This is a genomic window from Synechococcus sp. CS-1329 (assembly GCF_025128055.1).
Taxonomy (GTDB): domain Bacteria; phylum Cyanobacteriota; class Cyanobacteriia; order PCC-6307; family Cyanobiaceae; genus Regnicoccus_A.
Map to the genome: position 1 here is coordinate 51,219 of NZ_JAHLYS010000045.1, position 56,497 is coordinate 107,715.

General features: G+C 68.4%; 54 protein-coding genes (2 of these 54 only partly in view). 27 read left to right on the plus strand and 27 right to left on the minus strand.

Annotated features, from left to right (window positions below):
* Positions 1-566, minus strand: partial view of a response regulator transcription factor gene (locus KQ304_RS12025; protein ID WP_259737301.1) — the 5' portion only. 166 nt of this gene lie to the left of the window's left edge; 566 of the gene's 732 nt are visible here — the first part of the coding sequence; the start codon lies at positions 564-566; its stop codon lies off the left edge, out of view.
* A 21-nt stretch (positions 567-587) separates the two neighbouring features.
* A complete protein-coding gene (locus KQ304_RS12030) occupies positions 588-1,067 on the minus strand; it encodes a DUF2721 domain-containing protein (RefSeq protein ID WP_311133907.1) in 480 nt (159 codons plus the stop codon).
* 136 nt (positions 1,068-1,203) lie between these two features.
* Here KQ304_RS12030 and KQ304_RS12035 point away from each other — a divergent pair, with 136 nt between their 5' ends.
* The 4 genes from KQ304_RS12035 (at position 1,204) to KQ304_RS12050 (ending at position 4,623) form a co-directional block, all read left to right on the plus strand.
* Positions 1,204-1,626 carry an OsmC family protein gene (locus KQ304_RS12035; protein WP_259737302.1) on the plus strand — a complete coding sequence of 141 codons (423 nt, stop codon included), beginning with the start codon at positions 1,204-1,206 and terminating at the stop codon, positions 1,624-1,626.
* 64 nt (positions 1,627-1,690) lie between these two features.
* Entirely contained in the window at positions 1,691-3,250 is a 1,560-nt protein-coding gene (locus tag KQ304_RS12040; protein WP_259737303.1) for a carboxypeptidase M32, read from the plus strand.
* A gap of 66 nt (positions 3,251-3,316) precedes the next feature.
* Positions 3,317-3,904: an inorganic diphosphatase gene (locus tag KQ304_RS12045; protein ID WP_259737304.1), complete on the plus strand. Its 588-nt coding sequence runs from the start codon at positions 3,317-3,319 to the stop codon at positions 3,902-3,904.
* 47 nt (positions 3,905-3,951) lie between these two features.
* Positions 3,952-4,623, plus strand: a complete 672-nt coding sequence (locus tag KQ304_RS12050) for a L,D-transpeptidase (RefSeq protein WP_259737305.1) — start codon at positions 3,952-3,954, stop codon at positions 4,621-4,623.
* A gap of 17 nt (positions 4,624-4,640) precedes the next feature.
* Here KQ304_RS12050 and KQ304_RS12055 read toward each other — a convergent pair whose 3' ends face one another.
* From KQ304_RS12055 to rpoD, 7 genes are all read right to left on the minus strand, one after another.
* Complete coding sequence (locus KQ304_RS12055) at positions 4,641-6,650, minus strand: chloride channel protein (protein WP_311133908.1); 2,010 nt, start codon at positions 6,648-6,650, stop codon at positions 4,641-4,643.
* Positions 6,625-7,578, minus strand: coding sequence for a hydroxymethylbilane synthase (gene hemC, locus KQ304_RS12065; protein WP_259737306.1), 954 nt, complete (start codon positions 7,576-7,578; stop codon positions 6,625-6,627). The genes KQ304_RS12055 and hemC overlap by 26 nt, the downstream gene beginning before the upstream one ends.
* Positions 7,579-7,673: 95 nt before the next feature.
* Positions 7,674-7,985, minus strand: a complete 312-nt coding sequence (locus KQ304_RS12070) for a DUF1824 family protein (protein WP_311133915.1) — start codon at positions 7,983-7,985, stop codon at positions 7,674-7,676.
* Positions 7,970-8,128, minus strand: a complete 159-nt coding sequence (locus KQ304_RS13700) for a hypothetical protein (RefSeq protein WP_311133909.1) — start codon at positions 8,126-8,128, stop codon at positions 7,970-7,972. Before KQ304_RS13700 ends, KQ304_RS12070 begins: the two co-directional genes overlap by 16 nt.
* Before the next feature lie 17 nt (positions 8,129-8,145).
* A complete protein-coding gene (locus tag KQ304_RS12075) occupies positions 8,146-8,832 on the minus strand; it encodes a phosphatase PAP2 family protein (protein WP_259737307.1) in 687 nt (228 codons plus the stop codon).
* 37 nt (positions 8,833-8,869) lie between these two features.
* Positions 8,870-10,636, minus strand: a complete 1,767-nt coding sequence (locus tag KQ304_RS12080; RefSeq protein ID WP_259737308.1) for a glycosyltransferase family 39 protein — start codon at positions 10,634-10,636, stop codon at positions 8,870-8,872.
* 108 nt (positions 10,637-10,744) lie between these two features.
* Positions 10,745-12,202, minus strand: coding sequence for an RNA polymerase sigma factor RpoD (rpoD, locus tag KQ304_RS12085; RefSeq protein WP_259737309.1), 1,458 nt, complete (start codon positions 12,200-12,202; stop codon positions 10,745-10,747).
* A gap of 428 nt (positions 12,203-12,630) precedes the next feature.
* On the opposite strand from rpoD, the gene priA reads away from it, so the two are divergent.
* Positions 12,631-14,877 (plus strand): primosomal protein N', encoded by a 2,247-nt coding sequence (gene priA, locus KQ304_RS12090; protein WP_259737310.1) that lies wholly within the window; start codon positions 12,631-12,633, stop codon positions 14,875-14,877.
* Here priA and KQ304_RS12095 read toward each other — a convergent pair.
* Genes KQ304_RS12095 through KQ304_RS12105 form a run of 3 tightly spaced genes read right to left on the minus strand, consistent with a single transcriptional unit; the run spans position 14,840 to position 17,516 of the window.
* Positions 14,840-16,063, minus strand: a complete 1,224-nt coding sequence (locus KQ304_RS12095) for a DUF3153 domain-containing protein (protein ID WP_259737311.1) — start codon at positions 16,061-16,063, stop codon at positions 14,840-14,842. The genes priA and KQ304_RS12095 overlap by 38 nt on opposite strands.
* Complete coding sequence (gene argB, locus KQ304_RS12100; protein WP_259737400.1) at positions 15,996-16,922, minus strand: acetylglutamate kinase; 927 nt, start codon at positions 16,920-16,922, stop codon at positions 15,996-15,998. The genes KQ304_RS12095 and argB overlap by 68 nt, the downstream gene beginning before the upstream one ends.
* 27 nt (positions 16,923-16,949) lie before the next feature.
* Positions 16,950-17,516 carry a DUF2854 domain-containing protein gene (locus KQ304_RS12105; protein ID WP_259737312.1) on the minus strand — a complete coding sequence of 189 codons (567 nt, stop codon included), beginning with the start codon at positions 17,514-17,516 and terminating at the stop codon, positions 16,950-16,952.
* Between the two features lie 61 nt (positions 17,517-17,577).
* On the opposite strand from KQ304_RS12105, the gene KQ304_RS13705 reads away from it, so the two are divergent.
* A complete protein-coding gene (locus KQ304_RS13705; protein ID WP_311133910.1) occupies positions 17,578-17,874 on the plus strand; it encodes a hypothetical protein in 297 nt (98 codons plus the stop codon).
* A gap of 8 nt (positions 17,875-17,882) precedes the next feature.
* Here the strand turns inward: KQ304_RS13705 and KQ304_RS12115 are convergent, their stop codons facing one another.
* Positions 17,883-18,365, minus strand: a complete 483-nt coding sequence (locus KQ304_RS12115) for a single-stranded DNA-binding protein (protein WP_259737402.1) — start codon at positions 18,363-18,365, stop codon at positions 17,883-17,885.
* Positions 18,366-18,396: 31 nt separating this feature from the next.
* On the opposite strand from KQ304_RS12115, the gene KQ304_RS12120 reads away from it, so the two are divergent.
* On the plus strand, positions 18,397-19,251 hold the full coding sequence (locus tag KQ304_RS12120; protein WP_259737313.1) for a precorrin-6A/cobalt-precorrin-6A reductase: 855 nt from the start codon (positions 18,397-18,399) through the stop codon (positions 19,249-19,251).
* Here the strand turns inward: KQ304_RS12120 and KQ304_RS12125 are convergent.
* From KQ304_RS12125 to KQ304_RS12140, 4 genes are all read right to left on the minus strand, one after another.
* Entirely contained in the window at positions 19,139-20,191 is a 1,053-nt protein-coding gene (locus KQ304_RS12125; protein WP_259737314.1) for an adenosine kinase, read from the minus strand. The genes KQ304_RS12120 and KQ304_RS12125 overlap by 113 nt on opposite strands.
* Positions 20,188-21,507, minus strand: a complete 1,320-nt coding sequence (locus KQ304_RS12130; protein ID WP_259737315.1) for an adenylosuccinate synthase — start codon at positions 21,505-21,507, stop codon at positions 20,188-20,190. Before KQ304_RS12130 ends, KQ304_RS12125 begins: the two co-directional genes overlap by 4 nt.
* A 132-nt stretch (positions 21,508-21,639) precedes the next feature.
* Positions 21,640-22,134: a photosystem II protein Psb27 gene (gene psb27, locus KQ304_RS12135; RefSeq protein WP_259737316.1), complete on the minus strand. Its 495-nt coding sequence runs from the start codon at positions 22,132-22,134 to the stop codon at positions 21,640-21,642.
* Between the two features lie 28 nt (positions 22,135-22,162).
* On the minus strand, positions 22,163-23,992 hold the full coding sequence (locus tag KQ304_RS12140) for a proline--tRNA ligase (protein WP_259737317.1): 1,830 nt from the start codon (positions 23,990-23,992) through the stop codon (positions 22,163-22,165).
* Positions 23,993-24,155: 163 nt separating this feature from the next.
* On the opposite strand from KQ304_RS12140, the gene KQ304_RS12145 reads away from it, so the two are divergent.
* Together KQ304_RS12145 and KQ304_RS12150 are read left to right on the plus strand one after the other, a co-directional pair.
* Positions 24,156-24,632: a hypothetical protein gene (locus KQ304_RS12145; protein ID WP_259737318.1), complete on the plus strand. Its 477-nt coding sequence runs from the start codon at positions 24,156-24,158 to the stop codon at positions 24,630-24,632.
* 180 nt (positions 24,633-24,812) lie between these two features.
* Complete coding sequence (locus tag KQ304_RS12150) at positions 24,813-25,187, plus strand: hypothetical protein (RefSeq protein WP_259737319.1); 375 nt, start codon at positions 24,813-24,815, stop codon at positions 25,185-25,187.
* On the opposite strand, the gene KQ304_RS12155 is transcribed toward KQ304_RS12150, so the two are convergent.
* Positions 25,188-25,871 (minus strand): class I SAM-dependent methyltransferase, encoded by a 684-nt coding sequence (locus KQ304_RS12155; RefSeq protein ID WP_259737320.1) that lies wholly within the window; start codon positions 25,869-25,871, stop codon positions 25,188-25,190.
* Positions 25,872-26,001: 130 nt separating this feature from the next.
* Here KQ304_RS12155 and KQ304_RS12160 point away from each other — a divergent pair, with 130 nt between their 5' ends.
* Complete coding sequence (locus KQ304_RS12160) at positions 26,002-26,364, plus strand: (2Fe-2S)-binding protein (protein ID WP_259737321.1); 363 nt, start codon at positions 26,002-26,004, stop codon at positions 26,362-26,364.
* Positions 26,361-26,786 (plus strand): Spx/MgsR family RNA polymerase-binding regulatory protein, encoded by a 426-nt coding sequence (locus KQ304_RS12165; protein ID WP_259737322.1) that lies wholly within the window; start codon positions 26,361-26,363, stop codon positions 26,784-26,786. Before KQ304_RS12160 ends, KQ304_RS12165 begins: the two co-directional genes overlap by 4 nt.
* On the opposite strand, the gene KQ304_RS12170 is transcribed toward KQ304_RS12165, so the two are convergent.
* Complete coding sequence (locus KQ304_RS12170; RefSeq protein ID WP_259737323.1) at positions 26,698-28,236, minus strand: hypothetical protein; 1,539 nt, start codon at positions 28,234-28,236, stop codon at positions 26,698-26,700. The two genes, KQ304_RS12165 and KQ304_RS12170, sit on opposite strands and share 89 nt — an antisense overlap.
* A 120-nt stretch (positions 28,237-28,356) precedes the next feature.
* On the opposite strand from KQ304_RS12170, the gene lepB reads away from it, so the two are divergent.
* Entirely contained in the window at positions 28,357-29,163 is an 807-nt protein-coding gene (gene lepB, locus KQ304_RS12175) for a signal peptidase I (protein ID WP_399229320.1), read from the plus strand.
* Here lepB and KQ304_RS12180 read toward each other — a convergent pair.
* On the minus strand, positions 29,105-30,370 hold the full coding sequence (locus tag KQ304_RS12180; protein ID WP_259737324.1) for a dihydroorotase: 1,266 nt from the start codon (positions 30,368-30,370) through the stop codon (positions 29,105-29,107). The two genes, lepB and KQ304_RS12180, sit on opposite strands and share 59 nt — an antisense overlap.
* Positions 30,370-31,728 (minus strand): histidine phosphatase family protein, encoded by a 1,359-nt coding sequence (locus tag KQ304_RS12185; protein WP_259737325.1) that lies wholly within the window; start codon positions 31,726-31,728, stop codon positions 30,370-30,372. The genes KQ304_RS12180 and KQ304_RS12185 overlap by 1 nt, the downstream gene beginning before the upstream one ends.
* A 146-nt stretch (positions 31,729-31,874) precedes the next feature.
* On the opposite strand from KQ304_RS12185, the gene KQ304_RS12190 reads away from it, so the two are divergent.
* The 5 genes from KQ304_RS12190 (at position 31,875) to KQ304_RS12210 (ending at position 37,255) form a co-directional block, all read left to right on the plus strand.
* Complete coding sequence (locus KQ304_RS12190; protein ID WP_259737326.1) at positions 31,875-33,203, plus strand: CPBP family intramembrane glutamic endopeptidase; 1,329 nt, start codon at positions 31,875-31,877, stop codon at positions 33,201-33,203.
* A gap of 59 nt (positions 33,204-33,262) precedes the next feature.
* A complete protein-coding gene (locus tag KQ304_RS12195) occupies positions 33,263-33,763 on the plus strand; it encodes a hypothetical protein (RefSeq protein WP_259737327.1) in 501 nt (166 codons plus the stop codon).
* Between the two features lie 71 nt (positions 33,764-33,834).
* Positions 33,835-35,622: a penicillin-binding protein 2 gene (locus tag KQ304_RS12200; protein ID WP_259737328.1), complete on the plus strand. Its 1,788-nt coding sequence runs from the start codon at positions 33,835-33,837 to the stop codon at positions 35,620-35,622.
* Positions 35,623-35,686: 64 nt separating this feature from the next.
* Positions 35,687-36,865 (plus strand): transaldolase, encoded by a 1,179-nt coding sequence (locus KQ304_RS12205; protein WP_259737329.1) that lies wholly within the window; start codon positions 35,687-35,689, stop codon positions 36,863-36,865.
* A 15-nt stretch (positions 36,866-36,880) separates the two neighbouring features.
* Positions 36,881-37,255: a Crp/Fnr family transcriptional regulator gene (locus KQ304_RS12210; RefSeq protein ID WP_259737330.1), complete on the plus strand. Its 375-nt coding sequence runs from the start codon at positions 36,881-36,883 to the stop codon at positions 37,253-37,255.
* Between the two features lie 16 nt (positions 37,256-37,271).
* Here the strand turns inward: KQ304_RS12210 and KQ304_RS12215 are convergent, their stop codons facing one another.
* The 5 genes from KQ304_RS12215 to KQ304_RS12235 form a co-directional block, all read right to left on the minus strand.
* Positions 37,272-38,432: a geranylgeranyl reductase family protein gene (locus tag KQ304_RS12215; protein ID WP_259737331.1), complete on the minus strand. Its 1,161-nt coding sequence runs from the start codon at positions 38,430-38,432 to the stop codon at positions 37,272-37,274.
* Positions 38,433-38,434: 2 nt separating this feature from the next.
* Complete coding sequence (gene frr, locus KQ304_RS12220) at positions 38,435-38,974, minus strand: ribosome recycling factor (RefSeq protein WP_259737332.1); 540 nt, start codon at positions 38,972-38,974, stop codon at positions 38,435-38,437.
* 24 nt (positions 38,975-38,998) lie between these two features.
* Positions 38,999-39,712, minus strand: coding sequence for a UMP kinase (pyrH, locus tag KQ304_RS12225; protein WP_259737333.1), 714 nt, complete (start codon positions 39,710-39,712; stop codon positions 38,999-39,001).
* 80 nt (positions 39,713-39,792) lie between these two features.
* Positions 39,793-40,470: a cob(I)yrinic acid a,c-diamide adenosyltransferase gene (gene cobO, locus KQ304_RS12230; RefSeq protein ID WP_259737334.1), complete on the minus strand. Its 678-nt coding sequence runs from the start codon at positions 40,468-40,470 to the stop codon at positions 39,793-39,795.
* Positions 40,471-40,517: 47 nt separating this feature from the next.
* On the minus strand, positions 40,518-41,639 hold the full coding sequence (locus KQ304_RS12235; RefSeq protein ID WP_259737404.1) for a site-specific integrase: 1,122 nt from the start codon (positions 41,637-41,639) through the stop codon (positions 40,518-40,520).
* Positions 41,640-41,776: 137 nt separating this feature from the next.
* Between KQ304_RS12235 and hemH the strand changes: the two genes are divergently transcribed.
* The 4 genes from hemH (at position 41,777) to KQ304_RS12255 (ending at position 45,624) form a co-directional block, all read left to right on the plus strand.
* The gene (hemH, locus tag KQ304_RS12240; RefSeq protein ID WP_259737335.1) at positions 41,777-42,952 is read left to right on the plus strand and encodes a ferrochelatase; all 1,176 of its coding nucleotides are present in this window, start codon (positions 41,777-41,779) and stop codon (positions 42,950-42,952) included.
* A gap of 262 nt (positions 42,953-43,214) precedes the next feature.
* Complete coding sequence (gene ilvB / locus KQ304_RS12245; RefSeq protein ID WP_399229371.1) at positions 43,215-44,987, plus strand: biosynthetic-type acetolactate synthase large subunit; 1,773 nt, start codon at positions 43,215-43,217, stop codon at positions 44,985-44,987.
* Entirely contained in the window at positions 44,918-45,397 is a 480-nt protein-coding gene (locus KQ304_RS12250) for a hypothetical protein (protein ID WP_399229330.1), read from the plus strand. Before ilvB ends, KQ304_RS12250 begins: the two co-directional genes overlap by 70 nt.
* Positions 45,394-45,624: a GIVxVP protein gene (locus KQ304_RS12255; protein ID WP_259737336.1), complete on the plus strand. Its 231-nt coding sequence runs from the start codon at positions 45,394-45,396 to the stop codon at positions 45,622-45,624. Before KQ304_RS12250 ends, KQ304_RS12255 begins: the two co-directional genes overlap by 4 nt.
* A gap of 10 nt (positions 45,625-45,634) precedes the next feature.
* Here KQ304_RS12255 and KQ304_RS12260 read toward each other — a convergent pair whose 3' ends face one another.
* The gene (locus tag KQ304_RS12260) at positions 45,635-46,333 is read right to left on the minus strand and encodes a hypothetical protein (RefSeq protein ID WP_311133911.1); all 699 of its coding nucleotides are present in this window, start codon (positions 46,331-46,333) and stop codon (positions 45,635-45,637) included.
* Positions 46,334-46,511: 178 nt separating this feature from the next.
* On the opposite strand from KQ304_RS12260, the gene KQ304_RS12265 reads away from it, so the two are divergent.
* The 6 genes from KQ304_RS12265 to KQ304_RS12290 all read left to right on the plus strand — a co-directional run.
* Complete coding sequence (locus KQ304_RS12265; protein ID WP_259737338.1) at positions 46,512-47,705, plus strand: ABC transporter substrate-binding protein; 1,194 nt, start codon at positions 46,512-46,514, stop codon at positions 47,703-47,705.
* A gap of 27 nt (positions 47,706-47,732) precedes the next feature.
* Positions 47,733-50,159: a phosphoenolpyruvate synthase gene (ppsA, locus tag KQ304_RS12270; RefSeq protein ID WP_259737339.1), complete on the plus strand. Its 2,427-nt coding sequence runs from the start codon at positions 47,733-47,735 to the stop codon at positions 50,157-50,159.
* 66 nt (positions 50,160-50,225) lie between these two features.
* Positions 50,226-52,952 (plus strand): HAD-IC family P-type ATPase, encoded by a 2,727-nt coding sequence (locus tag KQ304_RS12275; RefSeq protein ID WP_259737340.1) that lies wholly within the window; start codon positions 50,226-50,228, stop codon positions 52,950-52,952.
* Positions 52,949-54,223 (plus strand): SLC13 family permease, encoded by a 1,275-nt coding sequence (locus KQ304_RS12280; protein WP_259737341.1) that lies wholly within the window; start codon positions 52,949-52,951, stop codon positions 54,221-54,223. The genes KQ304_RS12275 and KQ304_RS12280 overlap by 4 nt, the downstream gene beginning before the upstream one ends.
* A gap of 134 nt (positions 54,224-54,357) precedes the next feature.
* Entirely contained in the window at positions 54,358-56,184 is a 1,827-nt protein-coding gene (locus KQ304_RS12285) for an NAD(P)H-quinone oxidoreductase subunit F (RefSeq protein ID WP_259737342.1), read from the plus strand.
* Between the two features lie 33 nt (positions 56,185-56,217).
* A protein-coding gene (locus tag KQ304_RS12290) for an NADH-quinone oxidoreductase subunit M (RefSeq protein ID WP_259737343.1) crosses the window boundary here: on the plus strand, positions 56,218-56,497 show its start. Its footprint extends 1,202 nt past the window's final position; only the first 280 of its 1,482 coding nucleotides appear in the window; it begins with the start codon at positions 56,218-56,220; the stop codon falls past the right edge of the window.

Sequence of the window (56,497 nt, forward strand, 5' to 3'; positions counted from 1 at the left end):
CCCCGCACCACCCGCTCCAGCACCTCCAGTTCCCGCACGCTCAGCCCCGGGCCCGTGGGCGCCAGGCTGCTGCGGCAGGCCAGGGCCAGCAGATCCCTCAACTGCGGCTCCATGTAGAAGCCACCGCCGAGCACGGCCCGGGTGGCCGCCACCAGATGGCCGAAGCCCACCCCCTGATCGGCGCAGATGCCGTCGCAATGAACCTCCAGCGCCGCGCGCACCAAGGGCGGCGATTCCTCCTCCAGAAACAGCAGACAGCGCAGCTGCGGGTGCAGGGCCTTGGCGCGCCGCACCAGCTCCAGACCGCTGCCTGGGCGCAGGGGATGGGTCACGAACAGCAGCTGGGGCTGACGCCTGCTCAACAGCTCCAGCCCCTCGTTCTCACTGGTGGCGAAGCCGAACCACTGGCAGCGATCACCGATCACCCCGGTGAGCAGCGAGATCACCAGCCGCCGGCCACTGACCACCATCAGGCTCCGGCTCGCCAGCAGCTCCATCACCTCCTGGCGGGATTGCGCCGCCCGCTCCAGAAACCCAGCCGCTCCATCCGCGTCGACGCTGCCCATGGGTCTGGCCTCCCTCTGCCCTCAGTAGTAACGACGGGGGTTCTGGCGGATGGCCAGCTGCACCTCCAGCAGGAACAGCACCAGACCAACGATCAGCGCGATCATCGCCAGCACGAACACCGGCACGACGATGGCGGCCAGGTCCAGCGCCGCCACGGCACTGATGAACATCACCGCCACCACCCCTGCCACCAGCAGAGCGGTGATGGTGGTGAAGAGGATGGCGCGGTTGATCAGAAAGGTGCGGCGGCGCTGCACCTCCAGGGCTCCGCGCAGGCGCTTGGCCTGGGCCAGATCACCGCGCTCCATCGCCTCTTGAATGAAGCGGGTGCGATCGATGATCCGTGCCAGCCGCGTGCTGAACGTGCCGATCAGGCCGGAGATGCTCGTGAGCAGAAACACCGGCGCCACCGAGAGCTGGATCGCTTTGGAGAGGCCGGCCACAGCCGACTCCCCGCCAAGAGTGCCCCTGGTGATGATCTCGGCCAGCAGCATGGACATGGAGCCCGCCCCTGAGGCCAACAGGACGGGCCTACAGGCTGCAAGTTAGCGAGATCGCGCCATAAAACCACAGCTGAGAAAGGGCTCGGTCAGGATCAGCGAAGGCTGCAACTCCGGCTCAGCCGCACCTGAGGCCATGACCACGATTCTCTGCCACTACGACGGTGATCTGCGCTGCAGGGCCAGCCATGGTCCCTCCGGCTCCCAGCTCAGCACCGATGCCCCCACCGACAACCAGGGTCTGGGCGAGCACTTCTCCCCCACCGATCTGGTGGCCACGGCCCTGGCCACCTGCATCCTGACGATCATGGGGATCGTGGCCGAGCGCCACAGCCTCCCGCTGCAGGGCTGCACGGCCCGGGTGGAAAAAACCATGACCAGCGGCGGAGTCCGCCAGATCGAGCGGCTCGAGGTCTGGCTGACCCTGCCGGCTGAGCTCACAGCGGAGCAGGTCCGGCTGCTGCAGCGCGCCGCCGAGGGCTGCCCGGTGAAGCGCAGCCTCGAGGCCTCGGTGGCCATGGAGCTGCACTGGCAGACGCTCGGCTCAGCGGTGGCCTGAGGCGCCTCGCCGGCTTCCGCTGGCCTGCGCGCCATGCTTGGGCCCACCACACCACAGCCGTTCCATGCCTCAGCCGGCTCAGGCCCTTGGGCGCCTGCGTGAGCACCTGCACCAGACCCGGCTGCTCGGCTCCATCAGCAGCGCCATCTACTACGACCAGAACACGGTGATGCCACCGGCCGGAGCCGACTGGCGGGGTCAGCAGCTGGCCCTCCTGGCGAGTCAGCTGCACGAGCGCCAGAGCAGCGACAGGTATGCCGACCTGGTGGCAGCAGCTGAAGCCGAATCCGAATCTGACGCTGAACCCGCAGCAGAGGATCCAGCTGTTCCCAGGCGGCGGCGGCGGAACCTGCAGCTGCTGCGCCAGGAGCTGGAGCGCCAGCGCAGCCTCGATCCCCAGCTGGTGGCCTCCCTGGCCATGGCCCAGTCCCGGGGCAATGCCGTCTGGCAGGAGGCGCGACGCCGCAATGAGTTCGCTGGTTTTGCGCCGGCGCTCGAGCAGTTGCTGCAGCTGCGGCGCGAGCAGGCCGCCCAGCTGGCGCCGATCGAGCCGGCCGCTCGCAGTCCCTGGGAGATCCTGGCCCAGCCCTTTGAGCCGGGCGTCAGCAAAGCCCGCCTCCAGGAGCTGTTCACGCCCCTGAGCGCAGGGATTCCGCCGCTGCTGGAGCGGGTGCTGGCCGCCAGCGGATCCAGCAACGGCACACCCCCGGCCGCAGAACTTCCCGAAGCGCTCCAGGAGAGCCTCTGCGCCGAGCTGCTGGAGAGCTGGGGCTACGACCCAGTCCGCTGCCAGCGCTCGCGCTCGGCCCATCCCTTCTCCTGCACCCTCGGCCCGGCCGACTACCGCATCACCACCCGGGTGGTGCCGGGCCAGCCCTTTTCCGCCTTCCTGGCCACCGCCCACGAATGGGGCCACTCCCTCTATGAGCAGGGGCTGCCCCGCGGCGACGACCACTACTTCCCCTGGCCCCTGGGCGAGGCCACCTCGATGGGGGTGCACGAATCGCAGTCGCTGTTCTGGGAGTGCCGGGTGGCGCGCAGCCAGGCCTTCGCGGGCCGCTGGCATCCGCGCTTCGCCCAGGGCCTGGGCGCTGATCCCTGGGGCGGAACTCACGCCTTCTGGCGGGGGCTGAACCCGATGCGGCCGGGCCTGATCCGGGTGGAGGCCGATGAGCTCACCTATGCCCTGCACATCGTGTTGCGCTTCGAGCTGGAGCTGGCCCTGGTGGAGCAGGGGCTGCCGGTGGCGGAGTTGCCCGAGCTCTGGAACCGGCGCATGGGCGAGCTGCTGGGCCTCACACCCCAGGGCGATGCCGAGGGTTGCCTGCAGGACATCCACTGGGCCGAAGGCCTGTTCGGCTACTTCCCCTCCTATGCCCTCGGCCACCTGATCAGTGCCCAATTGGCCGAAACGATGGAGCGGCAGCTCGGACCGATCGAAGCGGTGGTGGGCGCCGGTGAGGAGCAGCGCCTGCAGCAGTGGCTGGGGGAGCAGGTCTGGCCCCTGGGCCGCAGCGTCGATGGCGAGGAGCTGGTGGCCCAGGTGAGCGGGGCGCCCCTGAGCGCCGGCCCGTTTCTGCGCCACCTCGAAGGCAAGGTGGATCGACTGCTGGAGAGCGCCTGAGCGGGCGGAGGCAACCTGCCGGCCTGGCGTCCGTAAGATGCCGCCGCAGCCGCTTCGCACCGCCCCATGGCGAACATCGACCACGCCCCCAGCCGCACCATGCTCAACCTGCTGCATGTGCTGCCGGCGTTTGCCGATGAGGCCGAATTGCGACTGAATGCGATCGTCGAGCTCAACTCGATGACGATCAACAAGTACGAGCTGATCACCGAAACCGGCCATCTCAAGCTCGACCGGGTCGGCTACTCCTCGCTGTCCTATCCCTTCGCCTACGGCTGCATCCCCCGCACCTGGGATGAGGACGGTGACCCGCTGGACATCGAAATTGTCGGCGTCACCGAACCGCTGGTGCCCGGCAGCCTTGTCGAAGCGCGAATCATCGGCATCATGACCTTCGACGACGGTGGCGAGGTGGACGACAAGGTGATCGCTGTGCTCGCCGATGACAAGCGCATGGATCACATCACCAGCTACGAGCAGCTGGGCGCCCACTGGCTCAAGGAAACCCAGTACTACTGGGAGCACTACAAAGACCTGAAGAAGCCCGGCACCTGCAAGGTGAATGGCTATCTCAACACCCAGGAAGCCGTGCGGATCGTCAAGGAGTGCGAGGCCCGCTATCTCGAGCAAATTGACGCCAAACTGGTGAACTGAACCGCACCCTGCGGCCGTCGCCCCCATCCACAGCCCCGATTCACCGCATGCGCCCCACCCATTCCCGTCCGCTGCTGACCCCCGCCGGTCTGGCCGCCGGTCTGTTCGCCGGCCTCGCCACCCTCGGCTCCGCCGGGGCGCTCTCGGCACTGGCCAGTGGCAGCGGCATCATCACCCCCACCGCCCCGATCCCCAGCGCGCCGGCCACGGCTCCTCCGGCCATCGGCAGCCCGGCAGCGGTGCTCCAGGCGCCGCCCCCGGCCCCGGCCCCGGCTGCGGCCCTTGATCCCGCCCCCCCCGCGGCGGCTCCGGTGAGCAACTCCAGGATCCTGCTGGCCCTGGGCAAGCGTGAGATCCGCCTGGAGCGCAACGGCAAGGTCTATGGCCCCTGGCCGGTGGCGATCGGTGATCCCGCCACCCCCACCCCGGTGGGCACCTTCAACGTGATCAACAAGGTGATCAATCCCCAGTACGTCAGCACCAAGTCAGGCCAGAAGAAAGGGGTGATCGGCCCCAATGGTCCCCTCGGCGATCGCTGGATCGGCTTCAATATCAAGGGCCTCAACCAGTACGGCATCCATGGCACCCCCAACGCCTGGGCCTGGACCGTGAGCTCCCGCGCCGCGGTCACCAACGGCTGCGTGCGCATGTTCCACGAGCACGTGCGCGAGCTCTTCGACAAGGTCGACGTGGGCACCCCCCTGGTGGTGGTGAAGTGAGCTGAAGGCCGCTGAGCTCAGCGGTGCAGCCGGCGGGCGAGGGCCCTGGCCATGCCATCCCGGCTGGCCATCCCCCGCAGCGCCTGGGCCGGCAGACCACTGTTGGGCAAACCGGCAGGCAGCTGGCTCGGCCCCGGCCCACCGAGCGCAAAGACCGGCACCTGCCGTAATCCATTGGGCACCAGCTGATCCTCCAGCTGGGCCAGGTTGGCCACATCCGGCAACCAGAGCAGATCCGAGCGGCGGCAGTCCTCCAGAGGCAGGGCCTCGCCGCCGTGGCCGGCGCTGATCACCCGTTGCAGGTCGATCAGAGTCACCACACCGATCACCCAGCCGTCGCGCTGCACCACCAGGCAGTGGCCGTGGGCTTCGATCAGCAGCCCCAGGGCCTCCCGGGCCGGGGTGCTGGCCGGCAGCAGCAGCGGGGCCTCCGCCTCCAGGGCCTCCAGCACCGGCAGAGAGGCCAGCTCCTGCCGCCGCTCCTCCTCCACCGGATCCGGCCCCAGCAGGCCCGGATCCGCCAGTCCCTGCCAGCGCTCCACCAGCACGGCACTGAGGCCGGTGGCGGCCATCAGCGGCAGCACGATGCGGATGTCGTGGGTGAGCTCGAACAGCAGCAGCAGCGCCGTCAGGGGTGCCCTGGCACTGCCCGCCAGCACGGCCGCCATGCCCACCATCGCGTAGGCCGGCGGTTCCGCCACCGGCAGGCCGAAGCCGCCATCCCCCAGCAGCTGACCGTAGAGATTGCCCAGCACAGCCCCCAGGAACAGGGCGGGCGCGAAGCCACCGCCCACGAAGCCGGTGGCATTGCTCAGGCCCGTGGCCAGCAGCTTCACCAGCAGCAGGGCCGCCAGGGAGGTGAGGGCCACTCCGCCCTCACTGCCGAGCAGGGCCTCGATCGTGTCGTAGCCCACCCCCAGCACCTGGGGAAAGCCCAGGGCCAGCACGCCCACCGCCAGGCCACCGAGGCCATTGACCAGCCACAGGGGCAGGCGGGCGAACCAGCGCTGCACCGGTTCACTGCGCCCGGCCGCCAGCAGGCTCACCAGCGCCCACGACATCAGGCTGGCCACCAGGCCCAGACCCAGGTAGAGCGGCAACTCCAGCGGAGAGCGCACCTCATAGGCCGGCAGGCGGAAGATCGGCTCATCGCCCAGGCACAGCTGGGTCACCAGCGAGGACGTCACCGCCGCCACCAGCACCGCCCGCAGGCTGGGCCGTCCCGGGATGGTGCTGTAGGCCCCTTCAAAGGCAAAGAACACCCCAGCGATCGGGGCCTTGAATCCGGCCGCCAGCCCGGCCGCCACGCCCGCCGCCACCAGGGCCTTCTGCGATTCGGGCGGCAGCCGCCCCTTCAGCCCCACCCACAGACCGAGGTTGCCGCCGCTCTCCACGCTCGGCCCCTCAGGGCCCAGCGAAGCGCCACTGCCCAGGCTGAGGGAGGCCGCCACCAGCCGCAGGGCCGGCAGTCGCGGCAGGGCCGGCGCCGCCCCGTCGGCCATGGCCATCAGGCTGGGCAGGCTGGGGCCCAGGTCGCGGCCCAGCTGGCGCAGCAGCCCCACGGCCACGCCCCCCAGCAGGGGGGCGATCACCACGGGCCAGGAGACCAGCCATCCGGCCGGTCCGATCGCTGGCAGCGGGGTGGGCTCAGGCAGGGGAACCGGCGGCGGCGGCAGAAAGCCGATGCCCCCCAGGCCGAGCTGCAGAAGAGCCCTCAGGGGAGTGCCTGAATCTGGATCCGGGGCGCTGAACACCTCCACCGAGGCCGGATCCAGCTGGGGCGGACCCACCAGCTGCAGCACCCACTCCACCAGGGTGCCGAACAGGAAATTGTTGATGAACCCCAGCAGATAGTGGAAGCCCACCACCGCCACGCCGGTGAGGATGCCCACCAGCCCGGCCCAGGCCAGCAGGCTCCACTGCAGCGGCAGCCCGCGGCTGTCGGCCTCCAGCGGGGCACCCTCCGGAGCTGAACCCAGCGGAGAGGCTGTGCTGCCTGCCTCAGGCTTCGGGCCTGACCTCTGCAAAAATCTCCTCCAGAATCTCGCCGGCGCCCTGGCTGCGCAGCAGATGGGCGAGGCTGAGGCCGATCGCTTCGGGATCCTGCTGGGGGCCCCGGGCCTCGTCCCGGATCAGGCGCAGACCATCGAGGCTGGCCACCATGCCCGTGAGCACCAGCTCTTCGCCCTCAAAGCGGCTGTTCACACCGATCGGCACCTGGCAACCACCCTCCAGCTGGCGCAGGAAGGCCCGCTCCGCCAGACAGCGGCGGGAGGTGGGGGTGTGCTCCAGTGCCTTGATCAGCTCCAGCACCGCGCTGTCGCCCTGGCGGCATTCGATCCCCAGGGCCCCCTGGCCCACCGCATGCAGGGAGATCGAGGGGTCGATCAGTGCGTCGATGCGCTGGCCCAGACCCAGGCGTCCGAGGCCGGCGGCCGCCAGGATCAGGCAGTCGTAGTCGCCGGAATCCAGCTTCTCGAGGCGGGTGATCACGTTGCCGCGCACATCCTTGAACTGGAAGTGGGGGAAGTGATGGCGCAACTGGGCCAGGCGCCGCAGCGAGCTGGTGCCCACCACGCTGCCCTCGGGCAGGGTGGCCAGGCTGCAGCCGCGGTGGCGCTCGTGCAGCACCAGCGCATCGGCGGGATCTTCGCGCTCGGAGATGCAGCCGAGCATCAGCCCTTCGGGCAGGTTGGTGGGCAGGTCCTTGAGGCTGTGGACGGCGATGTCGGCCCTGTCCAGCAGCATCTGGGCCTCCAGTTCCTTGGTGAACAGGCCCTTGTCGCCGATCTTGGCGAGGGCCACATCCAGGATCTTGTCCCCCTGGGTGGCCATCGCTTCGATGCTGATCTCCAGGTCGGGGTGGGCCTTGGTGAGTTCATCCCGCACCCAGTGGGTCTGCACCATCGCCAGCTGGCTGCGGCGGGAGGCGATGCGCAGAGTGGTGCCAGCCATCAATCGATTCCTCAGCCCGGCCGCGTGGCCGTTGAACAGCGGTCAAGCCTAAGGACCGGTCGGCCGCTCCCCGGCCAGAACAGGCTGCACCGTGATCAGCCGAAAAAGTCGAGGGGCAATGGCCCCCAGGTGCCGGTGGCCTCCGGCTGGCTTTCGCTTTGCCCGCCGATCAGCAGTCCTTCCCCCAGGCCGGCCTCGGCCCGCAGCAGAAAGCGACCGGTGCGCTGATTGCCCTTGAGGAACACCGGCCCCTCCACCAGAGCCTCGCTGTCGGCCTGCAGCGGACTCAGGCCCTGGGCGGCCTCAAAAGATCTCAGGGCCTGGATCGCCACCTGGGCCGACGGGGCCATGACGCCCACCGTGAACCAGTCGCAGGCCGCCAGGCGCCCCTTCAGCTCCTCGAGCAGGGCCTGGCGCTGGGCCCCGTCGAGGCTGGGGGCCCCGTGCGCAGACCCAGCAGGCTGGTGAGATCCACCGCCGCTGGAGCGCTGCCGCCAGGCTGATCAGCGGGGATGGGGGCATTGGAGGCTGGGGTGCTGCTGATGCTCATGACGGCCTGCTGGGGGCTCAGCCACTCTGACGGCCCGCGCAGAAGCGCAGGCTGGTGAGGCAGATGCTCAACCAGATGAAGCCCACCGCTGCCCCGGCGACGATGTCGGTGAGCCAGTGCACGCGGCAGTAGAGGGTGCTGATCCAGATCAGCGCCACCCAGAGGGCTGAGCCCAGCAACAACGGCCGGCGCAGCTGGGGATAACGCTCCGAGAGGATGGTGTACATCAGGAAATAGAACACCACCGCCCCGGCGGCATGGCCACTGGGGAAGCTGCGGCCGATCACCTCCACCAGCCGGCCCAGGGGCCGGGCGCGATCGAACTGGGGTTTCAACCAGCGATCCACGATCAAAAGGATTCCACTGGTGCTGATCGCCAGCCAGATCAGCTGGTTCCACGAGCGCTTGATCAGCAGAAAGATCAGGGCCGCCATCACCAGCATCGCCGTGAACTGGGTGCCGCTGAGCTGATACACCACCACCAGAACGCGACCCAGGCCCTCGGGGATGCGCTCGGCCAGCCACACCAGCACGGCCTCATCGAAGACCGGTTTCTCCTGGGTGAGCACCAGCTGCTCGATCAGGATCACCACCAGGGCCGCCAGGCCGCAGAGCAGCAGCCGCAGCGGCCCGAACAACTCAAACCAGCGGCGGATGGCGGCTGGGCTCGGGGCGCGGAAAATCGGGGATTGGGTTCGGATCAAGTGACCAGCCGATCGGATCGTGGGTGATCTGGACCACTCATCGTGCCCGATCAACGCTCCCTTTTGGACGCGGAACACGCCAGAGTTGGTGACCGCTGCGGCTCTCCAGCAAGCTGGACCCCGGCAGCTTCCCGGCCAGATCCCTGAGGCGATGTTCCTCGCCGAAGATCAGCACGCTGCCCGCCGCTGAGCCCGGAGCCGGCCGCTGCCGGAGGGCTTCCCGAGCGCCCTTCGGGCTGTCGATGAAGACGACCTCACGGCCGCTGTAGAACACCACGCTGTAGCGCATGTAGCCCACCACCCAGAGCGGTTCACCGGGGGCCGCCAGCTCTCCGGCCCGCTCCGCCAGCTCCCGCACCGGCCGCTGGCGCTGGCTCTCCATCAGCGGCGCCAAGGGCGGCACCACCAGGGCCAGCAGCAGCAGCATCGCGGCCAGGTCGGGCAGCCACAGGGCCCGGGGCCGGCCAGGACGCAGCAGCAACAGCAGCAGGCCGGCGGCGCCCCCCGCCAGGATCAGGGCCAGGATCAAGGGCAGGCCGGAGCGGCTGAGGGCGTCGGCGAAACCGGGATAGGCCGGATCCGTGGCGGCCCAGCGCGGTGCCACGGCGGCGGCCGGGGCCAGGGCGGCGAACACCAGGGCATTGACCCAGCCGCTCCAGCGCTGGGGCCGGTCTGGAGCCAGGTCGGGGTTGCCGCCGGCAGGGGCGACCGTGGCCAGGGGGAACCAGTAGAGGGCCAGCAGCAGGGCCGCCGCCGGCACCAGCGGCAGGATGTAGCCCGCCAGCTTGGTGGCGGCGGCGGAGAAGAACAGCAGCACCGCCAGGAACCAGACCAGGGCAAAGAAGGCCAGCTGGGCCTGGGGAGGTTGGCGCCGCCAGGCCTTCAGCTGCCAGAAGCGCAGCCGCACCAGGGCCACAGGCAGATGGAACGACCAGGGCAGCAGCAGGATCAGCACCCAGGGCAAATAAAAGTGCCAGGGACCGGCATGGCGGTAGAGCACCGAGGTGAAGCGCTCGATGTTGCTGAAGCCGAAGAAGCCCCCCAGAAAGGCCATGCCATGGGCCTGGGCCGCCAGCACATACCAGGGCAGCACCACCACCAGGAAGATGCCGGCCACGGGCCACCAGGGCAGCCGCCGCATGTAGGCCAGCAGCTGCCCCTGGGCAGCCAGAAACACCACGGCCACCAGCCCGGGCAGCACCAGACCCACCGGCCCCTTGGCCAGCACGGCAATGGCGCTGAACAGGGGCATGGCCACCAGGCCCAGGCGCCGGGCGCCGCTGCCTCTGGGATGGCTGTAGCTGAGGAAGAACGCGAACAGGCTCAGGGCGATGGCACTGGCCAGGAACATGTCGGTGACGGAACTGCGGCCCCAGCCGATCCAGCCGGGGTTGAGGGCCAGCAGGGCCGCGCCGAAGGCAGCTCTGCCCCAGCGCTGGCGCAGGCTCTCCGCCGCCGGCGCGCTCGCCCAGAGCAGGCCGAAACCGGCCAGCACAACAGCACTGGCCGCCAGGGCCACCGGCAGGCGGGCCGCCCACTCGCTCACGCCGAAGAGGCGAAAGCTGAGGCCCACCATCCAGTACCCCCAGACCGGGTAATCAAAGAAGAGTTCGCCATTCCAGATGGGGGTGATCCAGTCGCCCCTCTCGGCCATCTGGTGGCCCACCTCCACAAACAGGGCCTCGGTCTTGTCCATCAAGGAGAGGGTGCCGAGGTTCTGGAAGAACGCCAGCCAGCACACCAGCAGATAGCCGAGGCCAGTGGCCAGCCAGAGCCGGCGTTGGTCCCGCTCCAGCCATGCCATCCACCCCTGAGTGATCAACACGTCATCCGGCAAGCAACAGAAAAAAAGTCCGGGCGGAAGCCCGGACGGATGATCCCACTCACCAGGCTGGTGGCGGTTGGGGAGTGGTTATTTGATGTACTCCTTGAGCACCCCATTGCGGTTGGGATGGCGCAACTTGCGCAGGGCCTTGGCCTCGATCTGACGAATGCGCTCGCGCGTGACATCAAAGATCTGACCGATCTCTTCGAGGGTCTTCATGCGGCCATCGTCGAGGCCGTAGCGCAGACGCAGCACATCCCGCTCCCGGGGGCTGAGGGTGGCCAGCACGCCTTCGAGGTCTTCGCGCAGCAGGTTCTTGGCCACATCCTGCTCAGGATTCTCGATATCAGCTTCGATGAAATCACCCAGACGGGAATCTTCCTCCTTGCCGATCGGGGTTTCCAGGGAGATGGGCAGCTGGGCTGACTTGGCGATGAAGCGCAGCTTCTCGATCGTCATCTCCATGCTCTCGGCGATCTCCTCCTCGGTGGGCTTGCGGCCGAACTCCTGGGAGAGCACCTTGGTGGTTTTCTTGATGCGGGAGATCGTTTCGTAGAGGTGCACCGGCAGGCGGATCGTGCGGCTCTGGTCGGCGATGGCGCGGGTGATCGCCTGACGGATCCACCAGGTGGCGTAGGTGGAGAATTTGTAGCCTTTCTCGTGGTCGAATTTCTCGGCGGCGCGGATCAGACCGAGGCTGCCTTCCTGAATCAGATCCTGGAAGGAGAGGCCACGGTTCATGTACTTCTTGGCGATCGACACCACCAGGCGCAGGTTTGACTGCACCATTTTTTCCTTGGCCCGACGGCCCAGCATCAGCCGACGGCGGAATTTCACCGGCGGCATGTCCATCAGGACGGCCCATTCCTTGTTGTCGGGATAGTGGCCGTTGTCCTGCTCGAACTGGGATGCCACCTCTTCCAGCAGCAGCAGATCAGCGATCTTGCGCGCCAGCTCGATCTCCTCGTCGGGGCGAAGCAGACGGATGCGGCCGATCTCCTGGAGGTAAACGCGGATCGAATCTTCGGTGTAAACGCCCTTGGGGCCCACCTTGATGCTGGCCAGAGCCTTGGCGCCGGCCGGAGCCTTCTTCTCCTTGGCCCCGCCGGCCGCCTCCAGCAATTGGTCGGCCGCAGCACTCAGATCGCCGCTGGCGGCACCGGCCTTGGCCTTGGCCGCCGCCTTGGCCTTGGCGGTGGTGGCCTTGGCCGTAGGGGCCTTGGCCGTGCTGGCTTTGGCCTTGGCGGTGGTGGTCTTGGCGCCGCTGGCCTTGGTGGTGGTGGCCTTGGCCGCCGGCTTGCGGGTGCGGGTCACGCTGTTGGCGGCCGCCACGGCCTCGGGATCAGCTCCGGCAACAGCGCCCAGATCAGCCTTGGCCTTGGCGGCCGCCTTCGTGGCGGCGGCGGTCTTGGCTTTGCTGGTGCTGGGCTTGCTGGCGCTGGCCTTCGGCTTGAGCTTCACCGCCACTGCCTCCCCCGATGGAGCGGCCACCATCAGGATCTGGGGAACGCCTGGCTTGGGGCTGGTGGCGGACACTGGGCTCATAGCGGGACTGCGACGGGGTGACGGAATGGTCGGGTGAAAACAATGGGGCCGAAAGGATCATGCCGGCAGTACAGCCAAACCCGCTGAGCGTGATGACATCATCACGACACAAAACGTTGCTTCAATGTCCGGGCGCAGCCGATAGCTGACCGGGATCAAAACAGGCACCATCTAGGGGCCGGGTGGAAGCGCTGGAACCAAAGACCTGACGACGGGGAACGGCCCGGAGGCCCAGCAGTGCTGTCAGGGGTGTTCGCAGACCGGGAGGCGCGCTGGAGGAGTACTCCGATCGGCCTGCACTTCATGTCTTCCCACTGGACGGAACTCTGCCGGGTTCCGACAGCAACCTTTTGAGCTGCTCAACGCTCCTATCTTAAGAAACCCGTTTGGGGTTTGCAAGGAGAATCTCGAGACCGTTGGAGAAGTCCTTGTCCCCGCTCTGGCTTCAGGTGTGGGTGGAGGCCGGTCGGGAGGGGCGGATTTTCACCTACCGCGCACCAGCAGACCTGGAGCTGGCCGCCGGGGATCTCGTCACGCTGCGACTGAGGGGCCGCCCCCAGATCGGCCTGGTGGTCGAGACCCTGGCGGAGCCTCCGGCCGACCTCGATCCAGCCGTGATCCAGCCCGTGGAGGGTCTGCACCAGGCCGCCGCCGTCGATCCCCGCTGGCAGGCCCTGCTGCAGGAGGTGGCTCGCCACTGCCACACCAGCCTGTTTCGAACCCTCAAGACAGCCCTGCCCCCCGGCTGGCTCGGCCAGCGCTCGGGGCGCTCCCAGGGCCAGCGGCCGCGCCATCAGCTCTGGCTGGAGCTGGTGGAGAACCCCCCGGGCTCCCCGCCACTCACCAGCCGCCAGCAGCAACTGCACGAGCGCCTGCGGACCTGCCCCGGCTCGGCGGCCCCCCAGGGCACGATCACGGCCTGGGGCTTCAGCCGCTCCCTGCTGCAGGCCATGGCGGCCAAGGGCTGGTTGCGCAGCAGCCAGCGCCTGCCGGCTGGCGGCCATGGCGGGCATGGCGGCTCATCAACGGCGGCGCTGGAGCCGCCCCGCGCCCTCAACCCGGAACAACAGCAGGCCCTAGGCGGGATCCTCTCGGCCTCTGGCCATCAGGAGTTCCTGCTCTGGGGGGTCACCGGGGCCGGCAAGACGGAGGTCTACCTGCAGGCAGCGGCGGCCTGCCTGGCCTCCGGCCGCAGTGCCCTGCTGCTCACCCCCGAGATCGGGCTGATTCCCCAACTGCTCGATCGCTGCCGCGCCCGCTTCGGTGAGCGCATCCTCGAATTCCACAGCGGCCTCTCGGAGCGGGCGCGCATCGCCGCCTGGCGCCGCTGCCTGCAGGCGGACAGCGACACAGCGCTGATTGCCGTGGGCACCCGCTCGGCGGTGTTCCTGCCCCTGGCCCGCCTCGGCCTGGTGGTGCTCGATGAGGAACACGACAGCTCCTACAAACAGGACAGTCCGATGCCCTGCTACCACGCCAGGGAGGTGGCCCGTCTGCGCTGCCGCGACGCCGGAGCCGCCCTGGTGCTGGGCAGCGCCACCCCCTCCCTGGAAACCTGGCTGGCCTGCCGCCGCCTTGATCAGCCCGCCCGCCTGCTGCGCCTCAGCCGCCGCATCAGTGGTCAGGAGGCGGCGCCCGTGCGGGTGGTGGACCTGCGCCAGGAGCTGGCGGAGGGCCATCGCCGCCTGATCAGCCGCCCGCTGATGGAGCGGATCGAGCGGCTGCAGGAGCGGGGGGAGCAGGCCGTGGTGCTGGTGCCCCGGCGCGGCTACAGCAGTTTCCTGAGCTGCCGCAGCTGCGGCGAGGTGGTCGAATGTCCCCACTGCGATGTGGCCCTCACGGTCCATCGCCTGCGCGATGGCAGCCAGACCCTGCGCTGCCACTGGTGCGGCCACCGCCAGGCCCTGACCTCCCGCTGCGGATCCTGCGGCTCCACCGCCTTCAAGCCCTTCGGTGCCGGCACCCAGCGGGTGATGGAGCAGCTGGAGCAGGAACTCTCGGGCCTGCGTCTGTTGCGCTTCGACCGGGACAGCACCCGGGGCCGCGACGGCCACAGGCGCCTTCTGGCCCGCTTCGAGGCCGGGGAGGCGGATGTGCTGGTGGGCACCCAGATGCTGGCCAAAGGCATGGATCTGCCCAGGGTCACCCTGGCGGCGGTGCTGGCGGCCGATGGCCTGCTGCATCGCCCGGATCTGCGTGCGTCTGAGCACTGCCTGCAGCTGCTGCTGCAGCTGGCCGGCCGGGCCGGGCGGGGGGAGCGTCCCGGCGAGGTGATCGTGCAGACCTACCTACCGGACCACCCCGTGATCCAGCACCTGATCGATGGCCGCTACGACGCCTTTCTCGAGGCCGAACTGCAGCTGCGGCGCCAGGCGGGCCTGGTGCCCTTCAGCCGGGCCTGCCTGCTGCGCCTGGCCGGTCCCTCCGGAGCGGCCACCGCCACCGCCACCGCGGCCCTCGCCGAGCAGCTGCGCCCCCGGGTGGAGCAGGCCGGCTGGCAGCTGATCGGCCCCGCCCCCGCCGTGGTGGCGCGGGTGGCCGGCCGCTACCGCTGGCAACTGCTGCTGCACGGTCCGGCCGGCGCCGATCTGCCCCTGCCCCCTGAAGCCGAGCTGCGCGCTGGCCTGAGCCGCGGGGTCAGCCTCTCGATTGATCCGGATCCGATCGAGCTCTGAGGCGGGGGCCCTGGGGAGAGGGCAGTTCGGGCCAGCCGAATCCCGCCTGCCGCCGCAGCCGCTGCAGCACCAGGCTCAGCGCCAGCAGCAGGCCGATCACCAAGCTGCCCACCCCCAGGCGGCTCCAGCGCCAGCTGCGCAACTCCAGCCGGTTGATGGCCCCCAGTTGCAGGGGCCAGTTCAGCCCCCCGGGCCGGGCTTCCACCGCCAGGGGCTTGGCGCTGCGCACGGCCCCTGGCTCCAGCCCCCGGAGCCGCAGCTGGAAACTCAGGCCAGGCAGGGGCTGCAGCTGGCTCAGGTCGAGTTCGAAGCCCAGCTGCTGGTGAACCCCCAGCAGCCAATTGCGCTCCTGCAGGTTCAGGTCAGGGGCGGGCAGGGCCTGGCCGGTGAGCTCGCCGGCATCGAGGGCCAGGCGCCGGAGCAGGGCGGTCGCATCGGCCGCTGAAACCACGCCGCTGCTGATGCTCAGACGGCCCTGCTCCGGCTCCAGCGAGAGCTTGTAACGGCTGAGATCGGCGTCGGCGCTGAGGGTGCTGGCGAACTGTCGCTGCCAGGGCATCCAGCGACCACTGGTGCTGGTGAGGCTCTGGCTCAACTCCAGGCGGCCCGGCGCCGGCAGGCTCAGGTCGGTCTCGACGCGCAGGCAGCCCCCCAGCAGCCCCATCAGCAGCAGCAGCACCGCCAGCACCACAAGCGCGAAGCCCAGGGGTTGCCGGGTGGGACCCACCGGCGGCGGCGGCGGGTCCTCCGCTCGTCGCCGGCCCGGGCGGGACTGGCTCAGGGGCATCGCCCGTTGCTGCAGCGATTCCACCGCACCGATCGGCGGCAGGGTCAGGGACCAGTTCTCCGGTCGCTGCAGGCTGGGCGCCTCCAGGATCAGGCTGAGGTCGCGGGCCTGGCGGCGCAGCTCGGGATCAGCGCAGCCATGGAGCCCGCGCACGCAGCTGGCCGCCCGCTCCGAGTCGCCCTGGCCGATCAAGGCGGTGGCCATCAGCATCCGCGCCCGGCCGCCCAGGGGAACCGTGACGGCATGGGCGGCCACGATCGGCTCCAGCAAGCGCAGGCAACGGCCATACTCCCCCCGCTCGATCGCCGCCCGTGCCGGCGCCAGGACATCCTCAGCCACCCCGGAGCGCACCCGATCGAGCTTCGTCGCGGCTGCTGCCGACCACCATCGTGCCGACACCGGCATCGGTGAACACCTCCAGCAGCAGGGCATGGGGCACCCGGCCGTCGAGGATGTGAGCAGCGCCCACTCCCTGGGCCAGAGCCCGGATGCAGCACTGGGTCTTGGGGGTCATCCCCGCATTGACCACGCCGCTGCGGATCAGCTCCCGGGCCTCGGACAGGCTGATCTTTCTGAGCAGGCTGGAGGGATCCTCGCGGTCCTGGAGAACGCCGGGGGTGTCGGTGAGCAGGATCAGCTTCTCGGCCTGAAGGGCCGCCGCCAGCTCCCCGGCCACGGTGTCGGCATTGATGTTGTGGGCCTGGCCGCTGGAATCGGCGGCCACACTGGAGATCACCGGGATGTAGCCGTTGTCCAGCAGGGGGGCGAGCACATCGGGGTTGACCGCCGCCACCTCCCCCACCCAACCGTGGGAGCCATCCCCCCAGGTGCGGGCCTCCACCAGGCCCCCATCGCTGCCGCAGAGCCCCACCGCACGCCCCCCCACCCGGTTGAGGCCGTTGACGATCTGCTTGTTGACCCGGCCCACCAGCACCATTTCCACCACATCCATGGTGGCGTCGTCGGTGACCCGCAGACCCTCCCGGAATTCGGCTGGGATCTCCAGCTTCTTCAGCCATTGATTGATCTCCGGTCCGCCCCCGTGGACCACCACCGGCTGCACACCCACGCAGGCCAGCAGGGCCACGTCGCGGAAGACCGCGTCGCGCAGGTCTTCGCGCACCATCGCCGCACCGCCGTACTTCACCACCACGCGCCGGCCGGCGAAGCGCTGGATGTAGGGAAGGGCCTCACTGAGGACAGACACCCGCAGGGTGTCCTCTGCGCTGATGACGGGGTCGTGGCTCAAGGGAGAAATGAAGACAGTGGGTGAAGGGGCCGGGGTTCAGGCCGCGGCAGCGGGCTCGGCCACATCCGTGCCGGGCAACAGGCTCAGCTCCAGCTCCCCAGGGGAGATCAGCCGCAGCTCGGCATGGAGGTCGGGCCCGAAGAAGCGACCCAGCCGCTCCTGCTTGGCCTGCCAGCGCTCCGCCGGCACCCCCTGGCAGAGGAAGTGGAGCACCAGGCCGTAACCGTCATCCACCTGACGCTCGGCCACGCTCAGCAGCTGCGGCGGAGCGTCGTCGTTCCAGAGCTTGAGGGCTTCGAGGGAACTCTCCAGATGGGCCTTCTGGCCATAGCGCCAGCGGGTCACATCCTTGAGCAGCACGCGCAGGGGCTCGCTCTCGGGGCGCTCGCGCAGCTCCCGCAGCTCATCCACCGGCGTCAGCCGCTGGGCAGGGGGCAGCTCCGACGACTTCAGGGCCAGACCGCCCAGCAGCACGGGAATGCCGTAGAAGACCCCCGCCAGGCTGATGTTGGGGCTGTCGGTGGCGTAGGCGATCGAACCGATCACCGTGAGCGCTGCGCCGAGGATGGTCAGCAGGCTGCCGGGCGATGTGAGTGCTTGCATCTCGCCATCTTCCTGCAACGCGGTCCAGGATGGCCACCGTCGCCCAGGAGCCTCTTCGGCCATGGATCAGCCCAGCCCCGATGCCGATCCCGTTGTCCCGACTGCCGCTGAACCGTCTGCCGCTGAACCGTCTGCCGCTGAACCGTCTGCTTCAGCCGCGTCGTCCTCTCTCCCTGAGATTCCATTCAGCGACCCCAGCACCCTGACGCTGCTGGATCAGCTCACCGAAGATCGCCTCTGGCTGCTGCAGCAGATCGATGGTGGTCGCTGGCCCGATCTGAGGTTGGATCTCGCGGCCCTGGAGCGGGAACTCGGGCAGCTGCTCGACCAGGCCCGCCAGCGGCTCGAACCCGGCTGATCCTGCCCTCAGAAGGGGATTTCGTCGTCGTCGTCGGCGAGATCAGGCACCAGGGGTGAGGTGTTCCAGGTGGGTGGCGCCGACTCGGGCGCCGCCGGACGCGGCGCGGGAGTGGCGGGCCGGGGCGCCGAGGACACCGGCCGGGGAATCGTGCGCGCCGGCGGGGCGGGGGCCGGGGCGGCTCCCTGGGCAGCCAGGGGATGCAGGCGGGAGAGGGTGAATTCGGCGCGCTTCTCCTTGATGCCATCAGGACGGGCGAAGGTGCTCATGCGCAGCCGCCCCTCGATCATCAAGCGCTGACCCACCTGCACCCGGTTCTGCAGATCCTGGGCGAGATTGCCCCAGCCCACCACCTTCAGCTGGCCCGGGGGATCATCGGGGCGAAGCCCGTCGAGCTCGACGGACATCTCCGCCACCGGCGTCTGGTTGTCCTGGGTGTAGCGCACCTGGGGTGCCTCCAGCACCACCACCTCGAGCAAGCACTGGTTCACGACCCATTCGGCGAGAGCGGGCCCCATCTTGATGCACGGACCCAACTCCTCGATCTGGCTGCTGGGCGGCACGGGTGAGGGCCCCCTGATCGCCGCCCGGCTGCTGGCCGCCGGCTGGAGTGTGCAGGTGTCGCTGGTGAGCGATGACGCCCTGCGGGCCTATGCCCCCCACCCGCGCCTGGCCAGTCGCCTGGGGGCCCTGGCGGGGCCCGGGGCGATCGCAGCCGAGCTGCAGGAGGCTCCCCTGGCTCCCTTCCGCTGGGTGATCGACGCCAGCCATCCCTTCGCCTGCCGCATCAGCGCTGACCTGGCGGTGGTCTGCGTCCACCAGCGCCAGCCGCTGTTGCGCCTCCGGCGCCCGCCGGCCCGCCAGCCGATCGGATCCAGGCTGATCCTGCTGGAGCAGCTGGAGGATCTGGCCGGCCTGGACCTGGGGGGCGAGCGGCTGCTGCTGGCCATCGGCGCCCGCCACCTGCCCAGGGCCGTGGAGCTGGCGGGCGCCGGGGCCTGCTTCGCTCGCATCCTGCCCAGCCCCACCAGCCTGCGGCTGGCCCTGGCGGCGGGACTGGGGCCCGGGGCCCTTGCCTGTCACCGGCCCGGTACGGGTCTGGCGGCTGCGGCTCCAGGCGCGATCGAGCGGGCGCTGTTGCTGCAATGGGCGATCACAGCTGTGCTCTGCCGTCAGTCGGGCGGGCCCACGGAGCAGCTCTGGCAGCAGCTCTGCGCTGAGCTGGGGCTGAGCCTGCTGCTGCTGAAGCGACCGGAGGAGCCGATCAGCGGGGCTGAGCTGTGGCCCCTGGAGCCGTTGCTGCGGCGGGTGGGGCTCCCAGCTGGTCAGCCACCAGCTGGGGAAGGGACACCCGCGGCCGCGGACCCAGCTGGGTGATCACCTGACCGGCGCAGAGGGATCCCAGCTGGCCGCAGTACTGAAGGGGTTCGCCACGGCTGAGGCCGTAGAGGAAGCCGGCGGCATAGAGGTCGCCGGCCCCGGTGGTATCCACCAGCGGTCCCAGCACCCGGGGCTCGATGCGATGGACCTCGCCGCCGCCCAGCACCACCGAACCGAGGGCCCCACGGGTGAGCACGGCGATGGAGCAGCGGCCGCGCACCTGCTCCATCGCCTCCTCGAAGTCATCGCATCGATAGAGGGCGGTGATCTCGGCTTCGTTGGCGAAGAGCACATCGACATGGCCATCCACCAGCTCCAGGAAGCTGTCGCGGTGCCGCTCGACGCAGAAGGCATCGGAGAGGGAGAGGGCCACCTGGCCGCCGGCCGCGCGCATCACCTCAGCTGCAGCGAGGAAGGCCCGCTTGGCCGCCTCCCCATCCCAGAGGTAGCCCTCCAGGTAAAGCATCCCCGCCTGACGCACCAGGTCGAGGTCGAGGTCTGCAGGCTCCAGGTCCACGGAGGCACCCAGAAAGGTGCACATCGTGCGCTGGGCATCGGGGGTGACCAGGATCAGGCAGCGGGCGGTGGCGGCTCCGCTGCTGGCGGCCGGAGTCTCGAAGCGGGCCCCCACCGAGCGGATGTCGTGGCTGAAGATCGACCCCAGCTGGTCATCGCGCACCCGGCCGATGAAGCCGGCCCGAGCCCCCAGCATGGCCAGGCCCGCCAGGGTGTTGGCGGCCGATCCGCCGGAGGTTTCCAGACCCGGCCCGGCGGCGGCGTAGAGCCGCTGGGCCTGCTCGGCATCCACCAGGGCCATGCCGCCCTTGCTCAGGCCGTGCTGCTCGAGGAAGGCATCGTCGGAGCTGACCAGCACATCGACGATGGCGTTGCCGATGCCCACCACATCGAGGGTCCGGCCGGAAGCAAGGGTCGTCATACGTTCAGCAGGGCACGCTTGGGTCCGTGGATCGGATCCTCCACCACGATCGTCTGATCGCGCTGGGCACCGAGGGAGACGATCGCGATCGGCACCTCCATCAGTTCCGCGAGGAAGCGCAGGTAGGCCATGGCCGGAGCGGGCAGATCCTCCAGAGCGCGGCACTCGGCGGTGGAGCACTGCCAGCCCGGCAGGGTCTGATAGATCGGCCGGCAGCGGGCGAAGGTCTCGGCGCTGCTGGGGAAATGGTCGATGCGCTCGCCATCGAGCTCATAGGCCACCCCCACCTGGATTTCATCGAGCTCATCGAGCACGTCCAACTTGGTGATGGCCAGGCAATCCAGGCCATTCACCTCCACGGCGTAGCGGCCGATCACCCCATCGAACCAGCCGCAACGGCGGCGGCGGCCGGTGGTGGTGCCGTACTCGCCGCCGCGGTCGCAGAGGTGATCGTTGAGGCTGCCCTGCAGCTCCGTGGGGAAGGGGCCCTCGCCCACCCGGGTGGTGTAGGCCTTGGCCACTCCGATCACGCGGTCGATCAGCGTCGGGCCGACACCGGCGCCGATGCAGGCACCGCCGGAGACGGGATTCGAGGAGGTGACGTAGGGATAGGTGCCATGGTCGAGGTCCAGCAGGGTTCCCTGGGCGCCTTCGAAGAGGATGTTCTGGCGGGCCCGGGCCGCCTGGTGGATCGTGCGGGTGCAATCGACCACATGGGGGGCCAGCCGTTCGCCATAAGCGAGGTACTCGCGCAGCACCTCCTCGGGGTCGAGCGGCTCGAGGCCATAGATGCGCTCGAGAATCAGATTCTTCTCGGCCAGGGGGCCCATCAGGCGCTCGCGCAGGCGATCGGGATCGAGCAGGTCGATCACGCGGATGCCGTTGCGGTCCGATTTGTCGGCGTAGGTGGGCCCGATGCCCCGCCCGGTGGTGCCGATGCGGCGGTCGCCGCGCCGCTGCTCCATCGCCTGATCCAGCAGGCGGTGGTAGGGCATGGTGACGTGGGCCGTGGAGGCCAGCTTCAGGCCCGAGATATCGATGCCGTAGTCCCCGAGCATGTCGAGTTCCTCGAGCATGATCCGCGGATCGACCACCGTGCCTGAACCGATCAGGCAGATGGTGTCGGGGTAGAGAATTCCGGAGGGAATCAGGTGCAGCTTGAGCACCTTGTCATCGACCACGATCGTGTGGCCTGCATTCACGCCGCCCTGATAACGAACCACCACATCGGCGGATCGGCTCAGCAGGTCAGTGATCTTGCCTTTCCCCTCGTCGCCCCACTGTGCACCGATGACGACAACATTGGCCAAGGACACAGCGGCCCGTAGCCGCTTCTAAGCACAAGGGACAACAGTCTCAGATGACCAGCCCTTTCGTCAAAGCCCAGTGGCCTGAAACCAAGCTGGCTGAGCTCTGATCGGAGCCGCTGCTGCTGCCCCCCTCGGGGATCAGGTGCCCCGCACGACGGTGGTTTCAGCCCTTTTCAATTCCTTCTCCAGGCGCGCCTTGAGCGCGTCGGGCAGGGGGCGGTTGGCGTAGTTGGTGTAATGACCGGCCAGGGAGTTCATGGCCGTCTGCATGGTGGTGAAGGAGGGCAGTCCATTCACCTTGCGCTTGGGCCTGTACAGAGCCACGTAGTCATTGATCAGCGCACGGGCCTCGGTTTCAGACTCGGGTCGAGCCGGATCATCCTGATCCAGGGCGATGGTGGCCAGCAGTGATTCAGCCACCGCCATGGTGTCGTCCACGTAGGAACCACTGAGGCTGTTGCTGACACTGCCGCAGCTGCTGAGCGTGAGGCTGAGGGTCAGCACGATCGCCAGCAATGGGGTGAGCGAACGGCTCCACCAGCTGCGTGGGAGCAGCTCCGTCCGGCAGGCCCCAAGGGCTGAATTCAGGGCTGCTCCGGCAGCTCGGTAGAGGAACCTCCAGACCACAGTCATCAGCATCTCCAGACTTCGCAAGTCGATCTTACGAGCTGCCCAGGGCCAGGCCCCCACGGGCAGCCAGGATCGTCTGCTGCAACTGGGCAACCACCGCATCGGCGGCCATCTCCGACTTGGCTCCGCTCGCCCGTTCCACCAGCTCCACCTGGGCGGAGGCGGCACCGCGCCCCACCACCACCCGCCAGGGGATGCCGATCAGATCGGCATCCTTGAATTTCACCCCGGCCCGTTCACTGCGGTCATCGAGCAACACCTCAAGGCCCGCCTGCTCGAGCTTGTCGTGGAGGGTCTCGCCGAGGGCCACCTGCACGGGGTCCTGGGCACTGGCCACCACCACGATCACTTCAAAAGGCGCGATTGCCACAGGCCAGCAGATGCCCTGCTGATCGTGGTGCTGCTCCACGGCCGCCTGGGCCAGGCGGGAGACGCCGATGCCGTAACAGCCCATCCACAGAGGTTCATCCAGACCTTGTTCATTGGTGAAGGTGGCCTCCAGGGCCTGGGAGTACTTGCGCCCCAACTGAAAGATGTGGCCCACCTCGATGCCCCGGCTGGCTTCGAGCCGCTGCGTGGGGTCCTGGAGGCAACGCTCCCCCGGCTGAGCCGAGCGCAGGTCGGCCACGCTGGGCCGAGCGCCACCCAGGGCCTCCCAGCGGGCTCCCACCAGGTGCGTGTCGGGCCGGTTGGCGCCGCAGACGAAGACATCCAACTCAGCGGCGGTGGCGTCCGCGAGACGCAGGAAGGCGGGATGCCAGCTGCGGGCACCGCTCAGCAGCTCATCGCCCAGATGCGGGCCAAGGCAGCCCAGGGGCCACTCGGGCAGGCCCTCGGAGCGGATCTGCTCAGCGCTGATCGGCTCCAGCTCCAGCAGCGCGCCAGCGCCCTCACCCACGGCCGCACTGACGGCATTGGCGAGCTTGGTGGGATTGAGCTGCTGATCACCGCGCAGGCTCACCAGCACCACCCGCGCCTGGCCGATGGCGCAGCGGGCCAGCAGCAGCAGCACCTTCACGGTCTGGCTGGGCTCGAGGCCATGGGCCGCGCAGAGGTCTTCGATGCTGTGCTGGCCTGGCGTGTGCAGCTCCACCGCCTCAGGCGAAGGGCACACCAGGGGCACGGCGGGCTCCGGCAGGGAGCAGGCCCGCTCCTGGTTGGCGGCGTAGCGCCCATCGGCGCTGCTGAGGATCAGGTCTTCACCGGCGGCGGCGGTGACCATGAACTCCTGGCTGGCCGAGCCGCCGATGGCGCCGCTGTCGGCCTCCACGGCCACGGTGCGCAGGCCGCAGCGGCTGAAGATGCGGCGGTAGGCCTGGTCCATCCGCGCATAGGTGAGCCTGAGATCGGCCTCGTCGGCGTGAAAGGAATAGGCATCCTTCATGATGAATTCGCGTCCGCGCATCAGGCCGAAGCGGGGCCGGATCTCATCCCTGAACTTGGTCTGGATCTGGTAGAGGCTCACCGGCAGCTGGCGGTAGGAGCGCAGCAGGTCGGCGGCCAGGGCCGTGATCACCTCCTCATGGGTGGGACCGAGCCCGAGGGAGCGCTCCTGGCGATCCACCAGGTGGAACATGATTCCCTCCCCGGCGGTGTAGCCCTGCCAGCGGCCACTGCGCTCCCAGAGGCTGGCGGGCTGCAGGGCGGGAAGCAGGGTTTCCAGGGCGCCGGTGGCGTTCATCTCCTGGCGCACGATGGCCGAGATCTTGCTGAGCACCCGCCAGAGCAGGGGCAGATAGGCGTACACCCCCGAAGCCACACGGCGCATGTAACCGCCCCGCAGCAACAGCTTGTGGGAGGGGATCTCGGCTTCGGCAGGGTCATCCCGCAACGTCACCAGCATCAGGCGGGAGACGCGCATGGATCGGGCAGCTTGAGCGGGCTGGGACCCTATCACCGGGCCTTGCGCGGCAGCGGCAGAGCCGGTTTAATCACGCCACCGGGCGGGTCGTTTCTGCGGCCTGGCGGACCAGGCTTCCTCTGCTAACGTCGGCATGAATTCCCAGCCGTCCAAGATAAGTCTTATGGTTGCACCCACGGCCGGCTCCGGCGGAGAGCTCCCACCGTCCGTGGCGACTGCCTGGCCCGCCGGCCTCCCCGATCCCAGCTCCGAGCCCAGCGAAGGCCTGATCGGCATCGACGAGGTGCAGAAAGCACTCAATCGCTCCAGGGCTTCGGTCTACCGCTACACCAACACTGATCCGCGCAACCTCAACCCACCCTTCAATTCGCGCAAGCTCAATCCGGAATACCGCACGGATCAGAAGGACGCCCTGCTGTTTCACCCCAACGAGGTGGCCCGTTTCGCCCGCGATGTGCTGCGCATCAAGGAGGTGACCGTGGAGGTGCTCAATTCACCCTCGACGGCCACCCAGCAGTTGCTCAGCTCGATCCTGCAGGAACTCCAGGCCATCCGCCACAGCCTCCAGGGAATGGATCAGGCCCCGGCTGTGCTGAGCAGCAAGCGCGATCAGCTGGAGCAGTCGCGTCCCGCCGCCTGAGGGGGCCGTCAGCGGCTTGGGCAGATGGCTGCAGGAGGTGGCATATTGAAGTTGGCAACGGATTGCCTGCGGGTTGTTTTTTCCCAGCAGTCAGGCCATTGCTGCTTTGAGCTTCAGTTTTGATGCGGCCTGTGTGCCCATCGAACCCTGGATCTTGAAGCTGGTCCCTCAACCCTCTCCATGGATTCCGAACCTCCGCGAACCGGCACGGCCGCAGCCATTGCCACGGCCGCAGACCCAGCCCAAGCTCACGCCGTTTTCGCCACCTCCCTTACCCCCGCCAGCACCGAGTCAAGGCCAGGGTCCAGCACAGCTCGAGGGGGGGGCACGGATGAGTCGTACAGCCCGGAGGGCTTCCTTGATCCAGGCTCACCGCTGCTGGGGGCCGCCATTGCCCTGCTGGCCCTGATCGTTCCCGTGGCGGCCGTTCTGCTGGAACGCAGCGCCTTCCGGGCCGATCCCAGCCTCTCCATTCCCGTCAGCCGTGGCTATCAGCAGCCCGATCGGCTGCCTCTCCCTGGGATCCCTCCATCGGGATCGGTTCGCCCGCGCTGATCAGGAAGAGCGCTGCAGCAGGAATCCCTCGTAATCAAGGGCCTGGAACACCCGTGCCGGGTCCGTGAAGCCGGCGGCGTTCACCAGGGCGGTGAGCCGCGCCAGCCCCACCGGATGGGATCCGTGGGTGAGCGGCTCCAGCAGCTCCCGTGGGGCCTGCAGCTCTGAGGCCCGCTGGAAACCGAGCCAGGCCTCCGCCATCTGCTCCTCCAGCAGGGGCAGGGCCGGACGCATCAGGTCCACCAGCACCACCTGACCCCCAGGCCGCAGGCAGCGGGCCAGAGCCGAGAGGAAGGCCAGCTTGCTGCCGTCATCCGGGAGGGTCTGCAGCACCAGGACCGAAAGGGCTCCATCAAAGCCGGCCTCGGCATCCAGTTCCTCCACCGTGCTCTGCCGCCAGTTCAGGCCAGCGGCGGCCGTGCCGAGGCGCTGCTGGGCGGCACTGAGCATCGCTGCGGAGGGATCGACCGCACTCAGTTGCCAGTCCGGGCGCTGGGCCAGGGCCTCCACCAGCTCGGCCCCGGTGCCGCAGCCGGCCACCAGCACCTGGGCTCCAGCCCGGCCGGCCAGAGGCGAGGCCGCCAGCAGGGCCACCCCGAGCCGTGCCAGGCTGGCGTAGCCAGGGATCAGGCTTTCAACCACCAGGTCATACCCGGAGAGATCGCCGCCGATCGGTGCAGCCATGGGCCCTGTGCGCGCTCCTTAGGATCGTAGGCAGGGGAGGCCCTGGGCCCCGGCCAAGAACCGTTGCAACGGATGAATCTCAGGACCTTCCGGAAGGTAGATTGGCTAGCGCCAGTAGCCGCTGCGATCCGTGCCCACCATCCGCTTCGATAATGAAGACCAGAAGGTTGGTTGCATCGAGGGGGCCAACCTGCGCCAGGCGGCCCTGGATGCCGGGATCAACCCCTACAAGGGCCTGAACAACTTCAACAATTGCGGCGGCCTCGGCCAGTGCGGCACCTGCGTCGTCGAAGTGCTCGAAGGTGCCCAGAACCTCTCGCCCCGCAGCGATGTCGAGCAGGTCTACCTCTCAGACAGGCCGGCCAACTTCCGCCTCAGCTGCCGCACCAGCGTCAATGGCGACGTGACCATCCGCACCCGTCCTGAGGCCGCCGTGGGCAAGGGCTCCAACAGCCTCGTGGGCGCCCTCAAGTCGCTCGTCGGCCGGAAGTGAGTCCGGCTGGCGCCTCCGCTGGAGGCCGCCCGCGGCTCTACAGCTACCCGAAGTGCTCCACCTGCCGCCGGGCCCTGAAATGGCTTGTCGCCGAGGGCCTGGTGGTGGATCTGATCGATATCACTCTCTCGCCTCCAACCCGGCAGCAGCTGGAGCAGGTCTGGTCGAATCTGGCCGATCCCAGGCGCCTGTTCAACACCAGCGGGGCCAGTTACCGCGCCCTCGGAGCCGCCAGGGTCAAGGCGATGTCCCCCGATGAGGCCATCGCGGCCCTGGCCGCCGACGGCAGATTGATCCGCAGACCCCTGCTCTGGGTCGACGGCGGCCCGCTGCTCACGGGCTTTGATCCCGAGGTCTGGAGGGAAGCCCTGAAGCCTCTGCTCCCTGGGGCTGGTCCTGATCAGTCACCGGCGGCACCGTGAGCTGATCCAGCTCACGGATCAGAGCGTCGATGCCCGTGCGGTTGATCTGGCCCAGATAGGTGAGCTTGAGTTCCTCCAGCAGCGCGCAGACCAGCTGCTGACTGCGTTCCAGCACCGGACCACGCTCAAGGGCTTCGGCCAGTTCATCCCAGAAGCGATCGACGCAATCGCGCAGCAGATCGATCTGGCGGTTGTCCCGTTGCTGCAGCCTTGAGCCGGCTCCGCGCGAGAGTTCGATCATGCTCTCCACCAGTCCGGTGGCCAGCTGCTGGGTCAGCTGCTGCTCCACCTGCATCAGCAGCTGCAGCTGGCGCAGCCCCGGTGGCACCACCATCGACTGAAGGGTCTGCTGCAGGGAATGGGCCAGCACGGCCTGGAGCTGGGGAGCCAGGCGGGGACCCACATCACTGAGCAGCAGCGGCCCCCAGATGCGCAGCAGCTCCACCAGCTCGCGCTCGTCGTTGATCGTGACGGTCTGATGGCTGCGCAGCCGGCGGATGCGCTGGGGCCATTGAGGGGAGCGGATCAGGCCCTGGGCACCATCCATCAGCTGCAGGGCGAGCACCTCAAACAGCTCCACCGCCAGCAGGGCCACCACGGCCCGGCTGACCACGGCCCGCAGGGGCTCCATGTTCACCAGGCCGCTGGTCTGAAGCCTCTCCACCACGGGGATCAGGCGCAGCAAGCGCCAGAACGGCATCAGCAGGGGCAGGTCGGTCCAGCGCCGCAGCAGGGCATCCCTCCAGCTCAGCCCCGGCAGGCGCCGGCGCAGCCGGGCCGCCCGCAGCAGGATGTCCGCCAGGAAGACGCTCTGGAACAGCAGCAGATCAAAGCGCCAGAAGTGATTGGTGGGCCGACCGTTCTCATCGATCGAGCGCCAGTAGTTGGTGGCCACCAGCGGCAGCACCTGCTGCTGCCAGAAGCGGCGTTCTTCGCTCCAGGAGCGTCCCTGCAGCCACTCGTCCCCCAGCAGCTGGTCGGCTGATTGTTTGGCCGAATCCAGGTCAGCACGCTCACGCAGGCGGTTCTTGATCTTCTCCAGCGTGCCGGAGCCGCCGGAGGCCAGGAAGGGGTTCTCCTCAATGATCTCGTTGGTGAGCGCGATCTGCCGCTGGCGCAGCTCGCTGGCTGCAGAGCCGGCCAGCAGGGCACGGTCCATCTGCTCGAAGGCCTCCAGATAGGCCTTGGTCTCGCGGTGGGGCTCGATCCCCTTGACCGGGTCGTAGTAGGGCGTGATGTCGGGCAGGAAGCCGAGCGGCAGCACCAGCGGAGCTGAGGGCAGGGGATAGAGGTTGCGCTGCAGCCAGAACGTGCGCAGGGGCACGTAGGTGATGTCGAAGCAGACCCAGAGCAGATTGAGGCTGGCCCAGAGGGCGACGAACTGATCCCAGCGGTGTCCAAGGCTGTGGGAGCCAGCCGAGGACCTGAGATGCCAGCGCGGTCGCACCATGGAAAACAGCGTCGATCGGTTCCACGGTAAGCAGGCGGATTGCCCCTCCCAGGAGCCCTAAGGTGGCCGGCTGCAGCCGCCAAGCGACAGGCTGGAGCCACCGTCAGCAGCAGGAGAGCCTTGAGCGCCGAGGATTCCCCCCCACCGATCACACCAGCGGGGACCCCTGAGTCCGGGCCGGAGCAGGGGCTGCGGCCACCGCAGGGCTCCGCTCAGGGTTCAGAGAGTTCCTGGGCGTTCTGGCGCAGCGTGCTGCTCACCCTGGCGGTGGCCCTGGGCATTCGTCAGTTCCTGGTGGAGGCCCGCTTCATCCCCTCGGGCTCGATGCTGCCGGGTCTGCAGATTCAGGACCGGCTGCTGGTGGAGAAGATCAGCTTCCGCAACCGCGCCCCACGGCGCGGGGAAATCGTGGTCTTTCAATCCCCCTTCCATTTCGATCCCGCCCTGCGGGCGAACCAGAGCTCCAGCCCCCTGAGCTGCCTGCTGGTGAACCTGCCCCTGATCGGCTCGATTCCCGGCCTGCAGCAACCGGCTTGCGATGCCTACATCAAACGGGTGGTGGCCATTCCCGGCGATCGGGTGGTGGTCAACCCCCGCGGCCAGCTGAGCATCAACGGCAAGGCCATCAGCGAGCCCTACGTGGAGAATTTCTGCCCGATCGACAGCCAGGGCATCGGCCCCTGCCGCAGCCTCGACACCGTGGTGCCCCCCGGAGCGGTGCTGGCCCTGGGCGACAACCGCGCCAACAGCTGGGATGGCCGCTTCTGGCCCGGTGGTCCCTTCCTGCCGGGCAACGAGATCATCGGCCGGGCTTTCTATCGCTTCTGGCCCCTGGATCGCACCGGTCCCCTGGGCGACCCCGATCCCCTCAGTGGGGCCCCAGCCACAGCTCCGGCAGCAGCCCCGTCGCCAGCACCTGCCCCCTGAGCCGCTCACCCGCCAGCGGTTGATTGGCGGCCTTGGAGGCCTCGCCATCGGCCCTGGGCGTCCACTCCTGGTCGGGGTCGAAGAGGATCCAGCGCCTGGAGCCCACTGCCAGAGCGGGCGGCTCCAGCGCCAGCAGGCGGGCCGGCCCCCAGCACAGGGCCTCCCAGAGCGCCGCGGCGCTCCAGCCCTGCTCCCGCACCAACTGCTGCCACAGCAGCGGCAGCACATAGCGGTGGCCGGCCAGACCAGGCCGCCGCTGATCCAGCGGCAACAGCTGCTCCTCGGGATCGAGCGGTTGATGGTGCACCGCCACGGCGCTGATCACCCCATCGGCCAGGGCCTCCACCAGGGCGCGGCGATCCGCGGGGGTGCCCAGGGAGGGCACCAGGCGCCAGCCCTCCGCCACCGGATCGAGGCTGCCGCTGTCGGCCACCAGGTGCCACCAGCAGACCGTGGCCATCGGTGCCGTCTCGGCCGCCCGCAGCAGCTGCACACCAGCGGCGGTGGAGAGATTCGCCAGGCGCAGGCGGACCTCGGGCAGGGAGGCCGCCAGCGCCAGCAGGTTCTGCAGGGGAATGGTTTCGCTCAGGGGTGGATCCAGGGGCCAGCCGGCGCGCAGTGCCTCCACCCCCTCACGCACGAAGCCGCCGTGATCGAGGCTGGCGTTGCGCGGGGCCAGCAGCACGGGGCGATCCGCGCACTCGCCGATGCTGAGCCCCCTCTCCAGCAGGGGCAGCGGCGGCAGCTCCCCCTCCTCCGCCAGGCCGAGGGCGCCGGCGGCCAGCAGATCTGCATGGGCCGAGAGGTCGTCACCGCGGCCGCCCAGGCTGAATCCCCCCCACAGCGGCAGCTCGAAGGGCGGCTCCGCCCTCAGGCGCAGGCACTCGGGGCGATCGCGCCAGTTGCGGGCCCGCGGCAGCAGGGCCACGGTGCCGTAGCCGGCCGCCGCCGCGGAACGCACCAGGCTCCCAAGGGTTTCAGCGCGGCCGTCTTCAGGCTCCTCCAGAACGCTGTGGGGATCCACCAGGGCCGGCGCCAGCAGCCAGGAGCCCGCCGGCCTGGGCAGCAGGCCCCGGCGGGTCGCCTCGGCGCCGGCGCCGGTGCCGATCGCTGTGATCACCCCCTGCTCGATCAGCACATCGCTGCGCTGCAGCGGCTGCGCGGGTCCCTGCAGCAGCTGAACATCCTTCAGCAGCTGGGCCGTCATCAGAGGGCGCCGGCGGCGGTGCGGTCGATCACACCACCGAGGTGGCTGGTGAGGTTCAAGCAGCTCACCACCGGCAGGGCCCGGTCGCCCTGACCCGGCGCCGGCCAATCGATCACACTCACGCCGCCGTTGCCCTGCTTGACCATCCAGATGTCAGCCGGAGACAGCCCCAGCAGGGCACAGAGAATCGTCTTGTTGACGGCGTCATGGGCCACCACCAGGGCGGTGTCCTCCGGCTCCAGGCCAGCGGCGAGGCTGCTCCAGCAGGCCAGGGAGCGATCCCACACCTGCTGGAGATTTTCACCGTCTGGCATCTGCACGGTGTGGGGCGCATCTTTCCATTGCTGCAGCAACTCCCCCCACTGCTGGGAGATCTCCTGCTCCAGGCGGCCCTCCCACTGACCATGGCCGATCTCCACCAGGCCGTCCTGGCTGCTGAGCATCACCCCGGGGTGGGCCGTGAGGATCGCTTCGGCGGTCTGGCGGGGACGGGCCATCGAGCTGGTGAAGGCCTTCTGGATCGGCACGTCACTGAGGAAGTCGGCGGCTGAGCGCGCCTGAACCAGGCCATGGGCATTGAGGGGGATATCGATCTGTCCCTGGAAACGGCCCTGGCGGTTCCAGTCGGTTTCGCCATGGCGCACCAGCAGCAGCCGTGCTCCGGCTCCCTTCGGCGGCAGCCCGGCGCCGAGGTGGGCGGTGACATTGAGCGATTCGATCTGCACCTGCACGCCGCCGCCGGCCTGGCGTTGCAGGTTGAGCACCGAGAGGGAAGCGTTATCAAGCCGCAGCCCCTGAAAGCGGCTGGCGGGGAGCCCCAGCAACTGCAGCACCAGGCAGCGCAGGATGGCGCTGTGGGCCACCACCAACACGGTGGTGAAGGCGCCGCCGGCCTGATCAGATCGATCGAGGTGCTCACGCTCCAGGCGATCCAGCCAGCGGCGGGCCTGGTCCATCAGCTCGGGAATCGGCCGGAAGCGGCTGCCATCGGAGCGCTGCAGCTCCAACTGCTCGGGGGCGTCGCGCCAGAGGCGGTAGTCCTCGGGGAATCGCTCCTTCACCTCAGCCCCCAGCAGGCCGCACCAGGGGGCCAGGTCCACCTCCAGCAGGTCGTCATCGAACTGGGCGCTGAGCCCGCCTGAGTGGGCCTCCAGCAGCCCGGCGGCGGTGGCGGCAGCCCGGCTCAGGGGTGAGCTGTAGACGGCATCGAGGCGCAGGTCGGCCAGGGCTGCTCCGGTGAGGCGGGCCTGACGGTGTCCCTCGACGGTGAGGGAGGAGAGATCATCCCGGCCCTGGATGCGGCGCTCGGTGTTGAAGCTGCTGAGTCCATGGCGGACGAGCAGGAGCCGAAGGGGCACGGGGTCTGGAGCTGGAAGCGCCGTCATCGTATGGGAGGGAACCTGATACGGCCCAGCGGGCTCGGGGGAGAATCAGGCGATTGCGAGGAGTCGAGGTGGCAACAGCTGGGCGAGCACGGGCCGGGTCCCTGAAGGTGGGGCTGGCCATGGTCAGCCTGGTGCTGAGCCTGCTGCTCTGGTTCAACGGGCTCCTGGAGAGCCTGGAGCGTCCCTCGGTGGGCAACGACCTCTCCCGGCGGCAACTGGAACTCAGCACCCTGGCGGCCCCGGCGGTGCCACCATCGCTGCAGCCGCTGCTGGTGGGCAGTGACCCCGGGGCCCTGCTACTGGCTGAACTGGAGCTGCAGGCCCAGACGGCCGGTCAGCAGGAGGCCAGGATCAGCCTGCTGGAGCGGGCTCTGCTGCAGCTGCGCCAGGGCAAGACGGCGGCCGCCCGCCCCCTGTTGCTGCAGCTGCAGCTGCAGGCCGGCCCTGACGATCAGGCCCTGATCGAACAACTGCTGCTGCATCCCCAGGGCGGCGCCATGCCCGCTGTGCAGCGGGGGATGCTTCAGGACCCACTGGTGCGGCGATTGAGCTGCCAGGTGCTGGCGGCCGGCGGCGACTGCGCCGAGCCGGCCGCCGAGCGCAGGGCCCTGCTGCAGCTGCTGGGCATCAACCTGCTGCCCGCCCTGGCCCTGCTGGCCGGCCTGGTGCTGCTGCTGCGGGAGGGCTGGCTGCGCTGGCGAGGCAAGCAGGCGCCGTTGCCGCCCCTGATCGGCCCCGACCTGGGGGTGATCGATGTGGTGCTGCTGATTGCGGGCGGGTTCGTGCTGCTGGGGGAGGTGCTCACTCCGGTGTTGCTGAGTCCCCTGCTGCAGGCCACGCTCACGGCCCTGGCGATCAAGCCCCCCCTTGCCGATGGGGTCACGGTGCTGAGCATGTACCTGGGCCTGATGGCCGCCCCCCTGCTGATGCTCTTCTTCCTGCTGCGCTCGCGGGGTCAGGCGCCGGAAGGGGGCTGGCTGCAGTTCCGCTGGAAGCCGCTGGCTCCTGGCCTGCGCAAGTCGCTGAAGTATCTGCTGATCGTGCTGCCCCTGGTGTCCCTGGTGGGCTGGCTGCAACAGCTCATCTGGAGCGATGTGGGCGGCAGCAACCCCCTGCTGGAGCTGGTGTTGCGCAGTGGCAACGGCCTGACCCTGGCCTGTTTCGCCTTCACGGCGATCGTGCTGGCCCCCCTGTTCGAGGAAACGATCTTCCGGGGGGTGCTCCTGCCGGTGCTGGGCCGGGAACTCGGCCCCCTCTCCGCCGTGTTGATCAGCAGTGCGGTCTTCGGCCTGGCCCATCTCAGCCTCGGAGAGTTTCCGCCCCTGTTCACCCTGGGCCTGGGACTGGGCTGGCTGCGCCTGAGCAGTGGCCGTCTCAGCACCTGCGTGGGGCTGCACGCGCTCTGGAACGGACTCACCTTCACCAACCTGTTGTTGCTGGCTCGCTGATGGCAGCCTTGCTGCCCCTTGCGCCCCATGGTTCACTTGCGAAGATTCGACAGGTCCCGGTGGTTGCTGCTCCATCGCCCCAGCCTTTCTTCAGGCGCCGCCCCCTGGAGCTGATCCAGGGTTCTTTTTCGGCCCGGCGTGTGGTGCGCCAGTCCCCCTGGCTGGCCGGTCTGCACAGGGCTTCCGATGGCCTGCTGGTGGCGCTCGGGCTCTCGATGGTGGGCCTCACGGCCCTCACCCTGCACTGGCAGGGGCAATGGACCCGGAGCTTTGAGCTGCTGGAATCCACCCAGGTGCTGGAGCACCGGCTGCAGGAATCCACGGCGGTGCTGGAGCAGCACCACCTGGCGATGGCTCGCCGCCCGGGCCTGCTGGTGCCCACCAGTCTTCAGCGCCTGATCCATCTGCCATCCCCTGCAGCCCAGGCTCCCAAACCCCCCCTCAGCCCCATCGCCAGCCAGGCGAAACCCCTCAATCTCCAATCCCTCGATCCCCGCACTCTTGGCGCGGAACTGGGTCGCATCAGCCTTGATCCCAAGATTGTTCAGGCCGGGTACTGAAGGTGGCCCGTCGCTCCGCCAGTGGACCCCCACCGTTAACCCTGCATGGAGGGGGCGCAGATCCCACATCGGTGGAGAATCCCCGTGCCAGCAGGCGCCGGGTGATCCAGCTGCAACCGGTCCCAGCGGGCCGCTTGCTCACCGTGTATCTCACCCTCTGCCTGGCCCTGGTGGGTCTGGCTGGGCGCATGGCCTGGCTTCAGGTCAGGGAGGGCGACCGCCTGCAGCAGCGGGCCCGGGCGATCCAGACCCAGAAGACCCAACCGATCGGTAAGCGCAGGCCGATCGTGGACCGCAAGGGGCGGCTGGTGGCCCTCGATGAGGAACGCTTCACCCTCTGGGCCCATCCCCGCTACTTCAATTTTCCAGGCGACGATCCCAACTTGATCCGCAGCAGCTCCGACACGGTCAAGAAGCTCGCCGAAGTGCTGCTGGTGCCCACCGCCGATCTGATGCGCAAGATCGATGGCCGCAGGTCCGGGGTCAAACTCGCCACCGATCTTGACCCCGAAACCGCCCGTCGTCTGAGGGAGCTGGGCATCAGTGGCCTCGACCTCGAGCCCTACCCCCAGCGCATCTATCCCCAGGGTCAACTGTTCGCCAATGTGGTGGGCTTCCTCAACCTGGAGCGGGTGGCCCAGGCCGGCCTGGAGCAGAGCCGTGACAAGGACCTGCGCCGCCAGGAGAGCATTCGCAAACTGCGCCGGGGCGCCGACGGCACACCCCTGCCCGACGGCCTTCAGGCCGGAGTGCTCTACACCGATGACCTGCGCCTGCAGCTCACCCTCGACGCCCGCCTGCAGCAGGTGGCCCAGCAGGCCCTGGCCAAACAGCTGAAGCAGTGGAAGGCCAAGCGCGGCTCGGCCATGGTCATGGATGTGCGCAACGGCGAGATGCTGGCGCTCACCTCGATCCCCAGCTACGACCCCAACAAGTTCTGGCAGTTCTCCCCGGGACTGTTCCGCGAGTGGTCGGTGCAGGACCTCTACGAGCCCGGCTCCACCTTCAAGCCGATCAATCTGGCGATCGCCCTGCAGGAGAAGGCGATCCAGGCCAATGGCAGCGTCAACGACGTGGGCCAGCTTTCAATCGGTGGCTGGCCGATCTTCAACCACGACCGGCGGGCCAACGGCATCCTCGATTTCGCCACCGTGCTTCAGGTGTCGAGCAATGTGGGCATGGTGCAGGCCATGCGCCGCCTCAAGCCCTCGGTGTACTGGGAGTGGATGCGCCGCATCGGCATCGACACCGTGCCCGATACCGACCTGCCCGGAGCGGTGGCGGGCGAACTCAAGACCCGCGAACAGTTCACCACCCAGCCGATCGAGCCGGCCACGGCCGCCTTCGGCCAGGGCTTCTCGCTGACGCCACTGAAATTGCTTCAGCTGCACGCCATGATCGCCAACGGCGGAAGGCTGGTGAGCCCTCACATCACCCGTGGGCTGCGTTCCGGCGACAGCCTGGCCTCGGCCCCTGAAGCCAAGGGCATGCAGCTGATGCAGCCGGCCGTCACCAAGCAGGTGATGGCCTGGCTGGAAACGGTGGTGGACAAGGGCAGCGGCAAGGGTGTCCAGGTGCCGGGCTACCGCATCGGCGGCAAAACCGGCACCGCCCAGAAGGCCCTCAATGGGGTTTACATCCCGGGAGCGCGAATCACCAGCTTCGTGGCCCACCTGCCGATCGACGACCCGCGCTACGTGGTGCTGGTGGTGGTGGATGAGCCCCAGGGGGGCAATGCCTACGGCTCCACCGTGGCGGTGCCGGCGGCCAAGGAGATCATCGAAGCTCTGCTGGTGTTGGAGAAGGTGCCTCCCAGCCCCGGCCGCCAGCCAGCCAGCGCATCAACGGTGCGGGGTTGAGGACGCCCAGGGTGCTCCCGTCGGGCACTGGCTAGCCTCTGCTGAAACGCCGATGCTTGGGGACATGCCCAACCTGCTCGATCAACTCGCTGCCATGACGGTGGTCGTTGCTGACACCGGTGAACTGGAAGCAATCAAGCAGTTCACCCCCCGCGACGCCACCACCAACCCCTCCCTGATTCTGGCCGCCGCCCAGATCCCGCTCTACCAGGGGTTGATCGATGCCTCACTCAAGGCCTCCCGCCAGGTGATCGGGGCCGCGGCACCGGCTGAGGCGGTGGTGCTTGAAGCCCTCGATGAAATCTGCGTCACCTTCGGCAAGGAGATCCTCCAGATCGTGCCCGGGCGCGTCTCCACCGAGGTGGACGCCCGGCTCAGCTACGACACCACGGCCACGATCGAGAAGGCCCGCAAGCTGATTGGCCTCTATGCCGACGCCGGCATCGACAAGGAGCGGGTGCTGATCAAGATCGCCTCCACCTGGGAGGGCATCAAGGCCGCAGAGGCCCTGGAAAAGGAGGGCATCCACTGCAACCTCACCCTGCTGTTCAGCTTCACCCAGGCGGTGGCCTGCGCCGAAGCGGGCGTCACGCTGATCTCGCCGTTCGTGGGTCGCATTCTCGACTGGTACAAAAATGACACCGGTCGTGATCACTATCCCGGCCCAGAAGATCCCGGTGTGATCTCCGTCACCAAGATCTTCAACTACTACAAAACCTACGGCTACCGCACCGAGGTGATGGGTGCCAGCTTCCGCAACCTCGAGGAGATCATCGAACTGGCCGGCTGTGATCTGCTCACGATTTCACCCAAGCTGCTCGATCAGCTGCGCCACACCGAAGCTCCCCTGCAGCGCAAGCTCGATCCCCTCAAGCCAGCACCCACCGAGGCTCAGTTCAGCCTCGACAGCTCCGGTTACATCACCGCCATGGCGGCTGATCGCATGGCCAGCGAAAAACTCGATGAGGGCATCCGCGGTTTCAGCAAGGCGATCGAAACCCTCGAAGCCCAGCTGGCCCACCGCCTCGCTGAACTGGAGGGGGAAGCCGCCTTCGCCCATGCCGCCCAGGAGATCTTCCTGCTCAACGACATGGATGGCGACGGCTGCATCACCCGCGAGGAGTGGCTGGGCAGCGATGCGGTCTTCGATGCCCTCGACACCGACCACGATGGCAGGCTGGTGCCCGAAGACGTGCGAGGCGGCCTCGGCGCCCCGCTGGCCCTGGCGGCTGCTGCGGCCTGATCGATCCTTCGACCCATGAATGCCCTCGACACCTTGCGCGCCCTGGCCAGCCAGGGCGAAGTGCGTGACTACGCCCCAGACGACCTGATCTTCAAGGCCGGGGAGTCTGGTGACTGCATGTTCGGGCTGCTGCAGGGCAGTGTCCAGCTCAGCTGGAACGGTGAGGCCGGCCACGAGCAGATCAAGGAAGGCGATGTCTTCGGTGCCGGCGCTCTGGTGACCCCGGACCACCGGCGCTATGGCAATGCCAAGGCCATCACCCCCTGCAGGATCCTGGTGATGAACCGGGAGAAGTTCCTTTTCGCCGTTCAGGAATCACCGATGTTCGCAATCGAACTGCTCAGCTCGATCGATCAACGCCTGCGCCAGCTCAAGGACTGCCTGCGCTAACTCAAGCACTTCTGCGCTAGCTCGACCCACGGTTGAACATCAACCGGCGGATCACCCGCTGGGCGATGTCGCCATAGCCCATCTCCCCCGAGAGGATCTGGGCGATGCGCCGCGGGGCGGTGGGCCGCTTCACCCCCAGCTGGTATCCCACCCGCGGCAAGCGGTAGAACACCTGGGCGATGCGTCGGCCCCAGGCCATCGACTGGCCCCACTCCAGCCGCATCGCCTCGCTGTAGCCCGCCAGGGCCCGGGCTTCACCGCCCAGCCAGCGGTCAAGGGCCTCAGCGGCCCGGGTGCCGCTAAGCAGGGCGGGACGCAGTCCCTCCGCCAGAAAGGGATCCACCAGCGAGGCCGCATCGCCCACCACCACGGCACCGCCGTCATGGTGCAACCGGTGATGCCCGTCCCAGACCCGCAGGGGAGAGATTCGCCGCTCGCCACTGTCTGGCGGCAGGCCGAAGCTGGGCAGCAGGCGGGCCAAAATCGCCTCGGCCTCCAGCGGCTCGCGGCCGATGAAGCTGCCCACACCGATGCTGAGACCCCCCTGGCGGGGGAAGGCCCAGCTGAAGCCATGGCGCACCAGGCCGAATTCAAAATGGGCCGTGTCAGGCTCCGGCACCTCTCCGTCCACCTCCACCGACACAGCCGAGGCGTAGCGGGGCTGGGGCGATCCCAGGCCCAGCGCCTGGCCGAAGCTGGAGCGGGCCCCATCGGCGATCACCACCGCCCGGCAGCTGAGCGCAGCGCCCGCCATGGTGTGGACCCGCCAGTGCTCCCCATGCCGCGAGATGCGCTCCACAGCGGTGGCTTCGAGCAGATCGGCCCCAGAGGCCACCGCCTGCTGGGCCAGAACCTGATCCAGCCGGGAGCGGCGCACGATCCAGAACGGAGCCTCCCCAGGCAGCTCGGCGATCACCGGATCCTCCAGGCACCAGGTGAAACGCACCTTGGTGATCACCCGATCCACGGCAGGGCGCAGATCGAACGGGAAGAGGTCCTGCACGGAGGCGGCCATCCCCCCGCCACAGGGCTTGGGCCTGGGCAGGGGGCGGGCCTCCAGCAGCCTCACCCGCCAGCCCCGGGCAGCCAGGTGATAAGCCGCCGCCGCTCCTGCCGCGCCGGCCCCCACCACGATCACATCGGCATCACAGGCTGGCCCACTGGCAGCGCTGGCCACGTTCACACCTTGAGAATTTCGGCTTCCTTGTCCGCCAGGCTTTTCTCCAGTTCCACGACATAGCGATCGGTGAGCTTTTGCACCTTCTCCTGCTCATCGCGGCTCTGATCTTCGGAGAGATCCCCGTCCTTCTCCTGCTTTTTGATCCTGTCGATCGCGTCGCGGCGGATGTTGCGCAGGGCCACCTTGCCGTCTTCGGCATAGCGGGAGGCGAGCTTGCAGAACTCCTTGCGCCGCTCAGCCGTGAGCGGGGGGATGTTGATGCGAATCAGACGGCCGTCGTTGTTGGGGGTGAGACCCAGATCACTCAAGGAGATGGCCTTCTCGATCGCCGCCATGGCGCCGGCATCGAAGGGCTGGATCTGAATCGTCTGGGAATCCGGGGTGGAGAGATTGGCCAGCGAACGCAGGGGCGTCTCGGTGCCGTAGTACTCGATCGAGATCTTGTCGAGCAGGGAGGGATTGGCCCGTCCGGTGCGGATGGTGTTGAAGGTGCGCTGGGTGGCTTCCAGCGACTTGCGCATGCTGGCGTCGAGATCCATGGGCGTTGCGGGGAGTGTGCGGGGTCAGCCGGCAGGAACGATGCGGGTGCCGATCGGCTCGCCGGCGATGGCGCGGCCGATGTTGCCGGGCCCGAACAGGTCGAAGACCACGATCGGGATGGCGTTGTCCTTGCAGAGGGCGATGGCGGTGCTGTCCATGACGGCCAGCTCACCGCTGAGCACGTCCTGGAAGGTGAGCTGGTCGTAGCGGACGGCGTCGGCGTGGCAGGCCGGGTCCTTGTCATACACCCCGTCCACCTTGGTGGCCTTGAGCACCACGTCGGCGTTGATCTCGGCGGCCCGCAGGGCGGCGGTGGTGTCGGTGGTGAAGAAGGGATTACCGCAGCCGGCACCGAACACCACCACCCGTCCCTTCTCGAGATGGCGGATGGCCCGGCGGCGGATGTAGGGCTCAGCGATCTCCTGCATGGCGATGGCCGTCTGCACCCGGGTGGGAACCCCTGCGCGCTCCAGGGCGTCCTGAAGGGTGATGGCATTCATGACGGTGGCCAGCATGCCCACGTAGTCGGCAGTGGCCCTGTCCATGCCGGCCGAGGAGCCCTTGAGGCCGCGGAAGATGTTGCCTCCTCCCACCACGATCGCCAGCTCCTTGCCGGCGCTGACCACCGCTGAGACATCCTCAGCAATCGATTGGACGATGGCGGGATCAATGCCGTAGCCCTGCTCCCCCATCAGCGCCTCGCCGCTGAGTTTGAGCAGAACGCGCTGGTAGGCCATCGGAATTCAGCGCACGGCGAACACAGTCGGCGGCACAGTAGCAAGCACTCCCGCAAGCCCCGAGCGGCAACCGCTGTGCGTCAGAACTCGATGCCGGCCTGGGCTTTGACCCCCTGCTCGCGGAAGGGATGGCGCACCAGCTTCATCTCGGTGACCAGATCAGCCCGATCCACCAGACCCTGCGGCGCCCCCCGGCCGGTGAGGGCCACGTGGGTGAGCTCCGGGCGGAGATCGAGGCCCTCCAGCACCTGATCCAATTCCAGGTAGCCCAGCTTGAGGGCCACATTCACCTCATCGAGCACCACCAGCTTGCGGACGGGATCGGCGAGGTACTGCAACGAGCGCCCCCAGGCCTCCTGCACCAGCTGGCGATCCCGATCACGGTCCTGGGTTTCCCAGGTGAAGCCCTCCCCGAGGGCATGCCAGGCCAGATCGTTGCCGAACAGCTGCAGGGCCCGGGCTTCCCCTGGCTGCCAGCCGCCCTTGATGAACTGCACCACCGCCACCCCCTCGCCGTGGCCGAGGGTGCGCAGCACCAGGCCCAGCGCGGCCGTGGTCTTGCCCTTGCCATCGCCGGTGAACACCAGCACCAGCCCCTTCTCCAGGCTGCGCTCGCCCACCCGCTGCTGCTGCACCTCCCGGCGCCGTTGCATGCGGCGGCGGTAGGCCTCGGCGTCGCGCTCGGGGGCCAGATCGCCGCCGGGGCCCAGCTCAGCGGCCACCTGATCGAGCGGGTCAGCCACAGGAGGGTTGGACATCGGCGTGGAGCTCGGCGATCGCCCGCCACTCTGGCGCGCCGGCTGGCTCAGGGGGTCAGGCGCTGACGGGCCAGGGCCGCATCGACGGCCTGCTGCTGGTCCCGGCGCGTGATCCAGTGGTGGTAGGTGCGCGTGTGGATGGCCACCGAGTGGCCCATCATCCGCGCCGCCACCGTGTCGGGCAGGCCGATGTGAATGGTGCGCACGGCCCAGGCATGGCGCAGGTCGTAGGGGGTGCAGGGCAACTGGTAGCGGTGGAACTGCTCGGCCACCCGGCGGCCCACCTGCTGCAGGGTGGTGCGCCGCAGATCGGTGCAGACCGCGGGGAGGCGGTCACTGGCCTCGCCGAGGAGGGTCAGATCGAAGCGGTCCACCCACTCGGGCTGGAAGGGCCAAACCTGATGTTCACCGGTCTTGGTGGTGGGCAGCACCCGGATCACCCGATCACCGCCGGGGGCCAGGGCGGAGAGATCGGCGAAGAACACCTCGTGGTTGCGCAGGCCATAGGTGGCCATCAGGCCGTACACCAGCCGCCAGCGGGGGTTGGGAATGCGCTCCAGCCACTCCAGCAACTGGGCATCACTGGGCAGGCGCCGGTACTGGGCCTGGTGCAGGCCGTAGCCGCCGGCCCGCTCACGCCAGTCGTCAGGCAGAGCCAGCTCCAGCTGCCGGGCCAGGGCCGCCAGGGCAGTGCCGCACTGCTGGCGGCTGCGGCTGGCGGGGGGATAGCCCTCCAGCACCTCCAGCAGCTGCTGGCTCTCCAGGGGCTCCCCCTGCTCCAGCCGTGAGCGCAACCGGCGCAGGTAGGGCTGGTAGGCGGCGGTCCAGGTGGTGCGGCTGCCGGCGGGATTGCGACGGCGGCGGGGGTCGGCGAAAAAGGCCTGCTCGAAGGCCTCGAGCTGCTCCAGGGACGAGGCAGCGGCGGTGGGACGCCCCCAGTCGCCCCAGTCGAAGCGCTGCTGACGCAGGGCCTGGTTCACCCGTTTCAGTTCCCGTCGGGCCTGGCTCAGGCCGGTGGGGCTGGCCTCCAGCCCCAGGCTCAGGCGCTGCACCCGCTGGGGGCCACCGCGGGGGCAGGGCAGGGGACCGCGCAGAGCCAGCCGCCCCCCCCGCCGCTCCAGGCGCAGGGCCAGACCGCTGGCGGCCAGACGGGCATTCTCCTCGCTCAGCGCGGCATCGATGGCGGCAAGGGCAGGGGTCAGAACAGCTGGAGCCGGTGGGCGCCGAGGTTATCGATCACGGCCGGCTAACGCCAGCGGGCACCAGCAGGGTTACGCTCTGAGCCATTCGGTGGATCAGATCAGGTATGGCCAGGGTCGGCGTCTTGCTGCTGAACCTCGGCGGGCCTGAGCGCATCGAAGATGTGGGGCCATTCCTCTACAACCTTTTCGCCGACCCGGAGATCATCCGGCTGCCCACGCCCCTGCTGCAGAAGCCCCTGGCCTGGCTGATCAGCACCCTGCGCAGCAGCAAGTCGAAGGAGGCCTACCGAGCCATCGGCGGCGGTTCCCCCCTGCGCCGCATCACCGAGCAGCAGGCCCGTGAGCTCCAGAGCGAGCTGCGTCAGCGGGGGGTTCAGGCCACCACCTATGTGGCGATGCGCTACTGGCATCCGTTCACCGAATCTGCCGTGGGCGACATCAAGGCCGACTCGGTGGATGAGGTGGTGGTGCTGCCGCTCTATCCCCACTTCTCGATCAGCACCAGCGGTTCAAGCTTCCGGGAACTGCAGCGCCTTCGCCAGGCCGACCCCGCCTTCAGCAAGTTGCCGATCCGCTGCATCCGCAGCTGGTACGACCATCCCGGCTATGTGCTGGCGATGGCGGAGCTGATCGCCGCCGGGGTGAGCAGCTGCCGGAACCCCGCCGCCGCCCACGTCTTCTTCAGCGCCCACGGCGTGCCCAAGAGTTATGTGGAGGATGCCGGCGACCCCTACCAGCAGGAGATCGAAGCCTGCTCAATCCTGGTGATGGCCAAGCTGGAGGAGCTGCTGGGCCATGGCAATCCCTACACCCTGGCCTACCAGAGCCGGGTGGGACCGGTGGAGTGGCTCAAGCCCTACACCGATGAGGCCCTGGTGCGGCTCGGCGAGGAGGGGGTCGAGGAGCTGGTGGTGGTGCCGATCAGCTTCGTGAGCGAGCACATCGAGACCCTCGAGGAGATCGACATCGAATACCGGGAGATCGCCACCGAAGCCGGCATCAGCAACTTCGTGCGCGTGCCCGCCCTCGACACCTACCCCACCTTCATCAAGGGGCTGGCGGATCTGGTGCAGCTGGCCCAGGCCGGTCCTGAGGTGAACCTGGATCAGGCCGCCGCCCTGCCCACCCAGGTGAAGCTCTACCCCCAGGACAAGTGGGCCTGGGGCTGGAACAACAGCTCCGAGGTCTGGAATGGCCGCCTGGCGATGCTGGGATTTTCGGCCTTCCTGCTGGAGCTCCTGAGTGGCCGGGGTCCGCTGCATGCGCTCGGCCTGCTCTAGGCCCCTCAGCGGTCTGTGGCTTCCGCTACTCCCCAGCGGCAGCCACAGACCGCGCAACAGTTCTCCCAAGCTTGGAACTGAGCTTCTACGCTGACGGTCTCCGTTGCGTGTGTTGCTCGCCACCGTGACCGTGACCACCGTGACTTCGACGACTGCCGCCGCCGCCCACCCAGCGACGACCGCTCCCTCGGCCCCTGGCCAGGTTCCCGCTGAGGCCTTAGCCCCAGTGGTTCCCGGGCGGCTCAGCGGCGCTGACGCCCTGATGGATGCGCTCCACCGCCATGGCGTCACCGATGTGTTCGGTTACCCCGGCGGAGCGATCCTGCCCATCTACGACGCTCTGCACAAGGCCGAGAGCCGCGGCTGGCTGAAGCATGTGCTGGTGCGGCACGAGCAGGGGGGCGCCCATGCCGCCGATGCCTACGCCAGGGCCACCGGCCGCGTCGGCGTCTGTTTCGGCACCTCGGGTCCCGGGGCCACGAATCTGGTCACCGGCATCGCCACGGCCCAGATGGATTCGGTGCCGATGGTGGTGATCACCGGTCAGGTGCCGCGAGCCGCCATCGGCACCGATGCCTTCCAGGAAACCGACATCTTCGGCATCACCCTGCCGATCGTGAAGCACTCCTGGGTGGTGCGTGATCCCGCCGACATCGGCCGGATCGTGGCCGAAGCCTTTCTGATCGCCGCCACAGGTCGTCCCGGACCGGTGCTGATCGATGTGCCCAAGGATGTGGGGCTCGAAGAGTTTGAGTACACCCCTGTGGAGCCGGGAACGGCCATCCCGGCGGGGTATCAGCTGCCGAGCGGACCAGCCCCTGCGGCGATCGCTCAGGCCATTGAGCTGATTCGCCAGGCGCGGCGTCCGCTGCTCTATGTGGGCGGTGGCGCCATCAGCTCCGGCGCCCACACCAGCCTGATTGCCCTAGCCGAGCGCTTCCAGCTGCCGGTCACCACCACCTTGATGGGCAAGGGCGCCTTCGATGAGCGCCATCCCCTGGCGGTGGGAATGCTGGGCATGCATGGCACCGCCTATGCCAACTTCGCTGTCACCGAATGCGATCTGCTGATCGCCACCGGTGCCCGCTTCGACGACCGGGTCACCGGGCGGCTCGACAGCTTCGCCCCCCGTGCCCGTGTGATCCACATCGACATCGATGCCGCTGAGGTGGGCAAGAACCGCCTGCCGGAGGTGCCGATCGTCTCAGACGTGCGCCTGGCCCTGGAGGCCCTGCTGCAGGCCTCGAGCGGCGAGAGCGATCACGGCCACACCGCTGCCTGGCTGGAGCGCATCAACCGCTGGAAGCGCCACTACCCGCTGGTGATCCCCACCCCGGAGGGGGCCATCGCTCCCCAGGAAGTGGTGATGGCCCTGCGCGACTTCGCTCCGGACGCCTTCGTCACCACCGATGTGGGGCAGCACCAGATGTGGGCGGCCCAGTACCTCAACAACCCGCCACGCCACTGGATCAGCAGCAGCGGCCTTGGCACCATGGGCTTCGGCCTGCCGGCCGCCATGGGTGTTCAGGTGGCCTTCCCGGCCGATCAGGTGATCTGCGTGGCTGGCGACGCCAGCATCCTGATGAACATCCAGGAGCTGGGCACCCTCTCCCAGTACGACCTGCCCGTGAAGGTGGTGATCCTCAACAACGGCTGGCAGGGCATGGTGAGGCAGTGGCAGGAGAGCTTCTACGGCGAGCGCTACTCCGCCTCGGAGATGACCCGCGGCATGCCCGATTTTCCCCGCCTGGCCGAAGCCTTCGGAGTCAGAGGGGTGGGAATCAGCGAACGCTCCAGCTTCCGCGAACAACTGGCCGAGGCCCTGGCCCATCCAGGCCCGGCTCTGATCGATGTGCGCGTCCGCCGCAACGAGAACTGCTATCCGATGGTGCCCCCCGGTGCCAGCAATGCCCAGATGGTCGGTCTTCCCAATCATCCGGAGCTGGCGATCGACACCACCCGCCTGTGCGGCTCCTGTGGCATCAGCACGGAAAGCGCCCATCTCTTCTGCCCCAGCTGCGGTGCCAAGCTCTGAATCCCCTGCCCCTGCTTCTGGCCCTGGTCCTGGCCATCGGCCTGCTGCTTGATCCCATCGGCGCCAGCCCGGCTGCCGCCGCCGAGGTGTTGCAGGTGCGCAGTGGTGTGCTGCTGCAGGTGGGTGATCAGAACCGCAGCTACCCGGTGCAGCTGGGCTGCATCAGCGTCACCCCGGAGCTCTCAGGGGCCGCCGAAGACTGGTTGCGCCAGGAGCTGCCGCGCCGCACCCGGGTGAATCTGCGCCCGCTGGGCTCTGCCGATGGGGTCCTGCTGGCGCGGGTGCAGGTGTTGCGGGGAGGGGATGACCTGGGCACAGGCCTGATCAGTGCCGGTCTGGCTCAGCCCCTGCCGGCGTTGATCAGTCCCCAGGGCTGCCCCTCCAGCGAAGACAACGCCCAGGAGCCATGAGCCTGAACCGCACCGCCAAGGGCATCGTGCTGGTGCCCAGCCTGCTGCTGGGTGGTGCCTTCCTCAGCGCGGCCCTCTGGGGAGGAGAAGGCTCGCAAGCCAACCGGCCCCTGGCCCTGGCGATCGCTGCGGTGCTGCTGGGTGGAGGATTGTTCACCCAGTTGCTGCCTGAGGCCGAACCGGAGGGCGAACCGGAACGGGACATGGAAGCCGACGACAACAGCTAGCTGACGTTCTTCAGCGGCGTGGAGCCACCGGAGGCGGAGCCGCGGCGGGTGGGGGGCCTGCCGCCCCGGTTCTGCTGGATTGCTGCTGCACCAACTGGAAGTAATCCGGTGTTGGGTAGAAGGCGTAGGTGTCCTTGGGCTGTTTGACGATCTGATCCATCACGGCGCTGAGATCAGCGGCCTGGACGGTGAGCTTGCTGCGGTCGGGGATGCCGGCCATCGCCTTCTGCAGGGAGGCGTAGTCGAAGAAGAAAAGACCACGCTCACCCTGGGGCGTCTGAATGGTGATCAGTGGTTGGGTGAAAAACACCGGCACGGCAAGCCCCTCTTGAATGGCCTTCTGATCGAGACCCTGTTTGCCGAGGAGGGTACGCGCCTGGTTCAGATCTGCTGGCAATGGAATCACCGGCGAGAGAAGTTTGCGATCTTTCAGCGATTTATTGATCTCCTGCACCCGCTCCAGGGCCACATTCATGGGCATCGGCAGCACTCCCGCCTTGATGGTGGGGTTGGCCTTGGTGAACGCGGCGAGCTCCTGATTGGCCTTGGCCCGATCCAGGTAGAGGGGCAGTACCAAAGCCTTGTTCCGCTCCAGGGGCAGCGGAATTCCTTTGGTGTCGGTGAGGACGAACACCGGAATGACGGCCAGCTTCTTCATGGCCTCCGCCTGGGGAATGGCCATCGCCGGGAGCGGCTGAAGCAGAGCCACCGCACTGATGCAGCCCAGGCCCCAGCGGGCCCACCGAGTGGTCAGGCTCTGCCTGTGGGCTGCAGGGGTCTGCGGAGCGAGCTTTGCGGCGGTGAGGCTCAGCATGCGTCCCTGGACAAGAAGATCAAATTTAGGGACGGCGCTGCACGTAATCTCGCTGGGCTGGACGGTATGAGTCATGACCACTGGCGGACTGGGAAGTGGACCTCCCCCCTCGCCAGAGCAGGGAGGGCGGCTTCCTCTCTGGAGTGTCGGAGCGGGACTGGCCGCGGTGCTGGTGGGGGTCCAGAGCCTGGCGGCCAGCAGCCCTTTCTCCAGGGATGTGTTGATGCTGTTGCCCAGTGAAGGGCTGCTGGCCGGGGTGGGGGACGGCCTGCGCCGCGGTTACGGCCTGGCCATGGAGGAAACCCGGGCCTGCGGCCTGCGGCCCCCCAGCCAGGGCCTGGGATGGCTTCCCCCTGAGCAGGACCCTGAAGCTCTGTTGGCAGGGTTACCAATGCCCGAGCTGTTGATCGCTCCACCTGCCGTCAACCTGCTGCCCTACGGTCGACTGGCCCAGAGCCGGGGGGTGAATGTGCTCCTGCCCCTGCAGCGGGGATATTCCCTGCAGCGTCTGCCCGGCCAGGTGGGTGCCGAAAGGATCTGGCCGGTGTTGCCCTCTCGCAGTCTCGAAGCCGACCGGCTGGCGCGCGGCCTGCTGGAGGACAAGGGGGGCAAGGTGATGGTGATTCATGACGGTGGAGCGGAGCAGGCGGCCCTGGCCGATCGTTTCGTGGAAACGATCCAGGGCAGCGGCGGCTGGACCGTGGGGGCCACCAACACACCCGAGGCGATCGTGGAACCCAGCGCCAAGGTGATGACCCAGCTGCGCGATGACGTGGGTTGGTACACCCCCTCTTCACTGGTGGTGATGACATCCCCGGGCAGCTCCCTGGCCCGGGCCGTGGCCGAACTTGACCTGCCGAACAACCTCACCCTCGCCTGGCCGTTCCCAGTGAGCGAGCCCTTGCCCCTGCCCCAGCTGGGGGTCGACTCCCTCAGTCGTGGGCCGGGCTGGGGGCGCTTTGAGCAGGCGTTCAAGCAACGCTATGGCTACAGCCCCGGGTTGGTGGAGGCCGCCGGTTTCGACACCGGTCAGCTGGTGACCGTCTCCTCAGTGAACGCTTCGAGCACAAAAGCCTGGTCGCTGGACTGGCTGGATGCCACGGCCAAGCCCCAGGACCTCTGCGCTGCCATCAAGGCCCGGCGGGCCGGCAAACCGGTGGCCCTGCGCGGCGCCGCCAGCCGCCTGGACATCACCCCTGGCCTTCCTCCCACAGGGGAGCTGCGGCTGACGCCCCTCAAGGCAGACCCCAGCGCCAGCCGTTCCTAGCCTGGGTCTCTGTGCGAGTTGATCGCCATGGGCCCCAACCCAACCGTTCCCGGCACACTCTCCAACCAGGAACCCCTGCTGCGGCCCTTTGGGCAGGTGGGCATCGGTGACATCGCTGAGGTGGGCGGCAAGAATGCCTCCCTGGGCGAAATGATCCGGGAGCTGACCAGCCAGGGCGTGAGGGTGCCCGGCGGCTTTGCCACCACCGCCTCCGCCTACCGGCAGTTTGTGCAGCGCAACGGCCTGGAGGCTCCGCTGAGGGCCATCCTCGGTCACCTCGACAGTGGTGATCTCGCGGCCCTGCAGCAGGCCGGCCAGAGCGCCCGCGAGCTGATCCTTGGAGCTGAGCTGCCAGCGGAGCTCCAAGCTGCCGTGAAGGCGGCCTATGGCGCCCTGGGGGGCGGTCCGGTGGCGGTGCGCTCCAGTGCCACGGCGGAGGATCTGCCCCACGCCAGCTTCGCCGGCCAGCAGGAGACCTACCTGAACGTGCGCGGCGAGGACGACCTGCTGGTGGCCTGTCTGCGCTGCTACAGCTCCCTGTTCACCGATCGGGCGATCTCCTACCGCCAGATCAACGGCTTCGATCACCTGGAGGTGGCCCTCTCGATCGGCGTGCAGCGAATGGTGCGCTCCGATCTGGGGGCCGCCGGGGTGATGTTCACGATCGACACGGAGAGCGGTTTCCGCGATGCCGTGCTGATCAACGCGGCCTATGGCCTCGGCGAGAACGTGGTCCAAGGGGCGGTGAATCCCGATGAACTGCTGCTGTTCAAGCCCACCCTGCGCCAGGGCTATGCCGCGATCGTCAACAAGCGTCTTGGCAGCAAGGCGATCCGCATGGTTTACGCCGAAGGCGGCACGGTGCGCAATGAACCCGTGCCGCCGATCGAGCGCGGTCGTTATGCCATCAGCGACGAGGAGGCCCTTACCCTGGGCCGCTGGGCCTGTCTGATCGAGGACCACTACAGCGCCCGCCATGGAGCGGCCACACCGATGGACATCGAGTGGGCCCGCGACGGCGAAAGCGGCGAGCTGTTCATTCTTCAGGCCCGCCCTGAAACTGTCGAATCGAGGCGGTCAGGCTCGGTGCTCTGCCGCTGGCAGCTCAAACCCCATCAGGCGGAGCTGATCACTCACGGGCGCGCCATCGGGGCCTCGATCAGCAGTGGCCGCGCCCGGGTGATCCTCAACTCCAGCGGCATCGATCGCTTTGAAGTGGGCGATCTGCTGGTGACCGAGCGCACGGATCCCGACTGGGAACCGATCCTCAAAAAGGCCCGGGGGGTGATCACCAATCAGGGGGGACGCACCTGCCATGCGGCGATCATTGCCCGCGAGATGGGGATCACCGCCGTGGTGGGCTGTGGCGACGCCACCGAGCGCATCCAAGACGGCGAAGCGATCACGATCAGCTGCGCCGAAGGCGAAGACGGCATGGTCTACCGGGGGCTGCTGCGCTACGAAAAGGAGGAGCAGAAGCTGGAGCAGTTGCCGCCCACCCGCACCCGCATCCTGATGAATGTGGGTAACCCGGAGAAGGCCTTCCGCTTCGCGGCCATTCCCTGCGATGGCGTCGGCCTGGCCCGGTTGGAGTTCATCATCGCCAACCACATCCGGGTGCACCCGATGGCGCTGCTGCAGCCCGAGCGGGTGAGCGATCCAGCCGAGCGGGAGGCCATTGCCACCCTCACCGCCGGCTACGACGACCCCACCGAGTACTACGTCGACCGGCTGGCCCAGGGCATGGCACGGATCGCGGCGGCCTTCCATCCCAGACCGGTGGTGTTGCGCTTCTCCGACTTCAAGAGCAACGAGTACGCCCGCCTGCTGGGCGGTGGGGCCTTCGAGCCCACCGAAGCCAATCCGATGATCGGCTGGAGGGGAGCGGCCCGCTACACCTCTGCGGAATTCCGTGCGGCCTTCGGCCTGGAATGCCAGGCCCTGCTGAGGGTTCGCCGTCAGATGGGTCTGCGCAACACCATCCCGATGGTGCCCTTCTGCCGCACCCCGGAGGAGGGCGTGCGCGTGCTGGAGGAAATGGCCAGCCATGGCCTGGTGCGGGGGGTCGACGATCTCAAGGTCTATGTGATGTGCGAACTGCCCAGCAATGTGATCGGCGCGGAGGCCTTCTCGCAGCACTTCGATGGGTTCTCGATCGGCAGCAACGACCTCACCCAGCTCACCCTCGGCATCGACCGCGACTCCTCCCTGGTGGCAGACCTGTTCGATGAGCGTCATCCGATCGTTCAGGAGATGATTCGCCTCGCCATCCACACAGCCCACCGCTGCGGCCGTCCGATCGGCCTCTGCGGCCAGGCCCCCAGCGACTACCCCGAGTTCGCCCGCTTCCTGGTGAAGGAAGGCATCGATTCGATCAGCCTCAATCCCGATGCGGTGATCGCCACCCGCCTGGCGATCGCGGCGATCGAGGCCGAGCTGGCGGCAGCCGGCTGAGGCCGCTGTCCGCTGAACAACGCCTGGGGGAGGGGCCGATAGGGTCAGTTTTCGTCGCGCGACTTGATGTCAGGCCCGCCTGCCCATGGGGGGGACGTCAGCCCCCAGGATTCAGCGTTCCATGCCCTCGATGGCGCCACTCTGCTCAGCCGGCTGGGCAGTGATCCCGAGCGGGGTCTGAGCGACGCTGAAGCCGCCCGACGGCTGGAGCGCTTCGGTCCCAACCAGCTGACCCTGCTGCGGGGGCGGCCCGCCTGGCTGCGCTTCCTCGAGCAGTTCCACAACCCTCTGCTCTACACCCTGCTGATCACGGGCCTGATCAAGCTCTGGATCGACTCCCTCGGCGAAGCGCTGGTGATCTGGAGCGTGACGCTGATCAATGCGGTGATTGGCTTCGTTCAGGAGGATCGGGCCGAATCGTCGATCGCGGCGCTGGCGCAATCGGTGCGCACCGAGGTGGATGTGGTGCGGGGCGGGCGGCAGCTGCGTCTGCCCTCCGAGCAGCTGGTGATCGGTGATCTGGTGCGGCTCAGCGCTGGCGCCCGGGTGCCCGCCGACCTGCGCCTGCTTCAGACGCGCGAACTGCGGCTGGATGAATCGGCCCTCACAGGCGAATCCCTGCCGGTGGCGAAATCAACCCAGGCAGCGCCGCTGGAGGCGGCCCTGGGGGATCGCCGCGGCATGGCTCACGCCGGCAGCTTCGTCACCGCCGGCCTGGGCAGTGGGCTGGTGGTGGCCTGCGCCGGGGCCACCGAAGTGGGTCAGATCTCCACGGTGCTGCGCCAGCACCACAGCCTGAGCACCCCGCTGACGCGCAAGATCCAGCGCTTCAGCCAGACCCTGCTGAAAGTGATCCTGGTGCTGGCCGCCCTCACCTTCGCGGTGGGCCTGATCCGCCAGCGGGGATCCGCTGAGATGTTCGATGGGGCCGTGGCCCTGGCGGTGGGGGCGATCCCCGAGGAGCTGCCGGCGATCGTGACCATCACCCTGGCGATCGGCGTCAGGCGCATGGCCCGCCGCAACGCGATCATCCGCAAGCTGCCGGCCGTGGAGGCCCTCGGCAGCACCACGGTGATCTGCTCCGACAAGACCGGCACCCTCACCCAGAACCGGATGCTGGTGCAGGAGATCTATGCCGGCGGCGACCTGCGCCCGCTCGAGAGCCTCTGGGGCGAGGCCGCCCTGGCCGCCAACCACGCCATGGGCGAAACCCTGCTGGCCGGATTGCTCTGCAATGACGCCCGCCACAGCGAGGAGGACGGGCTGGTGGGGGATCCCACGGAAACGGCCCTGCTGGTGTCGGCCCGTTCAGCGGGCCTGGATGCGCAGCGCAGCCTGCTGGAACACCCCCGGCGCGACGCCATTCCCTTCGAGTCGGAGCGGCAGTACATGGCCACCCTGCATGGCAGCGCCCGCATCCTGGTGAAGGGCTCGGTGGAGGCCGTGCTGCCCCGTTGCCTGAGCCAGCTGGACGCCAGTGGCGGCGACGAGCCCCTCAATGCCGCCGCCGTTCACGGGGCCGTGGCCGCCATGGCGGGACGCGGGCAGCGGGTGCTGGCCTTTGCGGTGGGCTGGGCCCAGCCCCAGCAGCCCAGCCTTGAGGAACAGCACGTGGCGGAGGGACTGCAATTCTTGGGTCTGCAGGGGATGCTCGATCCCCCCCGGCCGGAAGTGATCGCGGCGGTGGCAGCCTGCCGCGCCGCTGGCATCCGGGTGAAGATGATCACCGGCGACCACCTGGACACGGCCCTGGCGATTGCCGCTCAGATCGGCCTGGGCCTGGGCCATGGCCCCCTGGAGGGCCTCGATGGCCCGGCCCTGGCGCGGCTGACGCCCGCCGAGCTGGCCAGCCAGGGGGACCGGCTGGATGTGTTCGCCCGGGTGGCCCCGGCCCAGAAACTGGAGCTGGTGCGGGCGCTGCAGGCCAATGGCGAGATCGTGGCCATGACCGGTGATGGGGTCAACGACGCCCCGGCCCTGAAGCAGGCCGACATCGGCATCGCCATGGGCAGGGGTGGCACCGAGGTGGCCCGTGAGGCCGCCGACATGCTGCTCACCGACGACAACTTCGCCACGATCGAAGCCGCTGTGGAGGAAGGTCGCGCTGTCTACCTGAATCTGCGCAAATCCCTGGCCTTCGTGCTGCCGGTGAACGGGGCCGCCTCCATGACCATCCTGCTGGCGGCACTGCTGGGCCTGGAGCTTCCCGTCACGGCGCTGCAGGTGCTCTGGCTGAACATGGTGAGTTCGCTGACGATGTCGGTGCCGTTGGCCTTCGAGCCCCGCTGCGAGGGGCTGATGCTGCAGCCACCCAGACCTCCCCGCCAGCCCCTGCTCACCGGCGGGCTGATCCGGCGCCTCCTGCTGGTGTCGCTGTTCAACTGGGCCCTGATCTTCAGCCTCTTCGCCTGGGGTCGCCACAGTGGCCTGGATCTGGCCGGCGCCCGCACCATGGCGGTGCAGGGGCTGGTGCTGGCCCAGATGGTGTACCTGCTCAGCATCAGCCAGGTGAGCAAAGGGCTGCACCGCGCCGCTGAGCGGGGCTGGGGTCAGCTGACCCAGGCTCCGGTGCTGCTGCTGGGTCTGGCCCTGGCCCTGATGCTGCAGGTGGCCTTCAGCCAGCTGGCCTGGATGAACCAGTTGTTCAGCACCGAAGCCCTGAGCCTGAAGCAGTGGCTGATCTGCGCCCTGCCGATGCTGCCGATGATTCCTGTTGCCCTGGCGGCACAGCGGCTGGATCCCACCGCCGAGCCGGCGGACCATGGCCTGTTCAGCGGGGAGAGCCGAGCTTGAGTCCCCAGGCCTGGATCGCCCTGGCCACGGCGCTGGCCGTGCTGGGGGCCACCGCCAGCGGATGGACCCAGCTCACAGCGGCGGCCCTGCTGGGGGCCTCGGTGCTGATCTTCAGCGGTGTGATCAGCCTGCCGGAGGCGGCGGCCAGCGTGGCCCAGGCCCAGGGCACGCTCACGCTGCTGTTCGGAATGATGGTGGTGGTGCAGGCCCTGGAGGCCACCGGGGCCTTTGTTGTGCTGGCCCATCGCCTGATGGAGGGGGCCCGCGGCGAGGGACGCAGGCTGCTGCTCGGCCTGGTGCTGCTCACCACGGCCCTCGGCGCCGTGCTGCCCAACGCCGCCACGGTCCTGCTGATCGGCCCGCTGCTGCCGCCCCTGGCCAGAGAGATGGAGCTGGATGCGCGGCCGCTGCTGATCCTGCTGGTGCTCACGGCCAACAGTGCCGGCCTGCTGACCGTGATCGGCGATCCCGCCACCAACCTGGTGGCCAGCCAGATCGGCCTGGGTTTCCTGGCCTACGGCCGCCAGGTGGCGAGCGCCGCTGTTCTGAGTCTGCTGATGCTGCTGCTCACCCTGCCCTGGCTCTACCGCCGCATCTGGAGACTGCGGCGGCCTGCCCTGCAACGGTTGGCGCCGCGGCTGCTCCACCCCAGGGTCTTCGCCCTGCTGCTGGCGGTGGTGGTGGGGATGCTGCCCCTGTTCCTCTGGGGTGAGGAGCTGCCCATGCCCCTCAAGCCCGGGGCAACAGCGCTGGCGGGGGCTGCGCTCAGCCTGGTGGTGGTTCACCGCAGCGGCATGGTCAGCGTCGAGGGTCTGCTCTCCCGGCTCGACTGGTCGACACTGCTCTATTTCATCGGCCTGTTTGTGCTGATCGGTGGCCTGGAGCGTCAGGGGGTCCTGGCCCTGGCGGCCACGGCACTGGCCGGACTAAGCAGCGGTGGCGACAGCCAGTTGCTGCTGCTCAGCAGCGCAGCGGCCTCCAGCGTGGTGCCGAACATCCCGCTGGTGGCGATGCTCATGCCCGTGCTGCTGGAGAGCACAGCTCCGCAGGCCCTCTCGCCAAGTTTGCTGGCCCTGTTGCTGGGCGCGACGCTGGGGGGCAACGCCACCAGCATCGGTGCCTCGGCCAATCTGGTGGCGGTCGGCATCGGCCGCCGGGAAGGGTGCCCGATCTCCTTCCGCCTGTGGCTGGGCTTCGGTATTCCCACGGTGCTGCTGCAGCTGGCGGCCTCAGCCCTGTGGTTGCAGCAGTGGCCACCGGCGATGGGCTGAGTCTGGGCTGACAGGGGGATCGAAGCTGATCAACCACGCTTAACGGAGTCATAGGCAACGCAACTTCATTGGCGCCCCGCAGCGCACGGGAAGCCCCTAAGGTTTTGCGACTCTCCCGCAAACCGCACAACGCGATGACCGTCCCCTTCTTCGAGACGGCCTGGTTGATTCCGCTCTACCCCTTACTTGGCGGTTTGTTCTCCTTCCTCTGGTCGCCCGGTCTGATCAGCCAGAGTGGACCGCGACCTGCCGGGTATGTCAACCTGGTGATGAATTTCCTGGCCTTCAGCCATGGCCTGCTGGCCTGGATGGGTTGTTCCGGGCGCACCCTCAGCTTCACCTGGACCTGGCTCTCCACCGCCGGTCTGACGATCAATTTCGACGCTTCGATTGATCGCAGCGTGTTGATCGCCATCACGATGATCTGCGGCGTTCATCTGCTGGCTCAGATCTATGCGATCGGCTATCTGGAGATGGATTGGGGCTGGCCACGTTTCTTTGGCTCCCTGAACCTCTTCGAGGCTGGCCTCTGCGCCCTGGTGGTCACCGATTCGCTCTTCTTCTCCTATGTGGTGCTCGAGCTGCTCACTCTCGGCACCTATCTGATTGTCGGCACCTGGTACAACCAGTCGCTGGTGGTCAAGGGGGCCCGCGATGCCTTCCTGACCAAACGGGTGGGGGATCTGGTGCTGCTGGCCGGTGTGATCGCCCTGCTGCCGATGGCCGGCAGCTGGAATTTCAATGATCTGGCCGTCTGGGCCGCGCAGGCTGAACCGTCACCGGCACTGACCCTGATCCTGCTGGCCCTGGTGGCTGGACCGATGGGCAAATGTGCCCAGATTCCCCTTCACCTCTGGCTGGATGAAGCCATGGAGGGTCCCCTCCCCTCCACGATCCTGCGCAGCTCAGTGGTGGTGGCCGGCGGCGCCTGGGTGCTGCTGCGTCTCTACCCCCTGCTGGCCATCAGTCCCACCGCCCTGGCGTTCCTGGTGGTGGTGGGCGGTACCACCGCCCTGGTGGCTGCCCTGATCGCCCTGGCCCAGGTCGATATCAAACGGGCCCTGTCCTTCCTGGTGAGCAGCTGGTTCGGCCTGCTGTTCATGGCCGTGGGCTGCGGCTCCGTGGATGCGGCCTGGCACATGCTGCTGATCTACCCCCTGCCGATGGCACTGATGCTGATGTCAGTGGGCACGGTGATCACCAGCAACGTCACCCAGGACCTCACCCAGCTCGGTGGTCTCTGGTCGAGGCGACCGCTCACGGGCCTGGCCTTTCTCGTCGGCGCCGGCGGCATGGTGGCCCTGCCGCCCCTGGCTGGGTTTGGAGCGCTCAACGAGCTGGCAGGTTCCCTGCTGGAGGGGTCCGCCCCATCGGCTCTGCTGGTGGTGGTGCTGCTGACCAACGGACTGATCAGCGCCTGCCTGGTGCGCATCTTCCGGCGCATCTGGGGCGGATCTCCCTCGGTGTTCACGGCCCGCTCGGCTGAGGTGCTCTGGCTGATGGTGCTGCCCACCATGGTGGGGGCGGGGATGGTGCTGCACCTGCCGGTGCTGCTGGCCCCCACCCAGTTCGGTGGCTTCAACTGGAGTCCCATGGCCCTGCCGCTGCTGGCCTCCACCTTGTTGGGGGGTGCTCTCACCTGGCAGCAGCTCCCCCACCCCCTCGATGGCATGCAGGACTGGCTGGCCGCCGACCTGCACACCGAAACGTTCTACCGCCGAACCGTTGTGGGTCTGGTGGTGGTGCTGGCAGCAGCCAGCCGCTGGGTCGACCGTCGAGTGGTGGATGGCTTCAGCGACCGCAGCGGTGGTCTGACCATGGAGGGGGCCCGCCGTCTCAGCTACAGCACCTCCGGCCGTGTGCAGGGCTATGCCCTCACCGTGCTCATCGGCGTGATTCTGATGGGGGCCTGGATTCTGGTGCGCCAACCGGCCCTGGCACCCACCCTGCTTCGTTTCTGACGCCCTTCTCCCAGCCGTCAAGCCATCACTCCCATGCTGCTTCTGCTCCTGTTGCTTCCGCTGGCGGCCGCGCTGGCGATGATCGTCGCTCCACCGGGGCGATGGCCCCGCCGCCTGGCCCTGGTGATCCCCGGCCTGCAGCTGCTGCTGATGGTGCGGATGGCGGTTCAGCCCGCCGCTGACCTGCGGCTGGAGTGGTTGCCCCAGCTCGGGCTCGATTTTCATCTGGGCCAGGACGGCCTGTCGCTACCGCTGGTGGGCCTCACCGCCCTGCTCACCCTGATGGCCGTCGCAGCCACCAGCCTGGAGACCC

What these genes read in the sequence shown, in the direction of transcription:
- KQ304_RS12030 (WP_311133907.1), bottom strand. Translation starts at nt 1,067, where the DNA reads ATGTCCATGCTGCTGGCCGAGATCATCACCAGGGGCACTCTTGGCGGG.
- KQ304_RS12035 (WP_259737302.1), top strand. Translation starts at nt 1,204, where the DNA reads ATGACCACGATTCTCTGCCACTACGACGGTGATCTGCGCTGCAGGGCC.
- KQ304_RS12040 (WP_259737303.1), top strand. Translation starts at nt 1,691, where the DNA reads ATGCCTCAGCCGGCTCAGGCCCTTGGGCGCCTGCGTGAGCACCTGCAC.
- KQ304_RS12045 (WP_259737304.1), top strand. Translation starts at nt 3,317, where the DNA reads ATGGCGAACATCGACCACGCCCCCAGCCGCACCATGCTCAACCTGCTG.
- KQ304_RS12050 (WP_259737305.1), top strand. Translation starts at nt 3,952, where the DNA reads ATGCGCCCCACCCATTCCCGTCCGCTGCTGACCCCCGCCGGTCTGGCC.
- hemC (WP_259737306.1), bottom strand. Translation starts at nt 7,578, where the DNA reads ATGGCTGGCACCACTCTGCGCATCGCCTCCCGCCGCAGCCAGCTGGCG.
- KQ304_RS13700 (WP_311133909.1), bottom strand. Translation starts at nt 8,128, where the DNA reads ATGAGCATCAGCAGCACCCCAGCCTCCAATGCCCCCATCCCCGCTGAT.
- KQ304_RS12080 (WP_259737308.1), bottom strand. Translation starts at nt 10,636, where the DNA reads ATGGCATGGCTGGAGCGGGACCAACGCCGGCTCTGGCTGGCCACTGGC.
- rpoD (WP_259737309.1), bottom strand. Translation starts at nt 12,202, where the DNA reads ATGAGCCCAGTGTCCGCCACCAGCCCCAAGCCAGGCGTTCCCCAGATC.
- KQ304_RS12105 (WP_259737312.1), bottom strand. Translation starts at nt 17,516, where the DNA reads ATGCAAGCACTCACATCGCCCGGCAGCCTGCTGACCATCCTCGGCGCA.
- KQ304_RS13705 (WP_311133910.1), top strand. Translation starts at nt 17,578, where the DNA reads ATGGATCAGCCCAGCCCCGATGCCGATCCCGTTGTCCCGACTGCCGCT.
- KQ304_RS12120 (WP_259737313.1), top strand. Translation starts at nt 18,397, where the DNA reads ATGCACGGACCCAACTCCTCGATCTGGCTGCTGGGCGGCACGGGTGAG.
- KQ304_RS12125 (WP_259737314.1), bottom strand. Translation starts at nt 20,191, where the DNA reads ATGACGACCCTTGCTTCCGGCCGGACCCTCGATGTGGTGGGCATCGGC.
- psb27 (WP_259737316.1), bottom strand. Translation starts at nt 22,134, where the DNA reads ATGACTGTGGTCTGGAGGTTCCTCTACCGAGCTGCCGGAGCAGCCCTG.
- KQ304_RS12140 (WP_259737317.1), bottom strand. Translation starts at nt 23,992, where the DNA reads ATGCGCGTCTCCCGCCTGATGCTGGTGACGTTGCGGGATGACCCTGCC.
- KQ304_RS12145 (WP_259737318.1), top strand. Translation starts at nt 24,156, where the DNA reads ATGGTTGCACCCACGGCCGGCTCCGGCGGAGAGCTCCCACCGTCCGTG.
- KQ304_RS12150 (WP_259737319.1), top strand. Translation starts at nt 24,813, where the DNA reads ATGGATTCCGAACCTCCGCGAACCGGCACGGCCGCAGCCATTGCCACG.
- KQ304_RS12155 (WP_259737320.1), bottom strand. Translation starts at nt 25,871, where the DNA reads ATGGCTGCACCGATCGGCGGCGATCTCTCCGGGTATGACCTGGTGGTT.
- KQ304_RS12170 (WP_259737323.1), bottom strand. Translation starts at nt 28,236, where the DNA reads ATGGTGCGACCGCGCTGGCATCTCAGGTCCTCGGCTGGCTCCCACAGC.
- KQ304_RS12180 (WP_259737324.1), bottom strand. Translation starts at nt 30,370, where the DNA reads ATGACGGCCCAGCTGCTGAAGGATGTTCAGCTGCTGCAGGGACCCGCG.
- KQ304_RS12190 (WP_259737326.1), top strand. Translation starts at nt 31,875, where the DNA reads ATGGTCAGCCTGGTGCTGAGCCTGCTGCTCTGGTTCAACGGGCTCCTG.
- KQ304_RS12205 (WP_259737329.1), top strand. Translation starts at nt 35,687, where the DNA reads ATGCCCAACCTGCTCGATCAACTCGCTGCCATGACGGTGGTCGTTGCT.
- KQ304_RS12210 (WP_259737330.1), top strand. Translation starts at nt 36,881, where the DNA reads ATGAATGCCCTCGACACCTTGCGCGCCCTGGCCAGCCAGGGCGAAGTG.
- frr (WP_259737332.1), bottom strand. Translation starts at nt 38,974, where the DNA reads ATGGATCTCGACGCCAGCATGCGCAAGTCGCTGGAAGCCACCCAGCGC.
- pyrH (WP_259737333.1), bottom strand. Translation starts at nt 39,712, where the DNA reads ATGGCCTACCAGCGCGTTCTGCTCAAACTCAGCGGCGAGGCGCTGATG.
- cobO (WP_259737334.1), bottom strand. Translation starts at nt 40,470, where the DNA reads ATGTCCAACCCTCCTGTGGCTGACCCGCTCGATCAGGTGGCCGCTGAG.
- hemH (WP_259737335.1), top strand. Translation starts at nt 41,777, where the DNA reads ATGGCCAGGGTCGGCGTCTTGCTGCTGAACCTCGGCGGGCCTGAGCGC.
- ilvB (WP_399229371.1), top strand. Translation starts at nt 43,215, where the DNA reads ATGGATGCGCTCCACCGCCATGGCGTCACCGATGTGTTCGGTTACCCC.
- KQ304_RS12255 (WP_259737336.1), top strand. Translation starts at nt 45,394, where the DNA reads ATGAGCCTGAACCGCACCGCCAAGGGCATCGTGCTGGTGCCCAGCCTG.
- KQ304_RS12265 (WP_259737338.1), top strand. Translation starts at nt 46,512, where the DNA reads ATGACCACTGGCGGACTGGGAAGTGGACCTCCCCCCTCGCCAGAGCAG.
- ppsA (WP_259737339.1), top strand. Translation starts at nt 47,733, where the DNA reads ATGGGCCCCAACCCAACCGTTCCCGGCACACTCTCCAACCAGGAACCC.
- KQ304_RS12275 (WP_259737340.1), top strand. Translation starts at nt 50,226, where the DNA reads ATGTCAGGCCCGCCTGCCCATGGGGGGGACGTCAGCCCCCAGGATTCA.
- KQ304_RS12285 (WP_259737342.1), top strand. Translation starts at nt 54,358, where the DNA reads ATGACCGTCCCCTTCTTCGAGACGGCCTGGTTGATTCCGCTCTACCCC.